This window comes from Anabaena catenula FACHB-362 (genome assembly GCF_014698735.1).
Taxonomy (GTDB): Bacteria; Cyanobacteriota; Cyanobacteriia; order Cyanobacteriales; family Nostocaceae; genus Anabaena; species Anabaena variabilis_A.
This window is the reverse complement of record NZ_JACJTQ010000006.1, coordinates 57,672-115,342: the sequence shown is the minus strand read 5'-3', so window position 1 is coordinate 115,342 and position 57,671 is coordinate 57,672. Positions and strand designations below refer to the sequence as shown.

The following is a 57,671-nucleotide window of genomic DNA, read 5'->3' as shown; positions in this document are numbered from 1 at the left end:
CATTTTATTGATAAAGAAAAATACATCAACATTATTGAGTTAGGAACAGTTGCTCAGATCCAACAGTCAACTCTGATCAAGAAGACGCGGAGCGTTTACTCTCTCCCCGCATAACTTGGGTTGAATACCCAAACTCCGTATTTGAAAGCTTCTCAGCGTCAGAGTTTCCCTCTGTGTCTGTTTCTCTTATTTAAGTTAATACTAAATATTTCGGATCTAAAATGAAGCTAAATTTGATGAGATTAACCGCTGGGATAATGCTTATAGGCGTATCCTTTGCTTGTGCTATGCCACAGCAGCATGAAAACACCTTCACAACTACTCAGACAGCACTTTTAACTAGAGATAATTCTCAAGCCGATAAACCGCCTACCAAAACTGCCACAATTACCGTCGAAGGTGAAAAAGTTCCCGTTAAACTCAGACTATATAAATATAGCAACTTATTAACTACCTACTTTCCTGAAAAGGATTTTTTAGTTACAGGAAGCAGTTCTGGAGAAGGAAGCGGAGTGAGGTTTATTGCTAACTTTGGTGGTAAAAAAAATGATAATGCATATGTTCATTTTGCCTTTTTGAATAATTTAAAAACTCTCGGACAAGTTAGAAACTTTGTGAATGGTAAAAATGGTTTAATTGCATCTAATAAATGGCGCGTTGTGAGCCGGAGTACTAATATCAAATATCCCTGGGCGAAAGAAAAGATTGTTTTCAGCCAAGGTAAAAATATAGTGGGTGCTGTCTACATTGGAGAACAAAATGGTAAAGCCTTCTATGTCATCACTCATTTACAGGTAGAATATGGTGATGGATTTGAGCCAAGAGCAGATTTGATTTTCAAAAATCTAGAAATAGGTAGGTAACGTCAATACAAACCTGAAATTTTTAAACATTTTCAAAAGTTGATTGTTTATTTACTTCTTCTTGTGATTCATCTCTAATATTAAAATAGTAAAAAAGATTAGCAACGGTTAAATCTGATGCTTGTTGTAAATTAGATGTAACTAAGGTTCTATATCCAGAAATTGCGGCTTGTTGACTGACATAATTTTCATATTCCCGTCGTAATTCTGGCGCAAACATAAATAATAATTGATCACGTAATGAATAAAAATGAGATTTTCCAGCTATGTTTTCGTAGCTGATTTGTTCTGGTGGTATTTCTGAATTAGTTATGGTTTGGGTAGTTTCTGAATTATTGAAATCAGCACTATTTAAAAGTTTTAATTCTGCTGGAGGTAGAGATTTTACCCAATCTACATGATTTTGCCATGATTCAATAATCACTAAATCATGATTATGAATGCGGGTAAGTTCAGGAAAGAGAAAATCAAGTTCATCGTGGGATTCACATTGATTAATTACAGTATGGGCATCTTCACATATTTTAGTTTGGAGTTGCGATAAGCGATCGCTCACAGCAGAAACTTCATTTTGCACTTGATAAGTGATAATAATTGCTTGTTCAATAGCCCAAGAACATTCTAACCGGCGTAGTTGTCCAGGCGCACAAGTATCTTCTAATAAATACGGATTTGTATAATCTGCTAAAGCTTCAAATAGCATTCCTTTAACAGCGTCAATTTCTGCATTTCTGCGGCTAATATCTTGTAATTGCATAGCAGAACGTAAACGGTTTATTGCTTGCACAAATAAACCATAGGCTCTAATCAAAACGGTGCGATGTTGTTCAAATTTGATATCTTGGGCTACCTGTTCAATTAATTGTCTAATTTCTGCTCCTTGGTCTTTTAAGGCTTGTTTCAAGTCAATAAAGCCATTTTTGACCTCTAACCGCATTTGCTCAACTTCTTTCCGTAATTTCAGGGTTTGGTGTAAGTTCACGGCTGTTAATGCTACACCTGCAACTGTTCCTACACCGATGAGGGCGGTTGTTGCTTGTAATACTCCCAAGCTGTTTTGGATTGTTTGTAAGCTACCCATGACGGCTGTAAAATTTTGCTGATTTTGATACATCTGTAACCCAGTCATAAGAAAATTAGGAGCAGCTACCAGTGGTGATAATGGATTGACAACACCAATAGCATGAGACACAAACTGACCTGTAACAGCATCTCTAGCAATGCTTAGGGGTAAACCATTACTAAAGACGGGGATATATTTACCAGCTTCAATACCAGCTTGAATGAGAGATGGAAATTGATAAATCATAAAATTCCTTCTATTTACGGCTATATGCGTTATTTAATTCATTAGTATTTATACTACAATAAAGCAAGCCAAAAGAATACTTATCATTATGAGTCATCAAAAAGATAATCAGTACCGCGTCTCGTCCTTCGCAGAATTTAAAAAATATCGGGAAGAAATATCTGATAATATTTGTCCTCAATTAATACAAATATTTCAAGAGTGTGCTACTAGTCATGAATTATCAACAAATAGCTTAATTACAGAAATAGAAAATCTTTGTCAAAAATTACAAAATCAAAATTTTACTGTAGCAGTTGTAGGAGAGTTCAGCCGAGGAAAATCAACATTAATTAATGCCCTCATTGGTGAACAAATTCAACCTGTAAGAGCTATTGCCTGTAGTAGCACAATAACATTTTTAAAACATGGATTACAAAAACGGATTATATGTCACTATAAAAATGGAGATGAAAAAGAGATATCTTTTGAAGAGTATAAAGTTTTAGCAACTCTGTCTAAAGAAGCGGTACGTAAACATCGTGGTAATGAGTTAGCAAATTTTGATATTGACCAGATTATTTTTGAGCATCCTGATTTAGAGTTATGCAAACATGGTGTATTACTTGTAGATTCTCCAGGGTTAAACGAACACCCTGACCGCACTGCTATTACACAAAAACTTCTTAAAAATATTGATGTAGTAGTTTTCTTAACTATTGCTTCCTCTGCTCTCAGTGAAACAGAATGTGAGTTAGTGCGGGATGTTATCACTCAAATCAATAACGGTGAAAAAAATCAACCTGCAAACAATCTTTTTCTCGTAGTCAATCAAATAGATGCTTTAGATTCTGAAGAAGATCGGCAAGATGTAAGTGAGTTAGTAGAGGAATTTGCTTATGGTGAAAACCCTATTATTTTAGGTAAAAATCGCGTTCATTTCATTTCTGCTAAAGAAGCAATAAAGGCTTTTACTAATAAAACTGAAAATGAATACTCAAAAACATTTAATCATTTTACACAATCTCTTGAAGAGTTTTTAACATCTGAACGTGGTGCAGTGGAAATTAACAACTGTGCCATGAAGATTCAGCAACTCAACAAAAATTGTTTAATGCTATTTGAAGAAAGATGTGATGAACTTAATTTAAAAATCAAAGAATCGGCAGCAGAAAAGTACATATTGATAGAGCAGATTGGTGAATTAAGTGGATATGGGGTAAAAATACGTATTTGTTCTAAAAACCTAATGGATGAAATGCTTAATGAAGTTAAATCAGATGTTAGGGAATCTTGGAATAATTGGGTAAAAGAAGGCTCATGGCAGAGTCGCTTATCTGAAAAATCTGAAAATTGGAGATCAGACAAAAATATTATTTTGGAACAAAAAGGTATAGTTGAGGATTATGTTAAGGAATTTACCGAAGATTTAACCAAAGAAATAGAAGGATTTGTAGATAGAGACATAAGGAAAATAATTAAAAATAAACTTCGGATTTTAGATGTAAAATTAGAAATAGAAATTCAAAAATTTGTCAAAAATTTTGATAATTCTAAAGGAATCAAGCAATCCTTAAAATATGAATATAAATTGAGTAGTAGCTATACCGGAGGATTTGCAGGGGATTTTATTAATTACTTAACAGGTGTAATCATAGCAGGAGTTATAGGTATAGTAGCAATATTAATTTTACAATTATTAAATCCAATTGCAATTATTATAGCTGTAGTAGCAGCAATATTTACTGGAGCAGGATTTGGTATTGGTAGTATATATGATCAAATAAAAAAGGCAGTTTTGGAGGAATGTAAAAAACAGGTTCGCAATGTTGAAAAAGACATAATTTTGCAAATAATTGAACAGTTAGATAAAGTTATCCATAAAGATATCTTTGAGCCTCGACTTAATGCATTAGATGAAATGATTGCACAAACAATTTCTAGTTATGATGCTTCTCTAGCGCAGAAAGAAAATGAACACAACACGCTACTAGAACAAATTGAAATTGAAAAAGCATTTATTAACCAAAAACGCCAAGAACTTGAACAAGTGCAGCAACAATTACAAACTATGATCAATAAATCTACAACCCTGTAATTACAAAATCAAACCCACCCAAAAATTAACCAATATGAAAACATCAACCGACAGACAACGCGCCCTAGAAATGGCTTGTATTTCTCAACTTGCTTACGTCGCCTATAAACAAGGAAATGATATAGTTAGCAATATCCTGAAAACTTGATATTCATTATTTTTTCAACGTGAAATTTATCTCAGCATTTCTTCAGAAGCAGCAAATTCTTTTGGATCAATAATTTTAATTGATTCAAACATTTTCAATATTAGTAAATCTTTATCACCTGTAATAATGCAAACAGCCTCTCCAGCAATTGCTGTTGCTAAAATCATATCATCATCAACATCACGACAGACAGGGACATTTAACGGTGTAGGTATTACAACCTGCATTCTAGAACGCAATAAATTTATCACCTCTCCCGCATCTTCAGAAGAGTATTTAAACTTTACTGTCAGTTTTTCATGTAATTCATTGAGAATAAAATCTGAAGTAATGGGAGAATGCACAATTAGACAGTGTTCAACAACTGTACTACACATCCCTTTAGCAATAAAAGCAGCAATCAAAACATTAGTATCTATAACTAGGTTCATGAAATTATCTCAAAAATTTCCTCATCGGTGTAAACTGTTTCATTCTTTCGCGTCAAGTAAGAACGCAATGCACGGAATTTGTGAGTAAAGATGTAGTCCTCAATAGCTTTACCAACTAAACTATCAGCAGATATACCTTCAGTTTGAGTAATTTCTAAAAGTGCTGCTTTCAGTTCTGGAGTAATAGTAATGGTTAGGGTATCTTGCATATTTTATCAGCGAGCTACATAGTTGATTATACAATAAATTGAGCTACCATATCTATTTTGTACAAATAAAATCAAACATTTACATCTTTAACAAATATGAAAAAATCAACCGACAGACAACGCACCCTAGAAATGGCTTGTATTTCTCAACTCGCTTACGTCGCCTATAAACAAGGAAATGATATAGTTAGTGATATCCTGAAAACAGGTTCTCCATCATTTTTTCCACCGTATCAAACAATAGAATTTATCTCAGCACCACGTCCTTTAAGTGATACCGATGAATTAGTTTGTTGTGGTTTACTCCTATCTACAGAAAATGATATTGTCATTGCTATTAGAGGTACAGAAAGATTAGATGATTACTTCTTTAACTTACTAGCATTCCCCAATTCAGAAGCTATTCACTCCGGTTTTAATCTTTATGTTAAAAGTTTCTGGCAACAATTACAAGACTTTATCCAAAGAGCAGAAAACGCCAACAAAAATATTTTCGTCACTGGACATAGTTTAGGCGGTGCTGCGGCTACATTAATTACTAAACAAATTAGTGAAAGCGAATTAAAACCTATTGCAGCTTATACATTAGAAACCTATACATTTGGCGCACCACCAGTTAGCACAATAGAATTAATTATTGATACTCCTATCTATAGATTTAGAAATATCGGTGATTTCATTCCTAACTTACCGAAAATCATCGCTGTTTTATTAAATAAAATACCAGGAATCAAGCAAGTAATTATTAATTGGAAACCAGAACTATTAAAAACACTGGCTGATTATTCTCATGTAGGTAATGAATATTGTCTTAATAAAAAATATGAAATCATTGAACAAACGGAAGCTAACTTACCTAATCTTAAATTGATACTGCAAATTTCTAGTTTATTAGCTTCACAATTAAAATCACCATCTCAAGCAGATGTTAATAAATTTCGCTTATTAATAAACACCTTAATTCAAACATCATTGGCAGAACATCGCGCCATTAAATATGTAGAAAGAATTAGTTTTGGTAAACTTCCGGCTTATATTTCTAATTTACATGATGATGAGGAGTAAAATAGAAATTATGAAAAATATAGAATTATCTCAAAGGTAACTTATAAAATTGATGATACAATAAATTAAGTTATAGTACATACTGTTGCTCATCTTTCCGATGAATAAACTCTCATCTATAAAATGGTGGTAAAAAATGGAAACAATGAAATTGCTAACACATATAGGTGCTGATGGTATATTGCAAATCCAAACCCATACAGAATTTAAAGATAAATCTGTAGAAGTATTGGTAGTTGTGCAACCATTAGACAATACAGAAACTACCACAATAAAACATAACGCTTGGGGAAAAATTACTACTAAAAAATCAATTCAAGATGCAATTATTAGAATGCAACAACTAAGACAAGAAGTAGGTTTAGATAAAAACTTAATCCGTGAAATGATTGAAGAAGGACGAAGATTTTAATGCAGTTTGTTTTAGATTGTTCGGTAGCAATTAGCTGGTGTTTTGTAGACGAAAATAATGATTATGCTAATTCCATACTAGCAATGATGGTAGATTCTGAAGCATTTGTGCCAGGAATTTGGTCGCTAGAGATTGCTAATACTCTTATTGTAGCTGAACGACGCAACCGCATGACAAAAGAACAATCTGAGGAAGCAATTAATTTATTACAGTCCCTATTAATTCAAGTTGATATGGCTACAGATAAAAATGCTTTAGATTCAACTTTGAAATTAGCAAGACGAGAAGGTTTAGCCGCTTATGATGCAGCTTATTTAGAATTAGCACTGCGGTTACAATTACCATTAGCAACACTTGATAATCGGTTAGCAGAAGCAGCGATTCGCTGTGGTGTTAATCTGATTATTGATAAAGAATAAACCTGTTATGAAATGGTAAAAAATGGAAGTAAGTAAATTATTATCCTACCGCAAAACCTGTAAATTGTCGCTTATAAGGAGCATGAAATCCTAAAACAATATCTTCTTTAGGTACGCCAGCAGTGATTAATTCATTAGCAATACCTATTTCTGTACCATCTCTTTGTATCCAGATTTTATCATAATATCAACATGAATAATCACTCCATAAGTTCTGATTTGTTGCTTCCAACCAATATTTAATACCTGATAATGATGACGTTGCGTATCAAAAAGCAGTTGAATTTCCGTACCATTAGCTATATCATTAGTAGAATGATTGCTTAAAATATTTTGAATAATTTGCGAGTAATTTATTCTTTCCATAAAACAATCTCCTGGTTTAAAGAATCAAAAATTAAAACCTTAATTTGATATTCTTTTAAATATTCTTGGATAAATTGACGGGAGAAAAAATCTCGATATGTGTCTTCACTAATAGCTAAATATAAAATCCGTTGAGGTTGTTCTTTTTTTAATGCTAACCGATAATTAAGAACGCAATAAACGTAATTTGTGAGTAAAAATGTAGTCCTCAATAGCTTTACAAACTAAACTATCAGCAGATATACCTTCAGCTTGAGTAATTTCTAAAAGTGCTGCTTTCAGTTCTGGGGTAATAGTAATGGTTAGGGTATCTTGCATATTTTATCAGCGAGTAACATAATTAATTATACAATAAATCAAACCATTGATTACAGATAGATGTTAATATGAAAGTAAGAGTAGTGATTCAGCGACTAGAAGCTGATGGTTGGTATTTAGCCAGAACTAGAGGAAGTCACCGACAGTTTAAACACCCTGATAAACTTGGTACAGTTACAGTTTCCGGTAAACCTAATATTGATGTACCCATTGGTACACTAAAAAGTATATGGAAACAAGCTCAATTGGAGGAAGAATAATGCGTTATGCAGTAGTAATTGAAAAAGGAAATACCAGTTATGGTGCTTATGTTCCCGACTTACCCGGTTGTATAGCTGTGGCTGAAACATTAGCAGAAGTCCAACAAATGATTGTTGAAGCCATAGAATTTCATATAGAAGGTTTAATAGAGTCAGGTTTACCAATTCCTCAGCCTACAAGTATCGCCCAAGAAGTTGAAGTTTTGATTTAAAATGATTACTTAAGATATTTTGAATAATTTGACAGTAATTTATTCGTTCCATAAAACATTGTACAGTAGACAGGGCTGCCGCACTTCCAGATACCCAACTACTGACATCAATTTATAATTGATTGACCAGATTAAAAAAAAGAAGTCGAGGATCTCAGATAGAATATTTCTCTGTCCTCTTGGTGCATAAGCTTCCATGACCACCATTTCCGAAAATCCCTTTTCTCCCCAAGAAATAGCCTCAGAAGGCATAAAACCAGAAGAATATACCGAAATTGTCCGCCGCTTAGGCCGTCATCCCAACAAAGCCGAACTAGGTATGTTTGGGGTAATGTGGTCAGAACATTGCTGTTATAAAAATTCCCGTCCTTTACTCAAACAGTTTCCCACCACAGGCCCCCGCATCCTTGTGGGACCAGGTGAAAATGCAGGAGTTGTGGATATCGGCGACGGACTACAATTAGCGTTTAAAATAGAATCCCATAACCACCCTTCCGCCGTTGAACCATTCCAAGGTGCTGCAACCGGAGTAGGTGGGATATTAAGAGATATCTTTACAATGGGGGCGCGTCCCATAGCTTTATTAAATTCTTTGCGGTTTGGTGATTTGAATGATCCAAAAACCCAAAGATTGTTTACAGGTGTTGTAGCGGGAATCTCCCATTATGGTAACTGCTTGGTTAGCGACGAAACATTTATCTGGAAAGATAAACAGGGTGTGCATTTTGACACCATTGGTAATTTTGTCGAATCGCGCTTACCTGCTGGTGTCAGCACTTTAGAAATAGAAGATGCTAATGCGGTTACAACCCTGTCTTTAGACCCAGATCAGCATACTGTAAGTTGGCAGCGTGTCCGCCGTATTTTCAAGCGTTGTACCCAAAATCTCATGACTATCCGCACTGCTTTGGGGCGTAAACTGATAGTCACACCAGACCATCCCATGCTAATTTGTGTAGAAGGTCAATGGGATGTAGCCCCGGCACAATCTTTAAAAGTGGGTGATCAAATTCCCATTATCACCGCTTTACCCGAATTAGAACCAGGAGAAAACCAAGACGCACCCCTGGACTTAATTGCTGGTTTAAATCCAGAAGATGCTAGTGGTAAAGATGTTTATGTCCAACTACCAGAAAATTGGCAAGTCACGGAAGTTGTGCGGACTGCATTACGGTTAATTGAATCTTCAGCTACCAACCGTCATCAATATTTAAGCACTGGTAGACTGCCACTTTCTCACTTTTTAGCCTTAGAACTGCTGCTGAATGTTTCCCGTAGCGATGTTAGTCTATTTCGACGTGGCAAAGCTAACTATATGCCAGCAGTGATTCAGCCAAATGAATTATTTGCCCGATTAATTGGCTATTTCTTGTCTGAAGGCTGCGTTTCCCAAAATGGCAACACATACAAAATTATTTTCACCTTTGCCCACCATGAAACAGAGTATGTTGAAGATGTAATTGCTGGCTTGAAGCAATTAGGATTACGCCCCTGTGTAGAAAAACGCGCTTCTACTATTGCTGTTTATGCCACTTCTTGGTTATTAGGGCATTTCCTCAAAAATGTATGGCAATGTGGAACTCAAGCCAGTAATAAGGCTTTTCCCTCTTGTATTTTTCAATGGTCACAAAATTTGCAGCGTGAAGCCCTGAAAGGTTTACTCCGTGGTGACGGTTCAATGACCACAAAAACTAATGGTAATCATGCCAAAATTAGTTTTGGGACAACTAGCCATAAATTGTTTGAACAAACAGTTATCCTGCTGCAAAGTCAAGGAGTCATGCCCTATATTTATCAAAGAGCAGGTGGCGAAGGAGAAATAGAGGGACGTAAGCACATTCGCAAACCATTATGGCAATTGGAAGTTAGTAATTTTGCGGGCTTGAAAGAATTAGCAACTGTCTTTAGTCAACAGCGAAATGCAGAATTAGCAGTTGCCCTTAATCGTTACAATGGAAGTAAATATTCATTCCCACGTTTTACTCAGTCTGCGGCAGATGTAGCTGTTGTCAAAATTAAAAGTATCGAATGCCAAACCGTTGATGAATGTGATGTTTACGATGTAGAAGTAGATAACACCCATCTTTTTGTCACTTCATCTGGAATTGTCACCCATAACTGCGTTGGTGTTCCCACAGTTGGTGGTGAAGTGTATTTTGATTCCGCCTACTCTGGAAATCCCCTAGTCAACGTCATGGCTTTGGGATTGATGGAAACGTCAGAAATTGTTAAATCAGGGGCTTCCGGCTTAGGAAATCCGGTGCTGTATGTGGGTTCAACCACCGGACGGGATGGCATGGGAGGCGCAAGTTTTGCCAGTGCTGAATTAACTGATGAATCAATGGATAACCGTCCTGCGGTGCAAGTAGGAGATCCATTTTTAGAAAAGTCCTTAATTGAAGCTTGTTTAGAGGCATTTAAAACCGGGGCTGTAGTTGCTGCCCAAGATATGGGCGCTGCGGGTATCACCTGTTCCACTTCGGAAATGGCTGCTAAAGGTGGTGTCGGGATTGAATTCGATTTAGATAAAATTCCGGTGCGGGAATTGGGGATGATTCCCTATGAATACCTGCTTTCGGAATCTCAAGAACGAATGTTGTTTGTTGCCCATAAAGGACGAGAACAGGAATTAATTGATATTTTCCATCGTTGGGGACTACAAGCCGTTGTGGCAGGTACGGTAATTGCCGAACCTATTGTCAGGATTCTGTTTGAGGGGAAAATTGCCGCAGAAATCCCCGCTGATGCTTTGGCGGAAAATACGCCTTTGTATGAAAGAGAATTATTGACAGAACTACCCGAATATGCACAAAAAGCTTGGCAATGGACAAGTGCTAGTTTACCTGTTTGCAATGTTGCGGGTATTGAAATTGAGGGAAGTCTGCAAAGTTGGAATCAGATTTTATTAACTTTGCTAGATACTCCCACTATTGCTTCTAAAAGCTGGGTTTATCGCCAATATGATCATCAAGTTCAGAATAATACCGTATTGTTACCCGGTGGTGCTGATGCGGCTGTGGTGCGGTTACGTCCTTTAGAAGAAACTCCTAATCTTACATCCCCAATTGCCAATTTAAAATCTGGTGTTGCGGCTACGGTAGATTGTAATTCTCGTTATGTCTATCTTGATCCTTATGAAGGGGCTAAAGCAGTAGTGGCTGAAGCTGCCCGGAATCTTAGCTGTGTGGGCGCTGAACCCCTGGCTGTGACGGATAACCTCAATTTTGGTAGTCCAGAAAAACCGATTGGTTATTGGCAATTAGCATCCGCTTGTCGGGGTTTGAGTGAAGGGTGTAAAGAGTTGGGAACGCCGGTAACTGGTGGGAATGTCTCTCTCTACAACGAAACTTTTGATGCGGAAGGTAATCCCCAACCAATTTATCCGACTCCGGTTGTGGGTATGGTGGGCTTGATTCCTGATTTAACGAAAATTTGCGGACAAGGTTGGCAAAATGTAGGGGATATAATTTACCTTTTGGGTTTACCAATTCAATCCCCAATCCCAAATTCAATATCTACAATTGAATTAGGTGCTTCTGAATATTTGGCAACCATTCATCATACGATCGCAGGGAAGCCACCTAGAGTTGATTTTAATTTAGAACGTCTTGTACAAAAAGCTTGTCGTGATGGTATTCGCGCACGTTGGGTAAATTCTGCCCATGATTCGGCTGAAGGTGGTGTGGCTGTAGCTTTAGCTGAATCTTGTCTTTCTGGGAATTTAGGTGCTGAGATTAATTTCCCAATTAGTGCAAATCATGATTCACGATTTGATGAAGTATTGTTTGGTGAAGGTGGGGCAAGAATTTTAGTTTCTGTCAGTGAAGAAAACCAAGAAAAATGGGAATCCTATTTACAGGAACATCTGACAGAGAATTGGCAAAAACTGGGAACGGTTTCTAATTCGCCTAATTTGCAGATTTTAACCGCAGATAACCACAAGTTACTCCAGGTTAGTCTCGAAGATATGAGCGATCGCTATTCTCAGTCCATCTCTAAACGTCTCGCCATTTATACCAATACCTAATCAACATCAAAAATCAAGGATTGAACGTCAATAACCCCACCCGTCAATAGGGATGGGGCTTGTAATTAACAAAGATTACGTGTTTGACTAGCCCACTGAGACTAATCCTGATACGCACTTCCAAATACTTCCTCAGTTTGGATTATCTGCAAGACTATTTGTTTAGTCGTTGGGTTGAGCCAAGACATTTTGGATTAGTTGGGCGAGGGGACTTAAACTTTTACTCCAAGGATTATCTCTTTATGCGAGTACCTGTAATTTCAGCAGAAAATATTCCATTAATGCCAACCAAGCCTAGCCGCGCTAGACGTTGGATTCAAGAAGGTAAAGCAATTGGTAAATTCAACAAATTAGGTATTTTTTATGTCCAGTTGATAACTGAACCATCTAAGACAAAAGCTCAAGAAATCGTAATTGGTTTAGACCTAGGTAAAATGTTTTCTGGGATCGCGGTTCAAACCAAGAAATATACCTTACAAATGTTGCACCTAGTTCTTCCATTCAAAACAGTTAAAGACAGAATGGAGCAAAGAGCTATGATGCGACGTAGTAGACGCGGTAGAAGAATTAACCGAAAATTGTCTTTCAATAAACGTAGTCATCGTCAGACTAGATTTGAAAATCGTCGGAGTTCTAAACTTCCTCCAAGTGTTCGAGCAAACAAAGACTTAGAATATAGAACAATAACTTTATTATGTGATATTTACCCAGTCAAAACAATTATCGTTGAAGAGGTAGAAGCACGAGGAAATAAGAGTTTTAGTCCGGTTATGGTAGGTCAAAGATATCAAATTAACCGATTATCTGAACTTGCCAAAGTGACTCTAAAAAAAGGTTGGGAAACATCAAATCTTCGTAAATATTTAGGATTGCATAAAGAAAAATTAGAAAAGTCTTTGCAAATCCCGGAAACTCATGCTGTTGATGCTGTCACCTTAGCAAGTTCCGAATTTGTGAAATACCAAACATGGAATGACATTAAAAATCATGGTGCGTCTTGGGTAGGTAATGTAACTATTACTGAGTCGCAATTTACTATTTTACGTCGTCCTCCAATTAGTCGTAGGCAACTACATTTAATGGTTTTCTCGAAAGGTGGGAATAGACGTAAATATGGTGGAACTACAACAAGGCATGGATTTAGAAAAGGTGATTTTGTAGAAGCTACTCAAGGTAAGAAAACATTTTTCGCTTGGGTTAGTGGAGACACGGAAAAACAAGTTTCAGTTAGTGACGCATCTTGGAAAAGATTGGGTCAATGTACAGCTATAAAAGTCCGATTGATACAGCGAAACACGGGTTTAATCGTGTTGTCAACTCGGAAAATGTTTAATTTAACAGTGTCGTAGGCGAAATTTTCTTGAAGAGTACCATTAAATTAAACGCATTATCCCTCCCCAACCTGCTTCGCTGTAGCTTGCTTCTCCGAAGGAGTGGATGGGTTATCTCGCGGAAAACAAGATGAAAATTTACAATTCATACTCTATCCTTGACCAATTTACGGTACTGTTTTAATGGATGGTTAAAGATTTGTTAAGAGGCAGGAGTCAGGAGTCAGGAGTCAGGAGTCAGGAGTCAGAAATAAATTAATTAGTCCCCGCTCCCCAGTCCCCAATCCCTAGTCCCCAGTCCCCAATCCCTAGTCCCCAGTTCTCAGTTCCCACTGACTCGACACCCCACCAGGAGCAAAACCAGCATGATTCCCATTAATTCCGTTACCTCGGATGAACACCGTCCTGACAAGCCAGAAGAAGCTTGTGGTGTTTTTGGCATCTACGCCCCAGAACAAGACGTTGCTAAATTGACCTACTTTGGATTGTATGCTCTCCAACATCGGGGTCAAGAATCTGCTGGTATTGCTACCTTTGAGGGTCAGGTAGTACACCAACACAAAGATATGGGTTTGGTATCTCAAGTCTTTAATGAAACCATTTTAGATGAGTTACCCGGTAATTTAGCTGTTGGTCACACACGTTATTCAACCACCGGTTCCAGCCGCAAAGTTAACGCCCAACCCGCTGTGGTGGAAACTCGCTTAGGTTTATTAGCATTAGCACATAATGGTAATTTAGTCAATACTGTAAAACTGCGAGAAGAATTACTCAAGAGCGATTTTAACTTAGTCACCACAACCGACTCAGAAATGATTGCTTATGCGATTGCACAAGAAGTCAATGCCGGTGCAGATTGGTTAGAAGGTTCTATCCTCGCCTTTAAACGGTGTGAAGGTGCATTTAGCCTAGTTATTGGCACACCTACAGGTGTGATGGGTGTGCGTGATCCTCATGGGATTCGTCCTTTAGTCATAGGCACTTTAGATAGTGATCCTGTGCGTTACGTTCTTGCTTCCGAAACTTGCGGTTTGGATATTATTGGTGCTGAATACCTGCGAGATGTGGAACCAGGGGAGTTAGTTTGGATCACCGAAGCCGGTTTAGCTTCCTTCCATTGGAGTCAACAGCCAGAACGCAAACTGTGTATCTTTGAAATGATCTATTTTGCCCGTCCTGATAGCATCATGCACAACGAAACTTTATATAGTTATCGGATGCGGTTAGGACGAAGAATAGCCAAAGAATCTCCCGTAAATGCCGATATAGTTTTTGGAGTTCCTGATTCTGGCATACCTGCTGCAATTGGCTTTTCCCAAGCTTCTGGTATTCCCTACGGTGAAGGACTGATTAAAAATCGCTACGTTGGACGCACCTTTATTCAGCCGACACAAGCCATGCGGGAGTTAGGTTTGCGGATGAAACTCAACCCCCTCAAAGATGTGTTAGCTGGTAAAAGAGTGATCATTGTCGATGATTCCATTGTGCGGGGTACTACCAGCCGTAAACTCGTCAAAACCCTGCGTGAAGCCGGTGCGGTGGAAGTACACATGAGAATTTCTTCACCTCCTGTCACTCATCCTTGTTTCTATGGGATTGATACCGATACTCAGGATCAATTAATTGCTGCTACTAAATCAGTGGCAGAAATTGCGAAACAATTAGAAGTTGATAGCCTTGCTTATCTGAGTTGGGACGGAATGTTGGAAGAAACCAAAGAAGATACGAATAATTTCTGTTCTGCTTGTTTTACTGGTGATTATCCGGTTGCTATTCCTGAACAGGTGAAACGTTCTAAATTGATGTTGGAAAAAATCGGCGTTTAGTCGTTCTTCAAAACTCACTACATCACAAAAGCAGGGGGCAGGAGGCAGAAGGCAGGGGGCAGGAGGCAGAAGGCAGGGGGCAGAGAAGAAAAATACTTGTCTCTTACCTCTTACCTCTTACCTCTTACCTCTTGCCTCTTCACTGTCACCTGTCACCTGTCACCTGTCACCTCCTTCCTGCCTATGCGATTAATTTTATACAGTAAACCCGGTTGTCATTTGTGCGAAGGCTTGCAAGAAAAGCTTGAACAAATCGCAGATCCTAGTTTTGAGTTAGAAATTAGAGATATTACAACTCGTGAAGATTGGTTTGGTAAATATCAGTATGAAATACCTGTACTGTATCTAATACAGGATGACTCAGAGGTAGAACATCCTGTAACCCGTCCTTCTCCTCGTGCTAGTGTCACGCAATTACAACAAATGCTGTGGAAATATATGTCCAATTTAGAAAAAAATAATGCAGAATAGGCGCAAGTAAAGCTTGTGGCGAGGTGCAGCAAATGAACTTAAGGGAATTACTAGCGACAGTAGAAGGTCTGGAAAATCCTAGTTTAGTCGATGTGGAAGTTAAGGGCATTAAAACTAACTCTCATGCTTGCGGTGTGGGAGATTTGTTTATTGGGATGCCAGGAACTAGAGTAGATGGTGGGGAGTTTTGGTCGAGTGCTTTGGCTTCTGGTGCGGTTGCGGCTATTGTTTCTCCCGAAGCTATCCAGAAAAATCCGCCGACATCAGAATCTATGGTGATTCCTGCCGGTAATATGACGAAAGCTTGCGCTCAAATTGCAGCCGCTTTTTACGGTTATCCTGGACAAAAGCTGAAATTGGTGGGTGTAACTGGTACAAATGGCAAGACTACTACTACTCACTTAATTGAATATTTTATTACGAAAGCTAGTTTACCTACGGCTTTGCTGGGAACTCTCTACACTCGTTGGCCGGGTTTTGAACAAACTGCTGTTCACACTACTCCTTTTGCGGTGGAATTACAACAACAGTTAGCCGCAGCGGTAAATGCTGGTTGTGAGTTTGGGGTAATGGAAGTCAGTTCCCACGCTTTAGCACAGGGTAGGGTTTTGGGTTGTCCGTTTGAGGTGGGGGTGTTTAGCAATCTTACCCAAGACCATCTTGACTATCACACAGATATGGAGGATTATTTTGCAGCGAAGGCGTTGTTATTTAGTCCTGATTATCTCCAAGGACGGGCAATTATTAACGCTGATGATGAATATGGAAAACGGTTAATTGCTGGTTTGAGTCGAGAACGGGTTTGGAGTTACAGTGTTAATGATAATAACGCCGATTTTTGGATGAGTGATTTAAGTTATCAGCCAAATGGTGTAAATGGAATTTTACATACACCAAAGGGTGATGTGGCTTTTTCTTCGCCTTTAGTTGGTCAGTATAATTTAGAAAATCTTTTGGCTGCTGTTGGTGCGGTTTTACATTTGGGGTTAGATTTGCAATTGGTAGCCAATGGGATTCCTGATTTTCCTGGTGTTCCTGGACGTATGGAACGGGTACAAATTAGTGATGACCAAGATATTAGCGTGATTGTGGATTATGCTCATACTCCTGATAGTTTGGAGAATTTGCTGAAAGCGGCTCGTCCCTTTATTCCTGGTAAAATGATATGTGTGTTTGGTTGTGGGGGTGATCGCGATCGCACTAAACGTCCTAAAATGGGAAAAATAGCCGCCCAATTAGCTGATGTGGCTGTGGTGACTTCAGATAATCCCCGCACTGAAGACCCAGAAAAGATTCTACAAGATGTGCTGGCTGGTATTCCTGATTCTGTTCAACCGATGGTAATATGCGATCGCGCCACTGCAATTCGTACTGCTATTTTACAAGCAAAACCAGGTGATGGGGTGTTGTTGGCTGGTAAAGGTCACGAAGATTATCAAATTCTCGGTACTGAAAAAATCCATTTTGACGACCGCGAACAAGCACGAGACGCTTTACAGCAAAGAATCAAGGAACAATCATAAAACTTCCAAAAGATGAGAACTGCCCATAAATCAGTTAAATTAACTATGGAGCAGTTGCTGATTGTCAAATACCAGTCGCAAAGAATTAGTTACTAAACAAAGTCTGCTTCATTTGAGCCAACACAGAGGCAAATATGCCAAGAACACAGAAAAACGATAACTTTGTTGACAAATCCTTTACCGTCATGGCAGATTTGATCCTCAAACTGCTACCAGCTAACAGAAAAGCTAAAGAAGCATTTGTCTATTACCGAGATGGGATGTCAGCCCAGGCAGAAGGCGAATATGCTGAAGCACTGGATTACTATGAAGAAGCTCTCACACTAGAGGAAGACTCCAATGATCAGAGTTATATTCTCTACAATATGGGGCTGATTTACGCTAGTAATGGCGACCACAAAAAAGCTTTAGAATACTATCACCAGGCTATTGAGTTAAATCCTCGTCTACCCCAAGCTTTGAATAACATCGCTGTGATTTATCATTTTCAAGGCGAAAAGGCTAAAGAAGAGGGCGATAACGACGCTGGAGAAGCACTTTTTGACCAAGCCGCAGATTATTGGATTAGAGCAATTCGCATGGCTCCCAATAATTACATTGAAGCTCAAAACTGGTTAAAAACCACTGGGCGATCGCAAATTGACGTATTCTTTTAACCACATTAGTCATTGGTCTTCAGTAATTTACTAATGACTAATGACTAATGACTAATTACTAATTACTAAACTATGATTGATCGTCAACAAGTTCGCAAAGTCGCTAATCTCGCTCGGTTAGAATTGACACCTGACGAGGAAGAGAAATTCACCACCCAATTGGGTAGTATTTTGGAGTATGTCGAACAACTCAGTGAACTTGATGTCACAGATGTACTGCCAACAACCAGAGCTATTGATGTCAGCAATGTGACAAGAGAGGATAAGTTACAGCCCTATCCTGATAGAGAAGCCATCCTCAGCAGCGCACCTCAACAGGAAGGCGATTTTTTCAAAGTCCCCAAAATTCTGAATGCTGAGTAAACTGCTGATATCGTGTCCAGTTGAATACTTATCATTAAGGAACCGCACGGGGACGCGGTGAGTTTTTTTTGATAAGCAATTAGCTGGACTTGATATTACTAAAAGAAGGGGAAGGGGGAAGAGAAAAGGAAAGAACCATACTACAAACGGTTAATATCTCGACTTTATGAGGATAACAAAATTCAAAGCGAAAACTCCCATAAAAACTCTGCGTCACTTTGCGTTTACCTCAGCGAACCTCTGCGTTTAAAAGTAAAGTTTCCAACCGTTTTTAGTATAAAAATCTCTTTTTCCTTTTCAGCTTCATTTTTTGACAACACACTCTTGCGTTCTTCTGAAGTGACTCTGAGTGATCAAAAAAAGCTCAACAAAAAACCCGCTCACGCAGGTTTACACACAACACAACTATGAACATTGAAAACTTAATATTAGCGATAAGAAGCCATCTCTGCTTCCAACTGTCGAACTAGCTTTTCGTCAGACTTGGCTCTAGCTACTTCCAAGCGATGTTCTAGACTTTTTTGAATGTTCTGTCTGTGAGCTTCTTCGGCTTTTTGAACTGCTTGTAGTCTATTACTACTCATAGCGATAACTCCTTTATGTTTATTTTTATGTCATGTGTTTATAACATAACTCATATTTTGTAACTGTTGTTACAGAAAATTATATTGAAATATATATTAATAGTCAAGCCTTGTTTCATCAGCAAATGAGCCAATCAAAAATCCTGACTTTATTAAGCGATTTCGGCAATAACGATGTGTATGTTGGGGTAATGAAGGGTGTTATTGCTCAAATTAATCCAGATTTGAAGTTAGTAGACTTGACGCACCAGATTACCCCCCAAAACGTCACCGCAGCAAGGTTTTGCTTGATGAATGCTTATCCCTATTTCCCCATTGGTACAGTACATTTAGCAGTGGTAGATCCGGGGGTGGGTAGTCAAAGGAGAGCGATCGCTGTAAAATTAGCTCAAGGTTTTCTTGTTGGCCCCGATAACGGCATTTTTAGTGGCATAACCAGCAAAAATCAGGTTATTACAGCAGTAGAGCTTACAAATCTTAACTATTGGCGCACATCCCAACCTAGCAGCACCTTTCACGGTAGAGATATCTTTGCACCAGTAGCAGCGCATATTGCAAGTGGTGTATCTTTGCAAGAATTAGGAAAGGAAATCAATCCTGCAACTTTGGTAAAATTAGATATTGACGAATGCTACGAGACAACAACAGGTGTAGCAGGTTGTATTCAATATATAGATTATTTTGGTAATTTAGTCAGCAATATTCCTGGTAGTTATGTACAAGGGAAAACCTGGAGTGTGAAAGTAGCAGATTTAACAATACCGGGATGTGAAACCTACAGTGATGTACAAGTTGGGGAAGCTTTAGCTTTAGTTGGTAGTCACGGTTGGTTAGAAATTGCGATCAATAGCGGTAATGCACATACGCAATTGCAGATTAACTGGCAAGATACCCTACACGTCTTGTTTTTGCAGTCTTGCTAATTTATACTATAAGAATTAGAGATATTTGCATAAAATGAAGTTTCGCGCAGAGGAGCAAAGACGCAAAGAAAGACATTACCTTGGATTGTGATATCAATACATAAAAATTACTGTAAACAATAAAACTAGAATGAAACAGAGATTATCAACAACCTTTATTTTCGCATCTTTGATGGCGTTAGCCACCACCGCAACCATCAGTCAACCTAGCTACGCCAGAGGCACTACATTCTATTGTGGCAGAAGTAGCGGTGAATATTTCACCTTTGCCCGTACAGAAGACGGTAGAAGATACCCCGTTATGAAGTGGACATCAACAGACTTTCCCGCACCTTATAATCCTAAAAACCGCTGTCAGGAAGTATCATCAAGATTTCAGAGAAGTTACGAAAACGGCACACTCAAAAAAATCACCACTGGGATAGTTAACAGTCAACCTGTAATTTGCTCTGGAATTGACTCTAATACAGTCTGTAACAGTGGGAATATACTATTTACTCTCAAACCGGGTGCAAATAGAAAAGCAGTAGCTAACAGACTATTTAACAGTCGTGCCTTGGCTAAGGGAAAAATTGAAACCCAAAATGGTAATCCTGAAGATACCATATTTGATTTTGATATCTACTTGAATAATTTAGAAGGTGAGCAAAAATAAACCATTACATCCTTTGAAGTTGCCTGATTTTAACATCATCAAATTAATTATCTTTGTTAGTGGTTTATCTATCATGCTTCCAGCGTCAACCGCAAACCTTAGTGTTTATGCTGAAAAGTGGAATTTTGATAAACCGCTAACCGAACTTTCTCCACCACAGCTAAAACAGCAAGCAGCAGCTATTACAGTGAAAGTGCTATCAACTGAGTTTCTAGGTTCAGGAATTTTGCTAAAAAAACAAAGGAATATTTATACAATATTAACAAATGCCCATGTTTTAGAAGCAGACGAACCACCTTATAAAATAGTAACTCCAGACGGAAAAGTATATAAAGCCGAAGTATTGAAAAAAGCGAACTTGGCAAAATATGATTTAATCATATTGCAATTTTCCAGCAGTAAAACTTATTCTGTAGCCACTATTGGTAAACAACCAAAAAGAGGAGATGAAGTATTTGTTGCGGGTTTTCCTGCTAAGGAAGAAAACGCAGTTCAAAACCTAAAATTAACAACCGGAAAAATAGCTTTGGTGCTAGAAAAAGCTTTAGAAAGAGGATATCAAATAGGATATACAAACCAACTAGAAAAAGGCATGAGTGGGGGAGCGTTATTAAATAAACATGGTGAGTTAATCGGTGTCAATGGAATGCACGCCTATCCGATTTGGGATACTCCCAGCGTCTTTATTGATGGTACACCCACAGCAGAAACATTACATCAACAAATAGTGCGTTTAAGTTGGGCTGTTCCTATAGACAAACTCAAACCTTCCCCTTCTTATTCTTCTCGTTCCCAGTCTCCCCTGTCTCGTTCCTAGTCTCCGACTGGGAATGCAGAACGTGAGGCTCTGCCTCAAAACAAGTTAAACAATGTAAAATCATAGAGGCAGAACCTCATACATAGTATTCCTCAAAACAAGTTAAACAATGTAAAATCATAGAGGCAGAGCCTCATATATAGCATTCCCCGGCAGAGCCAGGGAACGAGAATAAACAATAAATCAATAAAATATATACAAAAATCTCAACATGAACTATAAATACACTATCCCCACCTTATTTATCCTCACCTCTATCACCCTGACTCAACCAGCAACAGCACAGGGTTTATCATGCAGTAAAGAAGTAGATGAAATAGCGGAAAAAATCACGGTTTTAATTGATAGTAAAGCCCCTGGTTCGGGAACTTTGATTCAACGTGATGGGAATACTTATACTGTTCTCACGGCTTTTCACAATTTTAGAAATCCCAGTTCACAATATGCAATTGTCACCCCAGATGGACAACGTTATCCTGTTAATGTTCAAAATGTCAAACCCCTGGGAACTGGTATAGATTTAGCGATGTTGCAGTTTAATAGTAGCAGAAGTTATCAAGTTGCTAAGTTGGGTAATTCTGATGTAGTTCAACGTCGGGATAATGTTTATATTGGTGGGTTTCCGGCTAAAACTGGTAGTATTCCCGTGTCTCTTTATGAATGTCGTGATGGGCAAGTTTCTGCTAATGCAACTCAGGTGAGGGTGGATGGTGGTTATAATTTATTTTATACTAATCCTACTCTGGGCGGTATGAGTGGGGGACCAGTGCTGAATCAACAAGGTGAGTTGATAGGTATTCATGGGAGGACGGAAATTGAGGGAGAATCGAAAACAGGAAGATATGCTGGTGTTCCTATTAATACTTTCATTAGGATTTCGGCACGCTTGGGGGTAAATACAGGTGTGCGTTTTCCTGATGTGCCGACTGGTGGGGGATTAAAGGCTGATGATTATTTTGCTTTGGGTTTGGATAAGCAAAATAAAGGCGACAATCGCGGGGCAATTGTGGCTTACAATGAAGCAATTAGACTTGATACTAGTGATTATGTATCCTACTACAACCGGGGAATTGCCCGTTCTGATTTAGGAGATAAGCAAGCTGCAATAGCAGATTACACCCTAGCTATTAGGATTAATCCTAACTATGCTGATGCCTACATCAACCGGGGAAAAACCCGTTATGAATTAGGAGATAAGCAAGCTGCTATAGCAGATTACACCCTAGCTATCAAGATTAATCCTAACTATGCCCTAGCCTACTACAACCGGGGAATTGCCCGTTCTGATTTAGGAGATAAGCAAGCTGCAATAGCAGATTACAACCAAGCTATCAAGATTAATCCTAACTATACCGATGCCTACAACAACCGGGGAATTGCCCGTTCTGATTTAGGAGATAAGCAAGCTGCAATAGCAGATTACAACCAAGCTATCAAGATTAATTCTAACTATGCCTTAGGCTACTACAACCGGGGGCTTGCTCGTTATGATTTAGGAGATAAGCAAGCTGCAATAGCAGATTACAACCAAGCTATCAAGATTAATTCTAATTATGCTAATGCCTACGTAGGAAGGGGACTTGCTCGTTATGATTTAGGAGATAAGCAAGCTGCAATAGCAGATTATAGCCAAGCTATCAAGATTAATCCTAACTATGCCGATGCCTACTATAACCGGGGAGTTGTCCGTTATGATTTAGGAGATAAGCAAGCTGCAATAGCAGATTATAGCCAAGCTATTAAGATTAATCCTAACTATGCCGATGCCTACTACAACCGGGGGCTTGCCCGTTATGATTTAGGAGACAATCAAGCTGCAATAGCAGATTACAACCAAGCTATTAAGATTAATTCTAACTATGCTAATGCCTACTACAACCGGGGACTTGCCCGTTATGATTTAGGAGACAATCAAGCTGCAATAGCAGATTACAACCAAGCTATTAAGATTAATCCTAACAATGCCGATGCCTACAACAACCGGGGACTTGCGCGTTCTGCTTTAGGAGATAAGCAAGCTGCAATAGCAGATTACAACCAAGCTATTAAGATTAATCCTAACTATGCCTATGCTTATCACAACAAAGGGCTTACCTCTGCTGATTTAGGAAATAAGTTTCAAGCAATATCTGACTTACAGCAAGCCGTAAAATTATATCAGCAACAGGGTGGTAATGAAGAATGGTTGAAAAAAGCCCAAGATACAATTAGAGAATTACAACAACAGTGATTTTGTCAGAATCAGGATATCCAGGATTTAAGGATTTTCAGGATGTGATTGTTGAATTTCTTGTTTTCCTTTGCGTCTTTGCGTCTTTGCGTGAAACCTACGATTAAAATTTGTCAGAATCAGGATTTACAGGATTTTAGATCCCCGATTTCTCACTTTATTTATTAATCTTCAGGAGAATGAAAACAGAATTTGGATATCTTTTTACCAGGATTTTTGATATTGATTGTTTTTTATGACTCTGTGAGTTTTAAATCTAACCCTATATGCCGACACAGATTCCCATTATAATTTAATGATAACCTAAACTAGAAAAAATTGTCAAGAGGTTTTTAACAACAATTAGATAATAAAAATCCTGTCAATCCTAAAATCCTGGATATCCTGATTCTGACCATTCAAACGTTAAAATAAACAAATAACTACTTGGTATCATATCATGATGATTACTCAAGAATTAGTACCTGAACAAAACATCTCTGAAGATATAATTTTTCCTCCCAGTGATTTATATAGTGATGAACCTCCCGTGGAAACAGAACTACATCTACGACAAATAATCTTACTGTTAAAATGTTTAGAATGGTTATGGAAAGATAGAAATGATTTCTATGCAGCGGGAAATCTGACCATTTACTATAGTCCTAAACAGAAAAAATCAGAATTTTTCCGAGGCCCTGATTTTTTTGTAGTCTTAGGAACAGAACGGAAAACCCGTAAAAGTTGGGTAGTGTGGAACGAAGATGGTAAATATCCTCATGTAATTTTAGAAATTCTCTCACCAACAACAGCAAAAACAGATAGAGAATATAAAAAACAACTTTATCAAGATACTTTTCGGACACCGGATTATTTTTGGTTTGACCCCTATACATTAGAATTTGCAGGTTTTCATTTATTAGATGGCAAATATCAACCACTAGCAGCAAATGAAAAAGGGCATTTATGGAGTGAACAATTAGGTTTATATTTGGGAATTCATGACGGATTATTACGCTATTTTACACCAGAAGTAAAGTTAGTACCTACACCAGAAGAAACCGCAGAAAGTTTAGCAGCAAAATTGCGGGAATTAAATATTGACCCAGATACAATTTAGATTCAATTAAAAATGGAGGTTGGGTTAAGCGACAGTGCAATTCAACCTACGGAATTAAATTAATCAATTTCCAAAGATTGAATCATTTTTTCTGCTGTTGGTAAAAATCTATCATAATCATCTATTGTCGCTGAATAGGTAATCATATAAGCTGTATTTCCTCTTAATGTCATCACATACATATTTTTAATTTTATCATTACCATTTTTACCTGTAGAAATTATTTTCTTTCCTGGTTTATTACCAACTATAGTTGCATCTTGTTCTATGATTTCTGCTGCTTCTAAATACTTTTCTATATCCTCAACATGAATTTTTTGATAATTATCTAAAGTTCCTAAGTATTCAGAACTGCTGATAATCAATTTTGCATTTTGTTTTTGTTGAATAAATGTTAATATTTTCCCAGTAATTGGATCTGTTGAGTCGTCTCTTTGCCAACATTGGGGATATTTAATAGTCAGATTATATTCACTATTTTGATATGTTGATAATTCTCCTCCACATTCAGATATGGAACGTTGTAAAAACAGAATTATAGCAATTGCTATTACTAATCCTATCGGTGCAATTTTCAGAATTAGAGGATTAATTTTAGGTAATTTCCATTTTTTATGTGATATTTCTTCTAATGCTGTTAATGCTGATTTTGCAGTTAGATAACGGTCTTGATGATGAGAAATCACCATTTTATCTAACACATCTGCAAATTTATTACTAAATTTAACATCATTACGCCAAATTACTTTTCCTGTGCGACTATCTATTGGTAAATTTATAGGATGTTTGCCTGTTAGAGCTTGAATACCAATCATACCCACAGCATAGATATCACTACTAAATACTGGATTTCCGTCTGCTTGTTCTCGTGGTATATATCCAGGAGTGCCAATAATTGTACCAGTTTGTGGTTGTTGATTTCCTAATTGTTGAGTGCCGATTTCTTTAACTGCACCAAAATCAATGATCACAATTTTGTTGTCTTTTTTCCGTCTTCTGATATTTTGGGGTTTTAAGTCTCGATGAATGACATTTTGAGCATGAATAATTACTAATACTTCAATAATTTCGGTTAATAATTTAGTGACAAAATCTTCACTGATAGGAACACCAGAAGGTAATTCTTGCGTTAAATCATGTCCTTCTATATATTCTTGAATTATGAAAAAATCTGGAGTTTCTTCGGTATACGCTAAAAGTGTGGGTATTTGTGGATGTGTACCAAGTTGTTTTAGGGTTTTAGCTTCCCGTTCAAATAATACCTTAGATTTTTTTAAGACTTCCGGGTCTGTGCTTAATGGTGTAAAATGCTTAACTATACATTCATTAGGTTGGGGTATTTGGGTATCTATGGCTAAATAAGTAGTCCCAAATGCACCCTGTCCGATATTTTTGATGATTTTGTAACGTCCTGTAATGATCCTACCTATCATCAGATTCACCCTTTACCCAGAAAGTCATTTTTGCTAAATATGTTACATATATTGATAATTGTGACACAATTATCAACGATAATTATTGATACGAGTAATAATTTAATAACATGAGTTAGTAGATTGTGTCAGACTTGATATATTAGACATCTGGTGAGCAAGTATGTAGAGACGTTGCATGGACAGTTTCTCCAACTGTTCTGGATAAAACTAAATTAGCTAGATGTCTATTGGTGAGGTTAAAGAGATTTGTGACATTTGAGGCTAGAAAACAGAGATACTGATTGTGACACTTGCATCAATTTCTAAATAAAAAAGAGGATGATTGAAAATGACTACACAAACATTATCTGCACCGGAAGTATATCAAGGTCAGTTTGGGGACTTTACAATTACGAAGAGCGATCGCACAGGTGTGATCATCTATCGTACAGGTTTAATGGTCGCTGCTGTTAGTTTTGCCATTGGTAGCGGGTTAGCCTTATTCTCTCCTCAACCTGCTGCTATTCAAGCCATTACCCCACTTTACACCTGTTTTAGTCTTGCACTTGGTGTCAGTTTATTAACTATTCACATATATATGAAATTGCTGCACCAAATCTTACAGCTTTTCTGGATCATTGGTAGCATTTCTGCCTTTATTTTCGGACATTTTGATAGCCAGCCTTTTGCAATAACTATTTACAATCAACCCTTAACTATATTCGGGATTGGTTTCACCTTTGCAGCATTAACAGGTATTTTCTTCAAAGAAGGTTTTTGCTTTCATCGTTTAGAAACTAAAATCTTAACTCCCCTTGTTCCCTTACTTTTATTAGGACATTTAACAGGAATCTTATCAACTCAAGCAGAACAGGTTTTATTAGGAATTTGGGCGATTTTATTTCTAGTCTTTGCATTGCGGAAAACAGTCCAAAATATTCCTGATGATATTGGGGATAAATCTGTATTTGATTATTTAGAAAATCAACGTGAAGCTAAAGCTTAATTTTCTTACCTCTGTGTCCTCTGCGTCTCTGCGGTTCGTTAAAACATAAACAACAAAGCCAATCAGGAAATCATCAAAATACTAATAGTGAGACAGAAAAATTGACAGAAGAACGAAAATATTGGTTAGTTTGGTCGCAAATTTCTGGTATTGGTCCTATATTACTGCAAAGATTACAACAGCATTTTGGTAATTTAGAAACAGCTTGGAAAGCTAGTCCTGGGGAATTGCGAAAAGTTGAAGGTTTTGGATTTCAAACATTAGAAAAAGTCGTCCAACAGAGAAACCGTTTAAATCCAGAACAACTACTTACCCAACACCAACAAGCAAACCCCCATTTCTGGACACCAGCAGACGCAGAATATCCCCAATTGCTGCGAGAAATTCCCAGTCCACCACCACTGTTGTACTATCGAGGTGAAGTTGATTTACAGGAAAACTCAGGACAAAAACCCTTAGTGGGAATTGTGGGAACACGTCAACCTACAGAATATGGAATTAAATGGACTCGTCAAATTAGTACCGCTTTAGCAAAAAACGGTTTTACTGTTGTTTCGGGAATGGCCGAAGGAATAGATACCGAAAGTCATTCAGCAGCAATGAAAGCGGGAGGAAGAACAATAGCAGTTGTGGGAACAGGTGTAGATGTTATTTATCCCCAAAAAAATCGAGATTTATATAAACAGATTTTGACATCTGGAATAGTAATTAGTGAATATCCCGCGAAAACTGCACCTAACCGTACCCATTTTCCGAGAAGAAATCGGATTATTGCCGGTTTAAGTCGTGCGGTGTTAGTTATGGAAGCACCGATAAAATCAGGTGCATTAATTACAGCAACTTATGCGAATGAATTTTGTAGAGATGTTTACGCTTTACCGGGAAGAGTTGATGATCAACCATCACAAGGTTGTTTAAAATTAATTAGTCAAGGTGCAGGTTTAATTAATCAAGAACTGAGTGAATTATTAATCATGCTGGGAGCAATTCCCCAAATAGATGTAGAGATACCATTAGTTAAATCGACTCCTTTAGCTAATTTATCACCAGAATTGCAGCAGGTAATAGATACTTTAGCTATTGATGCTTTATCTTTTGATTTTATTATTCAAAAAACGGGTATGGATGCTGCTTTAGTTTCCAGTTCTTTATTACAATTAGAACTCATGGGTTTAGTATCGCAATTACCAGGAATGCGATATCAAAAACTCTAAGGTAACTGGTAATTACGAATTACGAATTACGTATCCCTAGCGGGACCGTAGGCACTATTACGAATTCATTGTGGTGGATAATATTGTGGAGTCATCACAGGGGCTTGATAAGTACCCATAGGCACATTATTGACCATACCGTTAGGGACAACAGGATTCATCACTGGGGGTTGAATAAAAGGTTGTACCGGTTGAACTGGTTGTACAGGTGGCTGAAAATTAGTGGTAGGTAGATTAGTTGTGGGAGTGCGGGGAGAAACAGCACTTTGACTAAACTGTTGGTAAGCAGCAGCAGAGATGGAACTAATGAGTTTTTCCGCGCGAGGATCGTTAGTCGGGCGTTGTACCATAACAGCAGCGATGTAGCGCTTACCAGAGGGAATATCAATTAAACCTGCATCTGCCAACATAGTGGCAATATCACCTGTCTTGTGGTAAGCTTTTGAGCCTTGTCCCAAACCAGAGGGTAAGAGATGATCTCTCTCTGTGCGGCTCATAATATTTAACATCAGATCACGCGATCGCATACTCACAATATTTCCCTGATTGATCATAGAAATCAAATTCCCCAATTCTCTAGGACTGGTGGTATTTGTTCCTTGCAAATCCGGGAGTGAATTACGAATCATTGTCGTCGCTAATCCCCAAGTGCGAAAACGTTCATTCAGTACATCCTTACCTCCTAGTCGGGAAATGAGCATATTTGTCGCTGTGTTATCGCTGACAGTAATCATTTTAGTAGCGATTTCCAGCGCACTGTATTGAGTACCGACACGGTTAGACTTTAAAGTTCCAGAACCACCTGCAATCATATCTTGTTGCAGAGTCAGCATTTCATCCAGGCGAATTTTTCCCGCGTCCACATCCTGGAAAAGAGCAATTAAAATTGGGACTTTAATCGTGCTGGCTGCTGAAAAACTTGCATTGCTATTAATATCTACATAAGCGCCCGTATCCAAATCTACCATAAACACCCCAGGAGTCAGATTTGGCTCTGCTGTGGCCAGATTCTGCACAGCGGTTTTCAAAGGGATTATTTCCTGGGATAGATATAAGCTAGGAGTTGTGACTGGAGAATTAGATTGTGTCTGAGATTGCCCATTAGTCTGAGATGGGGAAGTAGGCGCTGAACTGATGCGATTAGCAGGATCTAAAACTGACAACAGCGTGCCGACAATCGCACCGAGTCCAACTCCGACAATCAACAACCGCAACGAATACAATATCGTTCTGGCCATTGGCTTTAACCGCGTCTTCCGCGAGGTGCGCCGATCTATTTTCGGCTTGCCTTGTTTTTGGACACGCACTGTTTTAAACTTCATAGTACCCGGTTGTGCCATCTTACCCTTGGGGATGGGTTTAACAGCTGCTGGCATTACTACCTTAGAGGGTGGTCTTCGCCCCTCAGCTGGAAGTGTGGGCGGACTGATATTATTATTTAGGCGTGTTATCGCCACAGATTCGCCTTTATTGGTAGCCTGTTGCTGGTTCTTGACTGGTTTTGGTACTGCCTTTTGGACTGGGCGTGGACGGCGACGACGCTCTCTAGGTTGCCGTCGTGAGACAGCTATTAGTTTGTCACTTGATTCTGACACAGCTACTCCTTGTGACCCACTCGACTTTGTTTTTTGTAAACGTTCGACCCAAAATTGACTATTCATGCACCTTGATACTCAGATCACGTTGTGGAACTAAGTAGCTTTTTTTTGTTTAGTGTAAGTCATATTAATCCTTTTGGGTAATGATTGCGTAGATATTAAGCTATTAATTACAAGTTTTCTTGTTGAATCCGATTGTTGATTGCCCATTCTACTTGTCGCAAAATCCCGCGCAGCATAGCGACTTCAGCAGTTTTTATGTGAGCGCGATTATATAAATAACGAAATTTTTCCATTCGACTAGCAGCCGTATGGGGATAAAGATAACCGATGGATAATAGTAGGGATTCTAATTCTTGGTAGTAAGGTTCCACGACATCCAAGGGGGCGATTTCTGTAGGCGGTAGCTTCTGAGTGACGACTACTTCTGCTAATTGAGACAATTCGTAACAACAAATAGCCACAGCGGTAGCCAAATTCAGGGATGGATAATTGGGACTGGTGGGGATGAAAATTAACTTTTGGGCATAATTCAATTCCTCATTGCTTAATCCTCGGTCTTCTCTGCCAAAAATTAAAGCTACAGGCTGTTCTGGTTCTGCTAATAACCAAGGTAGGGCATTGCGAGGGCTTTCTAGGGGGATTTCTCCACTGTAATCACGGCCAATGGTAGCGATCGCGCGGACGCATCCCTGCAATGCTTGTGGTAATGTCTCTACTATAACCGCAGATTCTAAAATCTCCTGAGCATGAACTGCCATCTTTAAGGCATCATCATCATAGCGATCGCACTGTGGATTGACCAATACTAAATTACATAAGCCAAAATTTTTCATAACTCTGGCAATTGAGCCTAAATTTAAGGGGCCTGCTGGCTCTACTAACACAATTCTGATTCCAGCCCCACCCATACTTTGCCTCCTACCATTGGACAGTACCACCGATCATCCTTGGTACTATTTTAGCTGTCCTGACAAATACTCAACACATAACTGCACAATCTTCTCAAAGTGAAAGTCCTGGACTAAATCTGCTAAAGCTTTAGCCAGGTTAGCGTGAACATCGGGAATTTGAGCTATCAATTCAACAGTCTGACGTTTGCTACATTTACTCGCAGCCCTCTGTAGCTGAACAATCCATTCATCAGGCATCATCTGTAAACATGAAGGAGAAAGGGTAAACAATGAAGAATCTGGATTTTTTTCGCCTATATCTTCCGTTTTTTCTGCGTAAATATAACGAACTCCCAAATGTTCAGCCAGTTTATTTAATAGGAATTCTTCTTGAAAAGGCTTGTGAATAAAATCATCACAACCTATAGATAAAATGGCAGTTCGCTGTTCTTCAAAGGCGCTGGCAGTCAAAGCAATGATTTTGCAATGATTCTGCACAGACTCTGAATTTTGCCTCTGTGCAGCCCGAATCTGCCGAGTTGCTTCATAACCATCCATCACAGGCATCTGCATATCCATAAATATCAGATGGGGTTGGTAACGCTCCCACAATTGGACTCCCTCCAGACCATTAGCCGCTTCATACACCTCAAACCCCAGGGGACTAAGCAACTCTACTAAAAGTTTTTGACTCTCCCATTGGTTTTCCACCACAAGTAAACGGTAAATCGGTTGATTCGGAGCTAAGTGCATCACACGACAGTTTGGTAGTTGGGCAGGAACAGCTACTTTTTCAGCACAATCAACCTTAACAGTAAAGCGAAATATACTCCCTTGACTGACTACACTCTCAACCGTAATCTCACCGTTCATCAGCTTGACAAACTTTTGGCTAATGGCTAATCCTAATCCTGTGCCTTCATGGGACTGAACAATTCTAGTTTGCACAAATGGAGTAAATAGCCGCTTGATATCCTCTGGTGCAATGCCGGCTCCCGTATCTTCTACCTCAAAAAGCAAGAAAGTAGAAACCTGATCTGCCTTACCCCCTGCTCTAATTCGCAGTGTCACTAACCCTTGTTGCGTAAATTTAATGGCATTTCCCAACAAGTTTAGTAAAATCTGGCGGAGTTTAACTTCATCGGTGGTGATGTATTGAGGAACGTCAGCAGCGCGATCAAAAATGAGTGTCAACTTCTTAGCTGTGGATTTCAGACGTAATAAATCTTCCAGACTGTTCAGCAAGTAATATAAATCAAAACTGGTGGCATTGAGTGTAATTTTACCTGCTTCAATCTTAGACATTTCCAGCACATCATTAATCAGTTCTAGCAAGTGTTGCCCACTGCGGTTGATAATTTCCAGATACCCCTGATTTTTTTTATCCAGGGTGACATCACGACTCATAACTTGAGAGAAGCCCAAAATGGCATTCAGTGGAGTCCGCAGTTCATGACTCATGTTGGAAAGAAATTCGCTTTTAGCCCGATTCGCGGATTCTGCTGCATCTCTGGCTTTTTCTAGCTCTACTGATTGTTGTTGAATCTGAGTAAATAATTCGGCTTGATAGAGGGCAATTGCTAACTGGTTACTAATATTAATAACAAGATTAATTTCGTTTTGTTTCCATTGACGGGGACTAGAGTTTTGATAAACTGCCAACAATCCCCATAATTTGCCAGACTGAAAAATTGGTACAGTGGTATAGGATCTGGCTTGAAATTTCTGCAAAAGTTGCAGATAACAATCTTCAAATCCAGCTTTATATATATCTTCTACAACTCGATAATTTGTGCCTTGATTATAACGACCACCTTTTGTTTCTTGGAGATAAGTATCTTGTAATAAGTTATAGTTATCAGTATTATCTTTGGTTGCTCTATCGAAATTTCTGACAGTACATCGCTCATCTAGAGTCACATTTTCCGCCAATTTGGGATAATTATTTTGTTCTTGCCACAGAGCAATCCATCCACTACCAACAGATTCGGCCACAAATTCTCCACTCCAGTCTGGATGGAAACGGTAAATGGCAACGCGATCGCACTTTAATAATTGTCTTAATTCTTGTGTTGTGGCGCGAAAAATTTGTTCAATATCTAAAGTCTGCCGCATCCGTTCAACTACTCGCAATGTTGCCCGTTGCTGTTCTATATTTTTCTTTAAAGCATCCTCAAACAATTGCCTTTCTAGCTCTGCTCCTGCCCTGGCTGCAAAAATTTCTAAAATGAGTTCTTCGGTCTGGTTTTTCGCCATTGGCTTGGTATCCAAAACCTTCAAATGTCCCAGAATGTTTCCCGTTGAATCATGCAGTGGGATCGCCCAATAGCTTTCTACTTCTAACTTACCAAGATGTTCATGGTCAGGAAACCAAGACTGAATACTATGGGGATAGTAGACTATTGATTCCGATAATATTTGTTGACAGGGAGTTCCTGCCAAGTTATACTCAAAGTCTTCACCAAAGTCTTCTCCTTGCCAGAATGCTAATGTACAAGCTCTAGTTTTTGCAGAATCTACAAATCGGGTCACAAAAGCATAGCGAACTTGTAAAACTTCTGCTAGATAACGAACCAATGAACGAAAGAATTCACTGCCTGTTTTTGAGGCTGTACCTGCAAAAATTAACTGTAAGGCAGTTTGCTGACGTTTGCGTTCGGTGATATCTTCGGAAATACCCAATAAATACTGTGGAGTTCCATTGGCATCTAAAATCGGGATTTTTTTAGTATGTAGAATTCTGACTTCCTTGTCTTTGGTTTGAATAGTTTCTTCTATTATTTCTAATAAGGTTCTGTTAGCTAAAACTTCCCGATCTCTATTAGTAAAAAAATCTGCCTCCTGCGGAGTAAAAAAGTCAGTATCTTTTTTGCCAAGTAACTCTTCTCTTGTATATCCAAGTAACTCTGCTCCAGCTTTATTCAAGCGAACAAACTTCAAATCTTGAGCATCTTTTACAAAGATCATATCGGGAATATTCTCGATAATTGAATCTAGGAATGCTTGAGTTTGCCTGATTTCTTCTTCTTGTCGTTTGCGTTCGGCTTCAAGCCGCGCCTTTTCACTAATATCTGTATGGCAACAGATAAATCTAATTGGCTTGTTATTTTCATCCCACAGTGCCTGACCGCGCTCTAAAATCCATTTGTAGCTGCCATCTTTGCACAGCATCCGATACTCTTGGATGAGGAAGGGAACTTCCCGATTCATGTGAGTATAATTTGCCTGAATTACAAATTCTAAGTCATCTGGATGAATGCGTTTGAGCCATTCCTTAATATCATTGGCAATTTCCTGCTCTTCATAGCCGAGTATTTCCTTCCAGCGAGCCGAGTAAAAGATTTCCGATGTTTGTAAATTGAAATCATAAATTCCATCCTTACTGGCTTGAATTGCTAATTGCCAGCGTTCCTCACTTTTCTTTAATTCTTCTTCTGCCTGTAGGCGTTTGATCTCTGTTTGATTAGCACTAATAAACTTGCCAATACTTTGAGCCATTAATTCAATGATTTCTTTTTCATGGCTGGCAAATTTCTCACTTCTAATATCAGTGGAAAAAAAGCAAAGCGTACCATAAATCTTGCCATCAACCCAAATGGGAGTGCCAATGTAAGACTCTATTTTCAGGCTTTGGTAGACTGGATGGGAACGCATCTCCTCTATTTGCCCAACATTGTGGAAAGTAACAGTTTCATTTTGCTCAACTACCTGGCCACAATAAGCATCTGAAAGTTCAATTTTTAAACCGGGAACTAAGGCATCAATGTTAGATTTGACAGCCAGAAATGAATAAGTTTGATTATGAATCTGACCAACTGCCCCTGCGGAAAACCGGAGGACTTGACAACCTGTGGTTAAATAGTCTAAAAAAAGTTCTTCAACATTATGAAAATCGGTCATATTGATCCGATGTAACTGCTTTAAACTAGAACTAAAATCAGCTAGTGCCTGAGTTTTTTTCAGCAACTCTTCATTTTGAGCAACTAATTGATTTTGTAAATATCTAATTCGCAGTTGATTTTCAACCCTGACTATTACTTCCTCCGTTTGAAAGGGTTTGCTAATGTAATCAGCACCACCCACTGTGAATGATTTTACTTTATCTAAAGGTTCATCTAAAGCACTGATAAAAATAATAGGTACATCACGGCTATATTCATTTTCTTTCAGCCTTTGGCAAAGTTCATAGCCATTCATATCGGACATCATAATATCCAACAAAATCAGATCGGGTAACTTGGCCTGAACTGACATTAGTGCCATCTCCGCATCGGGTGCAGAGCGCACTTTATAACCATAATTAGACAGTACTTTAGATAGTAAAATTAAATTTATGGGATTATCATCAACTACTAAGATATTTGCTAAAAATTGCGATTTTTGCTGGCTCATACTTATTTTTATTCTGGATAAAGACGATTTTCTGTTTGCTCATCTCGCTTTACTAGGTTGAATTTAAGAATTCAGTAGTTATATCAAGTTCGTTTAATTACTTATCAAAAAAAACTCGACTTGTCCCCGCGCGGTTCCCTCATTATAAGTCTTGAACTGAACACGATAAGTAGGTTGGCGTTAAAAATTGTCGTTATGACAAGGGAACTCTTAACAGGGAATAGAGAAGAGGTTTTGGGAGATTTTACTTTTCGTTACATATTTTGGTTTTTTTCTGTTCACCTACTTATCAGGAGGTCTAAATCTCCGTTACGAACTACATTGGCGTAGCTTGCTGTAGGCATTATTACGAACTACGTTGGCGTAGCCTGCCGGAGGCATTATTACGAAATACAAACTACGAATTACGAACTACGAATTCCGAACTACGAATTACGAATTACGAATTACGAATTAGTAATTAGATGTTAACTGCTAATCTAAAAAGTAAATCTGTAGCTGCATGATTTTCTAGAGGTTTGGCAAAGAAATATCCTTGTCCCTTGGTACAACCAAGCAACTGAAGTTTTAAAATTTGTTCGACTTTTTCCACGCCCTCGGCAATCACTTCAATTCCTAAGTCATGGGCTAGGTTGATAATCGCTCGAACTACGTGCTTTCCGCTTGATAAATCCAGTTTTTGGACAAAAGAACGATCAATTTTTAAGACATCCAGTGGTAGTTCATAAAGTCGGCTCAGAGAAGAATAACCAGTGCCAAAATCATCGATATATATCCGTACTCCCAGCTTTCGCAGGTTTTCTAGTGTTTGCTTGGCAGTGACTGCATTCTCTACCATCGCAGTCTCAGTAATCTCTAATACTAAGTTTTGAGACTGCAAACCTGTATCTTGTAAAATCTGCTTGACTTGTGCAACTACATGAGGAGATGCTAACTGTTGACTAGAAATATTGACGCTGACACTCAGAGAATCAAAATGATTAGGAAACTGCTGTTGCCAGGTGCCCAGTTGACGGCAAGCCTCTTGCAAAACCCATGCGTCAATTTCGATAATCAAGCCGCTTCTCTCTGCTAAAGGTATAAATTGATCAGGAGATACTAATCCCAGAGTAGGATGTTGCCAGCGGATTAAGGCTTCAAAACCTAAAATTTCGCCGTTTTTCATGCAAACAATGGGCTGATAACAAAGCTTAAACTCGTTGTGAACTATAGCCGATTTCATATCTCGCTCTAATCGCAGTTGAGCTAGTTCATCCGCAGATAGGAATGTGGTTTGAGTTTCTGGTTGTCGCTCAATTGCATTCGTCAATTTCATGAGCCGTTCGGCATTGTTAGCAGCAATCTCCACCAGTCGCTGTTCCTGTTGGGAGAGAGTACCCAATTTACCACAGCTTAAAAGCTCTAGTGCCACCTGGATTACAGTCAAAGGGGTACGCAACTCATGACTGATATCCAAGAACATCTCATCGTTCAAGTTGGGCGTATTAATTTCAACAGGTTGGAACTTTAATAGCTGAGGAATAGTCATATTTGATACTTTGTCTTGACAAAGTAATAGGCTGATAGTTAAGAAGAATAGGGAGCAATTATGGAAAATATGTGGAGTAGCAACGCCAACTTCATTTTTTCCAACCTAGAGCCACCAACAGCTGTTCAGCTAATTGAGCAGGTTTAAAGGGTTTGGCAATCATGGCTTTAACAGCTAAATCAGCAAAGCGGCGTTGATCTGATGCTTGTACTTTGGCAGTTAGCAGAATGACGGGAATATGCTTTGTGGCTGGGTTAGATTGGAGTTTTTGAAATGTCATTAATCCATCCATGTCTGGCAGCATCACATCTAGCAAAATTGCATCAGGCTGCTCAGTCTCGGCTTTTTGCAGTCCTTCGCTGCTAGTTCGAGCCAAGATTACCTCTAATCCTGCCATGATTTCTAGGCTAATTTTAGCCACTTCCCGAATATCATCTTCATCATCTATCACCAAAACTTTTTTTGTTTTCATGGGCTTTTATGAGTTCCGTCGTCAACTAGAGTACAAAACTCAACTGTATGGCAGTAAGTTAGTAGTTATGGATAGATTTTATCCCATTAGTAAAACTTGCTTTCTTCTCGATGAATTGCACTAGTACCGCAGGACGGAAATAAACCACCTATTCCCAATCTCTGAAAAGTTCATGCTGTATTCATTTTTAATGTTTAATTTTTAATTCCGTCTTGGGATACTAGTATCAAAGCTTATGAGGATTCTGCTGGTAGACGATGATGAAAGTATAGTAGGAGTTTTGACAAGACTGCTACGGGAGCAGAACTATGTTGTCGATGTAGCTAAAGATGGTGAGTCTGGTTGGGAGTTGGTAGAAGGCTTTCAGTATGATCTGGTTTTGTTGGATGTGATGCTCCCTAAACTGGATGGTATCAGCTTTTGCCGTCGTCTGAGAGATCAGCAAAATCCAGTTTTGGTGATGCTGTTGACGGCTCGTGATACCACGACTGATAAGCTGGTAGGGCTAGATAGTGGAGCAGATGATTATGTTGTTAAGCCTTTTAATATCCAAGAACTTGCAGCCAGAATTCGTGCATTAATCCGTCGTGGCAGTATTTCTGCAAATCCTCTGCTCATTTGTGGTGAGCTACATCTGGACTCGAATATGCATGAGGTGACTTATCGGGGACAGGTGCTGCCATTCAGTCGCAAAGAGTACCTCTTGGTGGAGTTGTTTCTCCGCAATCAAAAACGGGTTTACAGTTGCAGAGATATTGTTGATCATTTGTGGCCGTTTGATGCTGAACCACCTCATGAATCTACGGTTAGATCTCACATTAAAAATATTCGTCGTCAGTTAAAAGCCGTTGGTGCGGTTGATTTGCTGGAAACGGTTTATGGACAAGGATATAGGATTAATCCTACTTTTATTTCGTCTAGTCATAATCAAACGGTTGTCAGTTCAGTGAAGCAGGAAACTTTAGATAACGCTGTTGCAGAAATATGGCAGAGTACAAAAAACTTAACTTTTGAGCGCTTAAGTATTGTCGAAGCAGCAATTCCCTCTCTGGAATTAGGGATATTTGATGAAAATTTATGTTTACAACTTATTCAAAATGCTCATAAGCTGGCAGGGTCTCTGGGTATGTTTGGCTTTGACAAAGGGAGTACTCTAGCGCGGCAAATTGAAGTTCTATTTGAATCTGAATTTCAGATGCGATCGCAGTTTACTATTATTTACCTACAGAAATTGGCTCGGAAATTAGAGCCTTTGGTGATTACCTTACGTCAGGAACTGGAAGGACCCATTCAAGAAGTAATTGATATCCAGACTATAGCCCATAATTATCAGCTATTTGAGCCAATCAATGCCAAAATTTTGGTAGTTGATGATGATCCACAAATTTTGCTCATACTCAAAACATTGCTGGAACCTTTAGGAGTGAAACTGACTTGCTTAGATAATCCCGATGATTTCTGGAAAACATTGAATTTAACTCGCCCAGATTTTGTGATTCTTGATGTCAATATGCCTAGTGGAACTGAAGGGTTGCATTTATGTGAGTCTATACGTCAAAATCATGACTGGAATTGGCTGCCTATACTGTTTCTGAGTGGCTGTACTGATGTAGAGACTTTGCAACAGGCTTTTGTTAAAGGTGCTGATGACTACTTGACAAAGCCAATTGTCGCTCAGGAACTCTTAATCAGAATTGTCAATCGTCTCCAGCGCATCCGCACCATCAGAAATCAGATTTAGACAGATTGACTTGTAGCTGTTAATTATGAACAACTTTCACACTGATCCAGGTAAAGGTAACATTCTGATTGTTGACGATACGCCAAACAATTTACATTTACTTTCCAGTATGCTGGAAGAACAGGGGTATGAGGTACGTTGTGCCAATAACGGTGCGATCGCACTCAAGGCTGTGGCCATGGAGCATCCAGATATTATCCTCTTAGACATTAATATGCCCAATATCAATGGCTATCAGGTTTGTGAGCAGTTAAAACGAGATCAGCATACTCAAGAAATTCCCGTAATTTTCCTCAGCGCCCTCAGCGAAACCATAGATAAAGTCAGAGCTTTTCGCGTCGGAGCAGTAGACTATATTACCAAACCTTTTCAAGTCGAAGAAGTACTAGCTCGCATTGAGAATCAATTAAGTTTGCGACGAATGCAAATAGAACTCCAACAAGCAAAAGCAAAAGCACTAAAAGCTTTAGAACAGGAGCAAGAACTCAACCGTCTCAAGTCAGAGTTTGTATCCATGATTTCCCATGATTTCCGCAATCCGCTTACCAGTATTCAAGGTTTTGCCGGATTGCTTGAATGTGGTGGAGAAACTCCGGCTCCTGAGACAATCAACCGTTACATTAACAAGATTAATACTGCTGTTGATAACCTGCTTTCTTTATTGGATGACATCCTGCTCATCGGTAGTATGGAAGTGGGAAAAATGCAGTATAAAACTGTATCAGTTAACTTGCAGGAATTTTGTCACGAACTCATTGACACCCTAAAATATAGTCTAGGTGATCAAAATCAAATATGTTTCACTTGCTTGGGAGACTCAACCCAGGCAGAAATGGATTTAACAATACTCCAGCGAATACTGAATAACTTACTCTCTAATGCTATTAAATATTCTCATCCTGGAGAGCCGGTTTATCTTGATTTAGAATGTCAAAACCACATGACTATATTCCAAGTCCGAGATCAAGGCATGGGGATTCCCTTAGAAAATCAACCATACTTGTTTGAAGCATTCTACCGCTCTAGTAATGTCGGTGATATTAAAGGAACTGGTTTAGGACTTGCGGTGGTGAAAAAATGTGTGGAAGTTCATCAAGGAAGGATTTTACTGGAAAGTAAAGAACAAATAGGTACAAAGATTACTGTATACCTACCCCGTTATCCAGGGAAAGCAATTTCCGATATTTAGATATTTAATTTAAGAACAAAATGCCAAATTAGACAGATTATCTATGGTTGGTACAGTACCTAAATATTTATCTACTATCCCCACCAATTTATCTGTAGCTACGGGTTTGTTCATAAAATCTGTAGCACCAAAAACTTTAGATCGAACTCTATCAAAAACACCATCACTGCCTGTCAAAATGACTATAGGTGTCTTAGCAAACAAAGAAGTTCGTCGTAAAGTTGCACAGAGTTCATAACCATTTATCCCTGGCATAATCAAATCTAAAAAAATGAAGTCTGGCTTATTCTCAATTAAAATTGGTAGAGCTTGTAAAGGATCTTCAATTTTGATAAACCTCATTCCATTGGAGATAACAATTCTCTCTAACATTTGACAAACTTGGGGGCTATCATCAATACAAGCTATTAATGGAGCATTCGGATTATTTGATTTTTTGTTACTGTTGTAGTTGTTTTTAACTTTCATTACTAGTAACGGCAAGTCGGGGACTTCTACCAGTGCTGTTATTCCTTGATTAATATAAGGAAGCAAGGAATGGGCAATTTTGATAACGCTCTGTTTCATTTTTACAGATAAATCCCACAGCGTATGTTTGCCGTTGAGAAAAGTCTCAAAATTTTTGTATACTAATGGACTTACTTGTCTTTTAAGTTCCTCTGGTTTGACCAAAACTGGTGCTAAGTCAGGAGAAAAACTTGCTAATCCAGCGTTTGACCAACTATCCCAAAAGTCTTGCATTTGCCTGAAAAACATATTTGCAGTTGTGGAACTAATTGGTGCTTCTAAGATGATATTTTGGTTTTTTTGGCAAGTTAAAGAAGTAGAATTTGCCTGCTGGGCTAAATCAAATAAAAGTTCAGATATTGTATTTTCTACAATCGCGTTAATTTGTTCGGCTTTGATTTTATTACCTTGAAGCAGGTTGTCCAGAAAGTGATAATCCCAATGTTCTATTGATGTATTTTCAGGACTTAAGTTTAATTTACTAATATCAAGATAGGGACAATATTTAGCTAAATTTCTCCGCAACCGTCGAGATGGATGAGTTCCTCCTGTTGCCCAAACTAGCTGTCCTAGACGATAATAGAAAAGCCATGTTTTTCCTTCTGAACTTTTGATATTTAATTGTCCGTTATATTGCAGTTGTGTACAAATTTGGAATTCTTGAAAAAGGCTAGTGGATTCTATAGGTTTTAGATTATTCATGTCTACTCTCGATTAAAAAGTTAATTTGGTATAATCAGAGTGATGATGACTACGGATAGCGATGGTCGATTCAACGAAAATCATCCAACTCCAGCAATAGTCGCAGTACTCTTATAGTTTTAATTTAGACCAAGATTGTGCAGAAGTTGTGGAAACAATACTTAATATATATATTCAAGTTAAAGGGTAGGGAGGGAAACAGCTATTATGTTCCCAATAGCGGTAAAACCTTACGCTTTAATAACTCAATTAAATCTGCTTGCATATATTCATATTCATCAGGGATATCTAAACAGATTACCCTTTTACCTTTGAGAAAGAGTTGGAAGTTCTTAGATAGTTTGCTTTTATGGGATTTTTCCATCACAAAGATGATATCAGCCCATTCTATAGCTTCTGTAGAGACTGGGATTTCGGCGGTTCTGTCTAAACCTGCGGAATCTACTTCTAATCCTGGATATTCACAGAATACAGCTTCAGCGGTAGGGCTGCGTAGTCTATTTTGGCTACAGAGGAATAATAGCTTTTTCATTTATATGAGGTACAAGCTGTAATGATTAAACGCAGATGGACGCAGATAAACGCAGATGATTTTGTACTTCACCAACTAGGAAATGCTATATCAATTAGTTAGGATACAGTAATAGTCTTGACAGTTCTACCTAAATGGACAATCTGACTTCTGGATGTATATAAATTATCCACAGATGTATAAAATATTTCAAAATTTGGCACACTCTCTAAAGCTATTCTCGCTCGCCTAATTATTCTTTTGTACACTCCTTTAGCATAAAAATCAGTTAACAAGCATTCAAAACTTATTGCTAAATTAACGATACTATCTTCTATTTCAGATTTATCACGGAATGAACGTTCAAAATATTTGATAGAATCAAAAATTTTACGGTAAACTCGTGATTTTACAGTTTCTTGTCTATTTTTTTGAAAATTGATGCAATTGGAAATATAACCACTTTCAACTTTTCGCAGTGCAGATTCTACCTGCTGCAATATATCTGTTTTATCCTGCCATTCATTTGGATATAACTCTATTTTCAATGATGATAATTCAGCTAATCCTGATCTATTGACGTTAATTGGAACACAAAAGCCATCTAAATTTTGTTCATTATTTAATCCAACTTGAAAAACTAAATAATGCTTGATGTCTAAAGTCTCGAAGTTATTAAGTTTAGATGAACTAAACTTTTTCATTCCATCGAATTCTTCCGATGTTTTTCCTAATACTGAAAGCATTAAAATCAAGGATTTAGCAATTTTTAATTTGATGATAAGTAAAAACTGATTTTCATAGTATCCTCCCTTAAAAATGTTCACCCTGACAAATAACAATGGATTGTTAGTTAACCATCTTAGAGAACGACTTCTTGTATAATGTTCTATGGAATCTATAGGTACTTTTTCTTGAATTCCCATTTTAAAGGGAATTTCTTCTAGTAATGAATAAAGAACTTCTTTAGAATTTGACTGAGGCGTAATTGCTATACCTGCATCCTCCAATAAAAAATATGCTTTACTTTTTGTGAAAAAACGAGCATAACCGAAACCAAGTATACCAAATGAATGAATAGGATAAATAACAAGTCCTGGTCTATGCAAACCATAATCTTCAATGAGATACAAAAATTTTTCAATAGGATCATTAACATGAGGATCTTTGATTAATGAAAATAATAATGATTCAATAACACTTCTGCTAATAAAGATTTCTCTTATCCATAAAACTTCGGCTATTTTCAAGCTGACACGGTTAAGATGAAATTCTAATGCCTCTAAATCATCTGTTGGATGGTTGATTATATGGTAAATAAAATCATCTATATCGCTGATAGTATTTATTATATCTCTCTTGTTTACAAGAAAATTAATTGACTGGAATACTTTTTTAGTTATTATTTTCCCATGCAACAATTTTTGGTTAATGTTGAGTATAATTTCCATTATTTGATTAAATAAAGTAGTTTTTCAAAGCAGTATAACATAAACAGCCAAAAAACTCTCCGTACTTCTATGTCTAGAAGATTAAAAAAATCTTAACCCATATCATAATTTTACACCACCACTTCCACTTTTCTACTTGACCATTCCTATTCCGGTAATTACAATGTAGATACCACCTTATCCCCAAAAACAAAAAATGGGTACATCAATAAAAACCCGAATAGTCAAAATCGGCAATTCCCAAGGGTTACGCATCCCCAAGACCTTATTAGAACAAAGCGGAATTAACTCAGAAGTAGAAATAGAAGTTCACGGTAATCATCTCATTATTCGCCCAGTTGAACAAGTAAGAAAAGGTTGGGAAAAAGCATTTATAGAAATGGCAGAAAAACGCGATGATGTCTTATTAGATGATGTGAATATAACAGAATGGGATAAAGCTGAATGGCAATGGTAGTTAACAGATTTGATGTTTTCCTAGTTAATCTTGATCCTACCATTGGCAGTGAAATTAAAAAAACACGCCCTTGTTTAATAATTTCACCCAACGAAATAAACCACCATATTGCCACCGTCATAGTTGCACCAATGACAACAAAAGGGCAACCATACCCCACAAGAGTAACCTGTCAATTTCAAGGAAAAGAAGGACAAATTGTACTAGACCAAATTCGCACAATAGATAAAACTCGATTAGTCAAATTTCTAGGTCAAATTAGTACAGAAGAACAAAAAGCAGTGCTGGATATCTTAGCTGAAATGTTCGCTGAATAATTAACTTAACTCTTCTTCCTCCTCTTACCTTCGCGTCCTTCGCGTCTTCGCGGTTCATTCCTCATAAAACAAAAGACGCAGAAAACGCCTCTCTTGCGCCTCTGCGTCTCTGCGTGAAAAAACTCTTAAACCATCTCAGAAGTCTGCACAGTAGGCTGAGGCTGAGGCTGGAACATAAACAGCGAATAAACCACATCACGGCGGATATTCACCATCATATCCAAGAACAACTCATAACCCTCACTCTTATACTCAATCAGAGGGTCTTTTTGCCCATAACCACGCAAACCAACCGACTCACGCAAAGCATCCATTTGTTGCAGATGTTCCCGCCACAAAGTATCTATGCGTTGCAAAATAAAGAATCGTTCCGCTTGACGCATCAAACCCGGTTGAATCTGGTCAATTTGCGCTTCCTTCATATCATAAGCAATCCGCGCTTGTTCATGGAGGAAAGCTTTAATTTCTAAAACCCCCATATCCTCCAACTGACTTGACTGCATATCAGCCAACAGGTAAACAAACTCCTTCACCTTATCCACCAACTTATCCAACTCCCATTCTTCCGAAGGTAAATCAGGGTTGATGTAATAATCAACGATGTCGTCCATCGTTTTTTCAGCGTATTTAATTACCTGTTCCTTCAAATCTTGACCTTCCAACACCCGGCGACGTTCCGCATAGATAGCACGACGTTGGTTATTCATCACCTCGTCATACTCAAACACCTGCTTACGAATGTCGTAGTAATAAGTCTCAACCTTTTTCTGTGCGCCTTCCAAACTGCGAGTTAACATACCCGACTCAATAGGCATATCTTCCTCTACTTGGAAAGCATTCATCAAGCCGGCAACGCGATCGCCCCCAAAGATCCGTAATAAGTTATCCTCTAAACTGAGGAAGAATCTTGTAGTTCCTGGATCACCTTGTCTTCCCGCCCGTCCACGCAATTGATTATCAATCCGCCGTGATTCGTGACGTTCTGTACCAATCACGTGCAGACCGCCTCTATTCACCACATCATCATGTTCTGTGCTGGTGAATACTTCATACTCCTTCTTAATGCTTTGGTAAGCTGACCGCAATTTCTGAATTACCAGGTCATCTGTAGGTGCTTTTTCCGCCGCTACAGCTACCTTTTCTTCGGCTTCCAATTCCGGTAAACTGCGCTCACCGTAAGCTTTTACAGCCACTTCCACCGCTTCTTTTAAAAGCTGTTCTGTTTCCTTTGTCAACTGGGTAGGGAAAATTTCCGGGGAAGCCCGCCAAGTTTTCACCTTTTTACCAGGAAGAAAACCTTGACCACCACCATTACCACCCATAGGTAGTCCAGAAGCCCTTTGCATCCCAAAACTATCTTCATCTTCTGGGCTGACGATGCGGGGCATAAAGTATTCTCGCAACTTCAACCGCGCCATATACTCGGAGTTACCACCGAGAATAATATCCGTACCTCTTCCCGCCATGTTCGTGGCAATAGTTACAGCACCCCTGCGTCCGGCTTGGGCGACAATTTCTGCTTCCCGTTCCACGTTTTCTGGTCTAGCGTTGAGTAACTCATGGGGAATATTCATTTCCTTCAGGAGTCGGCTGAGAAGTTCAGATTTTTCAACGCTGGTGGTTCCCACTAACACAGGTCTACCATTTTGGTGCATTTCTGCACATTCTCTAGCGATCGCACCCCATTTGCCTGCTTCGGTCTTAAATACCATATCAGACAGGTCTTCCCGTCTTCTAATCCGATTAGTGGGAATAATAGTTACTTCCCGTTTGTAAATCTTTTCAAACTCGACTTCTTCCGTTTTTGCCGTTCCCGTCATCCCCCCCAACTTGGGATACAGCAAAAACAGGTTTTGATAGGTAATTGTGGCTAAAGTTTGGGTTTCTGGCTGAATGTCTACGTGTTCCTTAGCTTCAACTGCTTGGTGCAGACCATCACTCCAACGTCGTCCCGTCAGCACCCGACCTGTAAATTCATCAACAATAACAACTTCGTCATTACGGACAATATAGTTTACATCCTTGAGGAACAATTCCTTAGCTTTAATCGCATTAAACACAAAATGCGCCCAAGGGTCTTCTGGATCAAATAAATCTGTCACACCCAAAAGATTTTCTGCTTCCGCAAAGCCTTCATCACTCAACAGAACGTTACGATCCTTTTCATTTACTTCGTAATGCTCATCTTTTTTGAGAGTAAAAGCTATTTCTGCTGCTTGCAAGTACTTTTCTGTCGGTCTTTCCACCTGCCCAGAAATAATCAGTGGTGTCCGCGCCTCATCAACTAAAATCGAGTCTACTTCATCAATAACACAGTAATTAAATGGGCGTTGCACCACCTCAGCCATTGACGTGGCCATGTTATCCCGCAGATAGTCAAAGCCTATCTCGCTGTTGGTGACATAAGTAATATCACAAGCATAGTTTTTTTGGCGTTCACTGGGGGTCATGGTGGACTGAATTAGCCCCACACTTAACCCCAAGAACCGATGTACCTGACCCATCCATTCCGCGTCCCGACGTGCCAGGTAATCATTAACGGTAATAACGTGTACACCTTGACCAGTTAGAGCATTTAAATAACTCGGTAAGGTAGCAACTAAGGTTTTACCCTCACCGGTTTTCATTTCGGCAATTTGCCCAGTGTGGAGAATTATCCCGCCTAATAGTTGCACATCAAAGTGCCGTAACCCCAGCACTCGTCGTCCCGACTCCCGGACAAGGGCAAAAGCTTCAGGTAAGATATCATCTAGTGTTTCGCCTTGGGCCAGACGCTGTTTAAACTCGGCGGTTTTACCTTTTAACTCTTCATCAGAGAGCGCCTTAATTTCTTCCTCTAAAAGGTTAATTTCTGTAATGTAAGGTTGGTATTTTTTAAGCTTACGAGCGTTGGGATCGCCCAACAAAAGTTTTAGCATGGCAGTTTATAGAACTAAATCAAGGGGGATGGAGATTAAAGCTTTGGTTATTTGATTATAGACATTTAACCTAACCCAGCCGTTTTGCTTGTGGATGGCTGAGAAACCAGAATTAACTCAAAAACAGAATAAAAACAAACCAATCACCTGAATCAATGATTGGTTTTAACTTATATCTTATTTTAAATTGTCTTCATAGTATCATTTTGCCGCTAGATGGGGCAGGGCGCAGAAGGCAGAAGGCAGGGGGCAGAAGGCAGGGGGCAGGAGGCAGAAGGCAGGGGGCAGGGGGCAGGGTGCAGGGTGCAGGGTGCAGTAGGTAATTATTTCTCCGCGTCTCCGCGTCACCCCATCTCCGCGTCACCTCATCGCCCCATCTCCGTGTCACCGCGTCCCCGTGTCTCTAATCCCTACTCCCACTCTGGAGTGAGGCTGCGGAAGTCATACTTATCAGCACCAATATGACAACTGACGCAACCGTTCATGTTTACAGGTTGTTGTAATTTAACACCAGGATGTAAAGCTTTGAAATAACGGGACTCATTGAGGCGATAGGGTGTTGAGTCATCTTGGAGGTGAAGACGAGAGAAAGTAGAAAGGTACTTCCACACTAAAATGCGCGGCGGATCGACTAAAGGCTTAATCTGTACACCATAGTGCTGGGAATCTTGGAGGATATTTTTCCATGTTTGGGTGGGAAAAACCGCTGGTGGTATGCCGATGTGACAGGTAGCACAGTTTTCTAGATATAGTTCTTGCGCTAGTTGGTATTGTGCCGGCACTACATCAACCGTACCAGTTGATGATGGAGGGTTAGCTGCGTGGGTGCTGGTGGCTAAACCCAGTATAAATCCTATAGCTATACTCCAACCAAAAATGACTAGCATCACAATCAGCAGTTGGCGTTTCAGTTTTGGATGGGATGATTTAGGCTTAATCGTATTTAACATCAATTTAGTTACTTTAGTGTAAATATTGTATTTTCTTGTATCTATTAAAATAAATACCTCATCATTGAGCAATCTGTGACCACCTGATTTTTAGACTGTTTTTATAAAAATTTGTTGCATAATGTCTTATTTACTTGCAGGTTTTATCATTTCTTTCAAAAAGTGGAATACCATTTTCCTCTAAAAACTCTTCTGCCAATTCTTGCCAACTTGAATTGAATCTTGGGTATTTGTAAAATTCAGGAGTACAAACATAAGCTTCTAAATTTAACCCTGCGTAATTTTTTTCTAACTTATCATCAAATAAATTAATAGTATTTTTTAATTGCCCAATAGCGTCTACCCTATTCTTGTTTACCTTTCTCTCACTTGTTGCATTCAATTTAAACTCTACGAAACAAAAATCTGTTTCATCAAAAAAGACAAAATCGCAATGAGAATCACCAAATCCCAAAAGTCCCTTTTTTCCATCAATAGGAATAAAACCAATCATTTTAGCATTGCTTATATTAAATAATTTAGTGTTATCAAAATCGTTTATAACAGTCTCACTACCATTGAGCTTAATCGTAAATGTATTATCATCAAACTGAATATTGATAATAATAAAAGATTGTCCTTGATAATCTATCACTGAAAACTCTGCTTTTAATTCAATTTCTAGAAAATCTGAAAATGTAGCAAAACTATTTGATAGATGTTCTTTTATATCTTCAAATTTGCTCATTTTCTTTTAAAAGTTCTAGCGTGGATACTGTACAAAGCCTGAAAATCACCACCCAAAAGTTCGGAAACAGTATCCAAATAATTTTGTTGAATAGTACCTTTTTCAGTATTAAAAATGGACTCACAATAATTCGTTGTTTCAGAAACAGATTGATTCCCTAATGAATAAGCTGAAAAATCATGAGCATTTAACCAACAATCTTTAGGAATTATTGCTGTTACTTCAGCGTCTGCTGCGGTATTTTTGTCAACTACTCTATTTGCAAAGAGTAGATTATTAAAAACTGTGAGTATGTAAGGACTATGGGTAGTAATAATCAGTTGATTATCTTCATCGTGATTCACCATTAAAGCTAATAATTCAATCAGTTGTTTTTGGGCAACAGGAAATAAATGTGCTTCTGGTTCTTCTATGATTCTTAATACTTTTACATCATCAAGGATGTTCAGAAAAATATCTTGTAAAATTCTTATCACTTCTTGTTGTCCTGATGAAGCATTTGAAAGATAAACATACTTTCTTTGTTCAGGCTTAAATAATATTTTTTCTCCCCAATCATCAATTAAGTATTTACCTTTGAGTATGTTATCTATTCTATTTTTTATTAGATATAAATCCTCCTTTCTGTCAATGTCATCTTCATAGTTCTCAATTATGCCTATAAAATCTTTAAATTTTTTGAATATGTCTTTAATTCTGCCAACTCTTTCCATGAATTTCAGCATTAAAGTTTCATCTATTGTTTGTTGTTTACGCTGAAATTTTTTACTATTTTCTTTTATTTTACTATTTTCTTCTAAGGTACGCTGAACACTTGCAAACAGATTTTTTTCAAAAAAATCAGAATAACTGACTGTTGCATTCCGACCTGCAATTACGAATAATGAATCTGTCTGATAGCTTTCAAAAAATTCGTTTAATAATGTAGAAAGCATTTTAGCGTATTTAATTTTATTTTGATCATACGCCAATTGTTCATGTATATTATTTGGATTTATATTCTGTTGAAAAAGTTTTTTTATTTGAGTAGCAGAACTTTTAAAATTCTCGTTCAACAAATTATCGCTGAATCGAGAATTAAGTCTTTTATTCTCATTAAGAGTTAATGTTAAGTATTTATCTTGCTCAACACTATAATAAAAAGTTATTTCAAAATCAGGCAAGTGAAATGTCGAACCAAAAAAATTATAAAACTTGTCTCTTATAGGAAATATTAGATCAGAGGGTGTATCAAAATAATCCTTCTGTGTATCTTGATAAATTTGACTAAACAAATCATCTTTGAGTGTTTTAAAAAAGTAAATCAATTTAGCAATAGTGCTTTTACCGCTGGCTTGTTCACCAATCAAAACTAATATTTTCTTGACTTCAATTTCTGCATTTTGAATTGCACCGAAGTTTTTGATAATAATTTTTTGCATAATTTAAACTTCTTTTTTATATTCTATAATCAATGTACCAAAACGAATTCGTTTGATGCTACCCATCGCTGACTTGTTTATTAAAGGCAATCACCTCAGCAAGACAAGCCAGCAGTTTTGGATACATTTCTTAACCTTTTTTTAATTACGGAATCGGCACAGATCGCAATAACCGCTCAACTACAGTTTTAGCATTGCGTCCACCTCTAGGAATGAGGCGATGACACAGAACATAAGGCGCAAGAAACTTCACATCATCAGGAAGAGCGTAATCTCTGCCGGAGATAAAAGCTAGTGCTTGGGTAGCTTTTTGTAATGCCACACTACCACGAGGACTAACGCCAAGAGTGATTTCTTCATCCTGTCTGGTTGTCCGCACTAATTCCACGATGTATTCTTGCAAGGAGGTTTCCACTTGTACCTGAGAACAAAGTTGGCGTAATTGAGCTACTTCTGCCAAGGTAATACAAGGCTGCAAATCATCAACTGGAAGACGCTGCTGGATACTTTGCAGCATTTGTAGTTCTTCTGACTCTGAGGGATAGCCTAAACTCAAAGACAGCATAAACCGATCCATTTGTGCTTCTGGCAGGGGAAATGTGCCTTGGTACTCGATGGGGTTCTGGGTAGCAATGACAAAGAAAGGCTGAGGAACGGGACGAGAGACACCATCAACTGTGACTTGATACTCTTCCATTACTTCTAGTAAAGCTGACTGAGTACGCGGGGTGGCACGGTTGATTTCATCAGATAGCAGAACATTGGCAAATACTGGCCCAGGGAGAAAAGTAAATTCGCCGCTTTTTGGGTTCCAAATGTTAGTGCCGGTGATGTCCGTTGGTAGTAAATCGGGAGTACATTGTATCCTTTGAAATTTACCATCAAGCGATCGCGCTAGAGATTTGGCAAGCAGAGTTTTACCAACTCCAGGGACATCTTCTAGAAGGGCATGACCACCACCCAGCAAAGCAACTAGCACTAAGCGTACGGCTTCATTTTTACCAACAATGGTACGAGCTAGATTTTGTGTTAATGCGTCAATTTTTTCTCTCATGCAATGGGGGTATGGGGTATGGGTATGGGGTGACGCGGGGAGTTGGGGAGACACGGAGATGGGGGGTGGGGAGACGCGGAGATTGGGAGACGCGGAGACGCGGAGAAATAATTATCTACTGCCCCCTGCCCCCTGCCCCCTGCACCCTGCCTTCTGCCTTCTGCCCCCTGCCTTCTGCCCATGCCTGCAATCACCATATCTACAGTGTTCCCAATTAACATTCCCAATTCAGCATTCTGTACTCAAAATTTCTCTGGCTACGGTGCAGTCAAGTTGAATTTGGCTTTTTAGGGCTTCTAGAGAAGGGAATTTTTGTTCAGGACGCAAAAATTTTACTAGTTGCACAACTAGGTTTTTACCATACAAATCAGCAGACCAATTTAACAAATGTACTTCTACCGAGGAATCAGTACCGTTGACAGTGGGGCGATTGCCGATATTCATTACACCTAAGTTCTGAGTAGGAGGTGTATCTGACGTTTCGCTGAGGATGATAACCCGAACTGCATAAACTCCTTGACGGGGTAAAAATTTGTCTTTTGGTAGTTGAAGGTTAGCAGTAGGAAAGCCGATGGTTTTACCCAAATGTTGACCTGGGATAACTAATCCAGTCAGGGTGTAGGGTCTGCCTAATAAGCGAGTTGCCCGTTGAATATCGCCTTCTTGCAAAGTTTGGCGAATCAATGAAGTGCTAATCCGATGGTCTTCACTCGAAGTATTATTAACGCTTTTACCATTTGCGGGTAAATCGTTGGTATCAGTTTGGATGGGAACGATGGTTACGGGTATTTTGTACTTGGCGGCGAGTATTTGCAAATCCTGTGCAGTACCCGTGCGCTTTTGACCAAAACAGAAATCCTGGCCAACGCTGATTCGTTGACATTGCAGTTGTTGGACAAGGATTCTTTCTACGAATTCTTCAGGTGATAGGGCTGATAGTTCTTTATCGAAGGGCAATAATACCAGTTGTTCTACCCCAAGCGATCGCAACTGTTGAACTTTTTCATCCAGCGGTGTTAACAAAGCACGGGGTTGGCCTGTAAAAAACTCATGTGGATGGGGATGAAAGGTGACAACTGTTGAGTATGTAGGTTTTTGGGGTGAGTTTTCTGGTAATTTCTCCCCATCTCCCCACCCCTCTTCATTCCCAACTGACTGCAAAACTGGTTGAATTACCTTTTGATGACCAAGATGAACACCATCAAATTTTCCAAGGGCAACAGCAGTTGGTGTTAGAGCCAATTTGGTCGAGGAAGCAACCCACACAGAACACCCATTTTGAGACAAATTTAGCACGTGGATTCTGGGATTTTAGGTTTATCGTAGCTATCAGCGCTCGGCAACCCTGTGAGGGGAAACATAGCCCCTGTTTTGCTAGGGGGAGTTGTTTACCTACCCTCAGCCCTTAGAGAGGCATCTAGAGGCTTTTTTGGACTGCTGGTGAAACTATAAAGTTAATTTAGCAGTTGTCGCCATCTCAGCAATAGGTAGGCTCTGGCGCTGAAAGCTCCTGATCACCAATCTAATCTAAAATCTATAAATCCGATCCAACAAAGCTAACTAATGCTAACAAGAGCCAGCTTTTTCTTCCTGCTACCCTTCGGGAACGCCAAAGGCGTACACTCTAGAAGTGTCGGCACTATCTAGTCCACAGGCTTGATTGTTTGGGTGTATCTCACCCTACTATTAAGTATTTAGGCTTGGTTATCACCTAAAATACCTATCAATAATAGCATTTTTCTGCTATATAAAACCTAGACAAAGCTAGACTTTACTTTCTACATTCAAGGTTACAAGCCCCTGGCTTTAGACACGGGATGATAATTACCCATTATCGATTAGGAATTACACTGACTTGCTGACAGGAAAAGATTCTGTGAGAGGATCTAAGACTGGAACCTGAAGTACTAATCCTTCCCGTGCCATGATTGCACCAGGAAACTTCTCAACTGCTTCTTTGCCGACATTATCTAAAAAATCATCGTTGTGGGCGGGGTCATGGTGATAGATCACCAGGGTTTTTACGTTGGCAGCTTGTGCTATTTTTACAGCTTCTTGCCAGGTGGAATGTCCCCAACCAATTTTCGGTGATTTTGGAGAATAGTATTCATCATCTGTGTAGGTGGAATCGTAAATGACGATGTCGGCATCACGGGACAGCCACAGGACATTTTCATCCAATTTATTTTGAAAATGTTCAGTATCTGTGATGTAAACAGCAGAACCACCGCGCCAGTTAACTCTATATCCTACGGCTTCACCTGGATGGTTTAAAGGTGCAGTTTCTATAAAAATGTCATCGATTTCGATTGGTTGCCCCGCTTTAATGTTGTAGAAATTCAAGTGTGCTTGCATAATCTGCAAGGGTACGGGGAAGTTGGGATGAAGCATCTGATCATTGAGCCTTTGCTCAATTGTCGAGCCATCTGGTGCGATCGCTCCGTAGATATTAAATTTATTACCTTTGATAAATGCTGGGGTAAAGAAAGGAAACCCCTGCATATGATCCCAGTGGCAATGGGTAAAGAATATGTGACCTTCTACGGGCATTTGGGGTAACAAAGATTGCCCCAAAACATGAACTCCTGTACCACAATCAAAAATTAAGCGCTTACCGCCCACTTGCATAGCAATGCAAGGGGTATTACCCCCATAACGGACGGTTTTTAGACCTGGACAGGGGATGCTGCCCCTGACGCCCCAAAATTGTACTGTAAATTGGTTCTCTATCCTAGACATGGGTGTTGGTTGCTGGACTGAGCGGGCGATCGAGTAAAAAGGATTGGTCTTATTTTTTTTGGTTTATGCTGTCTTACTACCTTTGTTACTAGGTCTTTATTGGTAAAACATCATACCCTGTTTAAGAACTTTTTGGGAAATCATGAGTGTTGTACTGAAGTATACCACTTCTCACGATACTAGAGTTTATACTTATTTAGTGATTTCAATATATCTCCTAACTTTTTTATAGCTTAAATTGTGCGGCCATGAATTTTATTTCGGCTGGTGTCTGGTCAGAAAACCAAAAATTTACGGAAGTTTAAATTCTCGTTTCGATAATTGTTGCAGTGCATTGGCATAAGTAAGATTGTATTGCAATGGGGTAATACTGATGTAGTTTTCACGGATCACCTGCACATCGATGGGGATATTTAGCGGTAAATTCAAACCTGTGGGCGGTTCTACATCCTCTAAAATCTCTCCTGTTAACCAGTAGTAAGTTTTTCCTCGTGGATCTACTCTTTTGTCAAAAACATCAACGTAGCGGCGCACTCCCTGGCGAGTAAAAGTGACACCAGCAATTTCTTCCGATGGGACGGGAGGAATATTGACGTTAAGCAACATCAAGTCTGGGAGAGGTTCTGCTACTAGCTGATCTACTAGGAGTTTGGCAAAGTTTGCAGCTGGGTGAAAGTCTTTGTGTGTATGACTTGTAAGACTTAGGGCAATGCTGGGAATGCCTTCTATCACTCCTTCCATTGCGGCTGAAACAGTTCCAGAGTAAAGAATTTCTGTTCCTAAATTGGCACCTTGATTAATGCCTGATAGCACTAGGTCAGGGGGCGAATCTAGTAATGCCCACAATGCCAATTTTACGCAATCGGAAGGTGTGCCATCACAAGCCCATGCTTTGATGGCAGGATGAAAAAGTGCTTCCACCATTTCGGCGCGAATTGGTTGATGCAAGGTTAGTCCGTGTCCTGTTGCTGAACGCTCTCGATCTGGGCAAACTACTGTAATATCATGACCCGCTTCTGCCAAGCAGTTAGCTAAGGTACGGATACCCAGGGCAGAAATGCCGTCATCGTTGCTAATTAGTAATTTCATACTTCGATATTCATCAGTTAAGGGTCGCTTGTCAGTGTCTGCGGTCACAAGTACAGAATAAAAAATACCTCTAAACTGCTAAAAAGAGAAATAGTCTAGTTTATTAATGGCATATTACAAAGCTTATTTCTTCTCCAGTCCATAACTTTGGACTATAGACTATTAAAGAGGTAACAGGGAACAGAGGGTTTCAAATGGGGTTTCATAGTCCACCTGAAACCTGCCACGAAAGTGAAGGTACAGGAAATAGGAAATTTTGTTCTCTATTCGCTGTTCCCTTTTTTGATGACTAATAACTAAAGATAATGACTAATGACTAGCAATTTAGAGGATCAACTTTTAGCATTGCGCCAAGAAGGAGAAGCAGCGATCGCATCTGCTGATACCCTGGAACGCCTGGAAGAACTGCGAGTTAACTATTTGGGCAAAAAAGGTCAATTGGGTGCGCTGTTACGCAGCATGGGACAAATGAGTGCGGAGGAGCGTCCCAAAATTGGCGCGATCGCTAATACAGTTAAAGAAGCTATCCAAAACTCTCTTGACCAGCAACGCACCGTTTTAGAATCTGCTCAAATTCAAGCACAGCTAGAGTCTGAAACTTTAGATGTGACTATGCCCGGTATTTACCGTCCCCAAGGTCGCATTCATCCCCTCAATGGTATCATTGACCAAGCTTTGGATATCTTTGTTGGTATGGGCTACACCGTGGCTCAAGGGTCAGAGATGGAAACAGATTACTACAATTTTGAAGCCCTGAATACCCCACCTGACCATCCAGCCCGTGATATGCAGGATACCTTCTATTTACCAGATGGGAATTTACTGCGGACTCACACCTCATCGGTGCAAATTCGCTACATGGAAAAGGAAGAACCACCGATTAGAATTGTCGCCCCAGGACGAGTTTATCGAAGAGATGATGTAGATGCTACCCACTCCGCAGTTTTCCATCAAATTGAACTTTTAGCCATTGATGAAGGACTGACTTTTACAGACCTCAAAGGCACAGTTAAGGTATTTTTGCAAGCCATGTTTGGTGATTTACCCATTCGTTTCCGCGCTAGTTATTTCCCTTTTACTGAACCTTCTGCGGAAGTAGATTTACAGTGGAATGGACGCTGGTTGGAAGTCATGGGTTGCGGTATGGTTGACCCAAATGTACTTAAATCAGTGGGTTACGATCCGGAAGTTTATAGTGGGTTTGCTGCCGGTTTTGGTGTAGAACGGTTTGCGATGGTTTTACATCAAATTGACGATATTCGCCGTTTGTATAATAGCGATTTGCGCTTTTTACAGCAGTTTTAACGTAGGGTTTTCATGGTAAATTAGAGTTAATCAACTACTAATTTACCAAACCCTAAAAGGATTACATATCAACTCAACAGACTGTAAAAGTAGGCTTTCCAGATTTTATAATTTTTAGCATTGGAGTAAGAACATGGGACTTCAGGAAGAAATTGACAAAATGAGGCAAGAGATACGATCTGATCACTATTCAATGTCTATTGGAGAATGGATTAGCCTCTATGAAGATAAATCAATTAATTTACATCCTGAATTTCAAAGCTTTTTTCGTTGGACTTCTAGCCAAAAAACAAGGTTAATAGAATCTATTTTACTGGGTATACCTATTCCACCAATTTTTGTGGCTCAACGTGAAGATGGTGTATGGGATGTTGTAGATGGTCTTAACAGATTATCTACGATCTACGAATTGATTGGAAAACTAAAAGATGAAAATAATAACTGTGTTGAACCATTAATTCTTGAAGGTACTAAATATCTGCCAAATCTAGCAAGTAAAAAGTGGGAGGATAATGATAATCCTCAAAACTCTCTAACACAAAATCAGCGTCTTTTAATAAAAAGAGCTAAAATTGATGTGACTATTATTCTTGAAGAAAGCAATGATAACGCAAAATATGAGTTATTTCAAAGATTGAACACTGGAGGTTCAATAGCTACTGTACAGGAGGTAAGAAACTGCATTCTTGTAATGAATAATCAGAAAATGTTTCATTGGATGAAAAAATTAAGTCAAAGTGAAATTTTTAAAGATTGTGTAGGACTAAGTGAAGAATCAATTGCAGAACAATATGATATGGAACTATTATTAAAGTTTTTAGTTTTAAGAAATTTGGAAGTAGATGAAATAAGAAATATAAGCAATAATTTCAATGAATTTTTGACAGACAAAATGATTGAAATTTCTCAAAATCCACATTTTGATTATTCAGAAGCAGAAATGGCATTTAATAAAACATTTGAAATTTTAAATGAACAAATGGGTATTGATAGCTTTCGTAGGTACTCTGCCGCGAAAGAAAAGTTTTTAGGAGGATTTTTAGTATCAGCTTATGAACTTATTGCGTTAGGTATTAGTCACAACTACAAAACTTTATCTAATTCAGCTATCAATGTAAAGGAAAAAGTTAAGCAATTTTGGATAGATCCTGAAAATCCAATTGTGTCGAGTCGAGGGTGGTCAAATGCAAATGCACAGCGAAGAATTACAAGATTAATTCCCCTTGGTCGTAAGCTCTTTCAGCCATGAAAATACGCACTTTAGAGCAGCTTAGTGATAAACTAGCTCAAGAATTGGCATGGCGAAAAAAAGAACTTTCAATATTGAAAAGTCTGATTGATTCAAAATCCTCTGAATCAGCAAAAAGAAACGCATTACTTCGCAGTGGTATCACTATGCTTTATGCTCACTGGGAAGGATTTGTTAAAGTAGCTGCTAATAGTTATGTAGAATTTGTTGCCATGCAAAAACTACCTTATAA

At 38.7% G+C, this 57,671-nt stretch carries 52 protein-coding genes and 1 pseudogene (1 of these 53 only partly in view); 29 read left to right on the top strand and 24 right to left on the bottom strand.

Annotated elements, in window-relative coordinates:
- Positions 1-221 precede the first annotated feature (221 nt).
- On the top strand, positions 222-863 hold the full coding sequence (locus H6G68_RS06725) for a hypothetical protein (protein ID WP_190905940.1): 642 nt from the start codon (positions 222-224) through the stop codon (positions 861-863).
- Positions 864-885: 22 nt separating this feature from the next.
- Here H6G68_RS06725 and H6G68_RS06720 read toward each other — a convergent pair whose 3' ends face one another.
- On the bottom strand, positions 886-2,172 hold the full coding sequence (locus H6G68_RS06720) for a hypothetical protein (RefSeq protein WP_190905939.1): 1,287 nt from the start codon (positions 2,170-2,172) through the stop codon (positions 886-888).
- A gap of 88 nt (positions 2,173-2,260) precedes the next feature.
- Between H6G68_RS06720 and H6G68_RS06715 the strand changes: the two genes are divergently transcribed.
- Positions 2,261-4,249, top strand: coding sequence for a dynamin family protein (locus H6G68_RS06715; RefSeq protein WP_190905938.1), 1,989 nt, complete (start codon positions 2,261-2,263; stop codon positions 4,247-4,249).
- A 174-nt stretch (positions 4,250-4,423) separates the two neighbouring features.
- Here the strand turns inward: H6G68_RS06715 and H6G68_RS06710 are convergent, their stop codons facing one another.
- Together H6G68_RS06710 and H6G68_RS06705 are read right to left on the bottom strand one after the other, a co-directional pair.
- Positions 4,424-4,828 carry a putative toxin-antitoxin system toxin component, PIN family gene (locus H6G68_RS06710; RefSeq protein WP_190905937.1) on the bottom strand — a complete coding sequence of 135 codons (405 nt, stop codon included), beginning with the start codon at positions 4,826-4,828 and terminating at the stop codon, positions 4,424-4,426.
- Positions 4,825-5,037: a hypothetical protein gene (locus H6G68_RS06705; RefSeq protein WP_190905936.1), complete on the bottom strand. Its 213-nt coding sequence runs from the start codon at positions 5,035-5,037 to the stop codon at positions 4,825-4,827. The genes H6G68_RS06710 and H6G68_RS06705 overlap by 4 nt, the downstream gene beginning before the upstream one ends.
- A 96-nt stretch (positions 5,038-5,133) precedes the next feature.
- Here H6G68_RS06705 and H6G68_RS06700 point away from each other — a divergent pair, with 96 nt between their 5' ends.
- The 3 genes from H6G68_RS06700 to H6G68_RS06690 all read left to right on the top strand — a co-directional run bounded on the left by H6G68_RS06700 (position 5,134) and on the right by H6G68_RS06690 (position 6,933).
- Positions 5,134-6,102 carry a lipase family protein gene (locus H6G68_RS06700; protein ID WP_190905935.1) on the top strand — a complete coding sequence of 323 codons (969 nt, stop codon included), beginning with the start codon at positions 5,134-5,136 and terminating at the stop codon, positions 6,100-6,102.
- Positions 6,103-6,238: 136 nt separating this feature from the next.
- The gene (locus H6G68_RS06695; RefSeq protein ID WP_190905934.1) at positions 6,239-6,514 is read left to right on the top strand and encodes a hypothetical protein; all 276 of its coding nucleotides are present in this window, start codon (positions 6,239-6,241) and stop codon (positions 6,512-6,514) included.
- Positions 6,514-6,933, top strand: a complete 420-nt coding sequence (locus H6G68_RS06690; RefSeq protein WP_190905933.1) for a type II toxin-antitoxin system VapC family toxin — start codon at positions 6,514-6,516, stop codon at positions 6,931-6,933. Before H6G68_RS06695 ends, H6G68_RS06690 begins: the two co-directional genes overlap by 1 nt.
- A gap of 40 nt (positions 6,934-6,973) precedes the next feature.
- Here the strand turns inward: H6G68_RS06690 and H6G68_RS06685 are convergent.
- The 3 genes and pseudogenes from H6G68_RS06685 to H6G68_RS06675 all read right to left on the bottom strand — a co-directional run bounded on the left by H6G68_RS06685 (position 6,974) and on the right by H6G68_RS06675 (position 7,617).
- Positions 6,974-7,299, bottom strand: a pseudogene (locus H6G68_RS06685) (element excision factor XisI family protein).
- A complete protein-coding gene (locus tag H6G68_RS06680) occupies positions 7,287-7,511 on the bottom strand; it encodes an element excision factor XisH family protein (RefSeq protein WP_242045162.1) in 225 nt (74 codons plus the stop codon). The pseudogene H6G68_RS06685 and the gene H6G68_RS06680 overlap by 13 nt, the downstream one beginning before the upstream one ends.
- Positions 7,465-7,617 (bottom strand): ribbon-helix-helix domain-containing protein, encoded by a 153-nt coding sequence (locus H6G68_RS06675; protein WP_190905932.1) that lies wholly within the window; start codon positions 7,615-7,617, stop codon positions 7,465-7,467. Before H6G68_RS06675 ends, H6G68_RS06680 begins: the two co-directional genes overlap by 47 nt.
- Positions 7,618-7,685: 68 nt before the next feature.
- Here H6G68_RS06675 and H6G68_RS06670 point away from each other — a divergent pair, with 68 nt between their 5' ends.
- The 9 genes from H6G68_RS06670 (at position 7,686) to gatC (ending at position 18,286) form a co-directional block, all read left to right on the top strand.
- Positions 7,686-7,877, top strand: a complete 192-nt coding sequence (locus H6G68_RS06670) for a type II toxin-antitoxin system HicA family toxin (RefSeq protein WP_190905931.1) — start codon at positions 7,686-7,688, stop codon at positions 7,875-7,877.
- A complete protein-coding gene (locus tag H6G68_RS06665) occupies positions 7,877-8,089 on the top strand; it encodes a type II toxin-antitoxin system HicB family antitoxin (protein ID WP_190905930.1) in 213 nt (70 codons plus the stop codon). Before H6G68_RS06670 ends, H6G68_RS06665 begins: the two co-directional genes overlap by 1 nt.
- 196 nt (positions 8,090-8,285) lie before the next feature.
- Positions 8,286-12,116, top strand: coding sequence for a phosphoribosylformylglycinamidine synthase subunit PurL (purL, locus tag H6G68_RS06660; RefSeq protein ID WP_190905929.1), 3,831 nt, complete (start codon positions 8,286-8,288; stop codon positions 12,114-12,116).
- 242 nt (positions 12,117-12,358) lie between these two features.
- Complete coding sequence (locus H6G68_RS06655; protein WP_190905928.1) at positions 12,359-13,465, top strand: RRXRR domain-containing protein; 1,107 nt, start codon at positions 12,359-12,361, stop codon at positions 13,463-13,465.
- 347 nt (positions 13,466-13,812) lie between these two features.
- A complete protein-coding gene (gene purF / locus H6G68_RS06650; RefSeq protein WP_190905927.1) occupies positions 13,813-15,273 on the top strand; it encodes an amidophosphoribosyltransferase in 1,461 nt (486 codons plus the stop codon).
- A gap of 183 nt (positions 15,274-15,456) precedes the next feature.
- Positions 15,457-15,744, top strand: a complete 288-nt coding sequence (locus H6G68_RS06645; RefSeq protein ID WP_190905926.1) for a glutaredoxin family protein — start codon at positions 15,457-15,459, stop codon at positions 15,742-15,744.
- 32 nt (positions 15,745-15,776) lie between these two features.
- A complete protein-coding gene (locus H6G68_RS06640; RefSeq protein WP_190905925.1) occupies positions 15,777-17,267 on the top strand; it encodes a UDP-N-acetylmuramoyl-L-alanyl-D-glutamate--2,6-diaminopimelate ligase in 1,491 nt (496 codons plus the stop codon).
- 134 nt (positions 17,268-17,401) lie between these two features.
- The gene (locus H6G68_RS06635; RefSeq protein ID WP_127054095.1) at positions 17,402-17,923 is read left to right on the top strand and encodes a photosystem I assembly protein Ycf3; all 522 of its coding nucleotides are present in this window, start codon (positions 17,402-17,404) and stop codon (positions 17,921-17,923) included.
- A gap of 72 nt (positions 17,924-17,995) precedes the next feature.
- Positions 17,996-18,286: an Asp-tRNA(Asn)/Glu-tRNA(Gln) amidotransferase subunit GatC gene (gatC, locus tag H6G68_RS06630; protein WP_190717731.1), complete on the top strand. Its 291-nt coding sequence runs from the start codon at positions 17,996-17,998 to the stop codon at positions 18,284-18,286.
- 428 nt (positions 18,287-18,714) lie between these two features.
- Here the strand turns inward: gatC and pirA are convergent, their stop codons facing one another.
- Positions 18,715-18,870, bottom strand: a complete 156-nt coding sequence (gene pirA / locus H6G68_RS06625) for an arginine synthesis PII-interacting regulator PirA (RefSeq protein WP_190905924.1) — start codon at positions 18,868-18,870, stop codon at positions 18,715-18,717.
- 125 nt (positions 18,871-18,995) lie between these two features.
- On the opposite strand from pirA, the gene H6G68_RS06620 reads away from it, so the two are divergent.
- From H6G68_RS06620 to H6G68_RS06600, 5 genes are all read left to right on the top strand, one after another.
- Positions 18,996-19,793 (top strand): SAM hydrolase/SAM-dependent halogenase family protein, encoded by a 798-nt coding sequence (locus tag H6G68_RS06620; protein ID WP_190905923.1) that lies wholly within the window; start codon positions 18,996-18,998, stop codon positions 19,791-19,793.
- Positions 19,794-19,923: 130 nt separating this feature from the next.
- On the top strand, positions 19,924-20,448 hold the full coding sequence (locus tag H6G68_RS06615; RefSeq protein WP_190905922.1) for a COP23 domain-containing protein: 525 nt from the start codon (positions 19,924-19,926) through the stop codon (positions 20,446-20,448).
- Positions 20,435-21,265, top strand: coding sequence for a S1 family peptidase (locus tag H6G68_RS06610; RefSeq protein WP_339327843.1), 831 nt, complete (start codon positions 20,435-20,437; stop codon positions 21,263-21,265). Before H6G68_RS06615 ends, H6G68_RS06610 begins: the two co-directional genes overlap by 14 nt.
- A gap of 211 nt (positions 21,266-21,476) precedes the next feature.
- Positions 21,477-23,495 (top strand): serine protease, encoded by a 2,019-nt coding sequence (locus H6G68_RS06605; RefSeq protein ID WP_190905921.1) that lies wholly within the window; start codon positions 21,477-21,479, stop codon positions 23,493-23,495.
- Positions 23,496-23,934: 439 nt separating this feature from the next.
- The gene (locus H6G68_RS06600) at positions 23,935-24,594 is read left to right on the top strand and encodes a Uma2 family endonuclease (RefSeq protein ID WP_190905920.1); all 660 of its coding nucleotides are present in this window, start codon (positions 23,935-23,937) and stop codon (positions 24,592-24,594) included.
- Positions 24,595-24,653: 59 nt separating this feature from the next.
- Here the strand turns inward: H6G68_RS06600 and H6G68_RS06595 are convergent, their stop codons facing one another.
- Positions 24,654-26,027: a serine/threonine-protein kinase gene (locus H6G68_RS06595; RefSeq protein ID WP_190905919.1), complete on the bottom strand. Its 1,374-nt coding sequence runs from the start codon at positions 26,025-26,027 to the stop codon at positions 24,654-24,656.
- A gap of 331 nt (positions 26,028-26,358) precedes the next feature.
- On the opposite strand from H6G68_RS06595, the gene H6G68_RS06590 reads away from it, so the two are divergent.
- Positions 26,359-27,015, top strand: coding sequence for a DUF2301 domain-containing membrane protein (locus tag H6G68_RS06590; protein WP_190905918.1), 657 nt, complete (start codon positions 26,359-26,361; stop codon positions 27,013-27,015).
- Positions 27,016-27,116: 101 nt separating this feature from the next.
- Positions 27,117-28,229, top strand: a complete 1,113-nt coding sequence (gene dprA / locus H6G68_RS06585; protein ID WP_190905917.1) for a DNA-processing protein DprA — start codon at positions 27,117-27,119, stop codon at positions 28,227-28,229.
- Positions 28,230-28,294: 65 nt separating this feature from the next.
- On the opposite strand, the gene H6G68_RS06580 is transcribed toward dprA, so the two are convergent.
- The 5 genes from H6G68_RS06580 to H6G68_RS06560 form a co-directional block, all read right to left on the bottom strand.
- Positions 28,295-29,890: a serine hydrolase gene (locus H6G68_RS06580; protein WP_199332514.1), complete on the bottom strand. Its 1,596-nt coding sequence runs from the start codon at positions 29,888-29,890 to the stop codon at positions 28,295-28,297.
- 107 nt (positions 29,891-29,997) lie between these two features.
- Positions 29,998-30,738 (bottom strand): RNA methyltransferase, encoded by a 741-nt coding sequence (locus tag H6G68_RS06575; RefSeq protein WP_190905915.1) that lies wholly within the window; start codon positions 30,736-30,738, stop codon positions 29,998-30,000.
- Between the two features lie 45 nt (positions 30,739-30,783).
- A complete protein-coding gene (locus H6G68_RS06570) occupies positions 30,784-35,112 on the bottom strand; it encodes a response regulator (RefSeq protein ID WP_199332513.1) in 4,329 nt (1,442 codons plus the stop codon).
- A gap of 460 nt (positions 35,113-35,572) precedes the next feature.
- The gene (locus tag H6G68_RS06565; protein WP_190905914.1) at positions 35,573-36,640 is read right to left on the bottom strand and encodes an EAL domain-containing protein; all 1,068 of its coding nucleotides are present in this window, start codon (positions 36,638-36,640) and stop codon (positions 35,573-35,575) included.
- A 91-nt stretch (positions 36,641-36,731) separates the two neighbouring features.
- On the bottom strand, positions 36,732-37,112 hold the full coding sequence (locus tag H6G68_RS06560; RefSeq protein WP_071190871.1) for a response regulator: 381 nt from the start codon (positions 37,110-37,112) through the stop codon (positions 36,732-36,734).
- Here H6G68_RS06560 and H6G68_RS27860 point away from each other — a divergent pair.
- The 3 genes from H6G68_RS27860 (at position 37,036) to H6G68_RS06550 (ending at position 40,042) form a co-directional block, all read left to right on the top strand.
- A complete protein-coding gene (locus H6G68_RS27860) occupies positions 37,036-37,236 on the top strand; it encodes a zinc ribbon domain-containing protein (RefSeq protein ID WP_422595605.1) in 201 nt (66 codons plus the stop codon). The genes H6G68_RS06560 and H6G68_RS27860 overlap by 77 nt on opposite strands.
- Before the next feature lie 111 nt (positions 37,237-37,347).
- Positions 37,348-38,853, top strand: a complete 1,506-nt coding sequence (locus H6G68_RS06555) for a response regulator (RefSeq protein WP_190905913.1) — start codon at positions 37,348-37,350, stop codon at positions 38,851-38,853.
- A 25-nt stretch (positions 38,854-38,878) separates the two neighbouring features.
- Positions 38,879-40,042, top strand: a complete 1,164-nt coding sequence (locus tag H6G68_RS06550) for a hybrid sensor histidine kinase/response regulator (RefSeq protein ID WP_190905912.1) — start codon at positions 38,879-38,881, stop codon at positions 40,040-40,042.
- A 9-nt stretch (positions 40,043-40,051) separates the two neighbouring features.
- Here H6G68_RS06550 and H6G68_RS06545 read toward each other — a convergent pair whose 3' ends face one another.
- The 3 genes from H6G68_RS06545 to H6G68_RS06535 form a co-directional block, all read right to left on the bottom strand.
- On the bottom strand, positions 40,052-41,251 hold the full coding sequence (locus H6G68_RS06545; protein WP_190905911.1) for a response regulator: 1,200 nt from the start codon (positions 41,249-41,251) through the stop codon (positions 40,052-40,054).
- A 205-nt stretch (positions 41,252-41,456) separates the two neighbouring features.
- Complete coding sequence (locus H6G68_RS06540; RefSeq protein ID WP_190905910.1) at positions 41,457-41,783, bottom strand: low molecular weight protein tyrosine phosphatase family protein; 327 nt, start codon at positions 41,781-41,783, stop codon at positions 41,457-41,459.
- Between the two features lie 98 nt (positions 41,784-41,881).
- Positions 41,882-43,213, bottom strand: coding sequence for a HEPN domain-containing protein (locus H6G68_RS06535; protein WP_190905909.1), 1,332 nt, complete (start codon positions 43,211-43,213; stop codon positions 41,882-41,884).
- A gap of 196 nt (positions 43,214-43,409) precedes the next feature.
- Between H6G68_RS06535 and H6G68_RS06530 the strand changes: the two genes are divergently transcribed.
- The gene (locus H6G68_RS06530) at positions 43,410-43,670 is read left to right on the top strand and encodes an AbrB/MazE/SpoVT family DNA-binding domain-containing protein (RefSeq protein WP_190905908.1); all 261 of its coding nucleotides are present in this window, start codon (positions 43,410-43,412) and stop codon (positions 43,668-43,670) included.
- Positions 43,658-43,987 carry a type II toxin-antitoxin system PemK/MazF family toxin gene (locus H6G68_RS06525; RefSeq protein WP_190905907.1) on the top strand — a complete coding sequence of 110 codons (330 nt, stop codon included), beginning with the start codon at positions 43,658-43,660 and terminating at the stop codon, positions 43,985-43,987. Before H6G68_RS06530 ends, H6G68_RS06525 begins: the two co-directional genes overlap by 13 nt.
- Before the next feature lie 125 nt (positions 43,988-44,112).
- Here the strand turns inward: H6G68_RS06525 and secA are convergent, their stop codons facing one another.
- The 8 genes from secA to surE all read right to left on the bottom strand — a co-directional run bounded on the left by secA (position 44,113) and on the right by surE (position 54,885).
- The gene (gene secA, locus H6G68_RS06520) at positions 44,113-46,905 is read right to left on the bottom strand and encodes a preprotein translocase subunit SecA (protein ID WP_190905906.1); all 2,793 of its coding nucleotides are present in this window, start codon (positions 46,903-46,905) and stop codon (positions 44,113-44,115) included.
- Between the two features lie 410 nt (positions 46,906-47,315).
- Positions 47,316-47,855 carry a cytochrome C gene (locus H6G68_RS06515; RefSeq protein WP_190905905.1) on the bottom strand — a complete coding sequence of 180 codons (540 nt, stop codon included), beginning with the start codon at positions 47,853-47,855 and terminating at the stop codon, positions 47,316-47,318.
- A gap of 130 nt (positions 47,856-47,985) precedes the next feature.
- Positions 47,986-48,582 (bottom strand): hypothetical protein, encoded by a 597-nt coding sequence (locus H6G68_RS06510; RefSeq protein ID WP_190905904.1) that lies wholly within the window; start codon positions 48,580-48,582, stop codon positions 47,986-47,988.
- A complete protein-coding gene (locus H6G68_RS06505; RefSeq protein ID WP_190905903.1) occupies positions 48,579-50,003 on the bottom strand; it encodes an AAA family ATPase in 1,425 nt (474 codons plus the stop codon). The genes H6G68_RS06510 and H6G68_RS06505 overlap by 4 nt, the downstream gene beginning before the upstream one ends.
- A gap of 145 nt (positions 50,004-50,148) precedes the next feature.
- Complete coding sequence (locus H6G68_RS06500) at positions 50,149-51,057, bottom strand: AAA family ATPase (RefSeq protein WP_190905902.1); 909 nt, start codon at positions 51,055-51,057, stop codon at positions 50,149-50,151.
- A 228-nt stretch (positions 51,058-51,285) separates the two neighbouring features.
- The gene (locus H6G68_RS06495) at positions 51,286-52,353 is read right to left on the bottom strand and encodes a bifunctional riboflavin kinase/FAD synthetase (protein ID WP_190905901.1); all 1,068 of its coding nucleotides are present in this window, start codon (positions 52,351-52,353) and stop codon (positions 51,286-51,288) included.
- A gap of 549 nt (positions 52,354-52,902) precedes the next feature.
- On the bottom strand, positions 52,903-53,796 hold the full coding sequence (locus H6G68_RS06490; protein WP_190905900.1) for an MBL fold metallo-hydrolase: 894 nt from the start codon (positions 53,794-53,796) through the stop codon (positions 52,903-52,905).
- A gap of 291 nt (positions 53,797-54,087) precedes the next feature.
- Complete coding sequence (gene surE / locus H6G68_RS06485; protein ID WP_190905979.1) at positions 54,088-54,885, bottom strand: 5'/3'-nucleotidase SurE; 798 nt, start codon at positions 54,883-54,885, stop codon at positions 54,088-54,090.
- A 312-nt stretch (positions 54,886-55,197) separates the two neighbouring features.
- On the opposite strand from surE, the gene pheS reads away from it, so the two are divergent.
- From pheS to H6G68_RS06470, 3 genes are all read left to right on the top strand, one after another.
- The gene (gene pheS / locus H6G68_RS06480; RefSeq protein WP_190905899.1) at positions 55,198-56,190 is read left to right on the top strand and encodes a phenylalanine--tRNA ligase subunit alpha; all 993 of its coding nucleotides are present in this window, start codon (positions 55,198-55,200) and stop codon (positions 56,188-56,190) included.
- Between the two features lie 133 nt (positions 56,191-56,323).
- Positions 56,324-57,439 carry a DUF262 domain-containing protein gene (locus tag H6G68_RS06475; RefSeq protein WP_190905898.1) on the top strand — a complete coding sequence of 372 codons (1,116 nt, stop codon included), beginning with the start codon at positions 56,324-56,326 and terminating at the stop codon, positions 57,437-57,439.
- Positions 57,436-57,671, top strand: the start of a protein-coding gene (locus H6G68_RS06470) for an MAE_28990/MAE_18760 family HEPN-like nuclease (protein WP_190905897.1). Its footprint extends 430 nt past the window's final position; the window shows 236 of its 666 coding nt (coding positions 1-236); it begins with the start codon at positions 57,436-57,438; the stop codon falls past the right edge of the window. The genes H6G68_RS06475 and H6G68_RS06470 overlap by 4 nt, the downstream gene beginning before the upstream one ends.

Coding starts and splice junctions, on each gene's coding strand:
- H6G68_RS06665 (WP_190905930.1), top strand. CDS start 7,877: ATGCGTTATGCAGTAGTAATTGAAAAAGGAAATACCAGTTATGGTGCT.
- secA (WP_190905906.1), bottom strand. CDS start 46,905: ATGCTAAAACTTTTGTTGGGCGATCCCAACGCTCGTAAGCTTAAAAAA.
- H6G68_RS06575 (WP_190905915.1), bottom strand. CDS start 30,738: ATGGGTGGGGCTGGAATCAGAATTGTGTTAGTAGAGCCAGCAGGCCCC.
- H6G68_RS06545 (WP_190905911.1), bottom strand. CDS start 41,251: ATGAATAATCTAAAACCTATAGAATCCACTAGCCTTTTTCAAGAATTC.
- H6G68_RS06640 (WP_190905925.1), top strand. CDS start 15,777: ATGAACTTAAGGGAATTACTAGCGACAGTAGAAGGTCTGGAAAATCCT.
- H6G68_RS06620 (WP_190905923.1), top strand. CDS start 18,996: ATGAGCCAATCAAAAATCCTGACTTTATTAAGCGATTTCGGCAATAAC.
- H6G68_RS06500 (WP_190905902.1), bottom strand. CDS start 51,057: ATGAGAGAAAAAATTGACGCATTAACACAAAATCTAGCTCGTACCATT.
- H6G68_RS06490 (WP_190905900.1), bottom strand. CDS start 53,796: ATGTCTAGGATAGAGAACCAATTTACAGTACAATTTTGGGGCGTCAGG.
- H6G68_RS06590 (WP_190905918.1), top strand. CDS start 26,359: ATGACTACACAAACATTATCTGCACCGGAAGTATATCAAGGTCAGTTT.
- H6G68_RS06615 (WP_190905922.1), top strand. CDS start 19,924: ATGAAACAGAGATTATCAACAACCTTTATTTTCGCATCTTTGATGGCG.
- surE (WP_190905979.1), bottom strand. CDS start 54,885: ATGAAATTACTAATTAGCAACGATGACGGCATTTCTGCCCTGGGTATC.
- H6G68_RS06530 (WP_190905908.1), top strand. CDS start 43,410: ATGGGTACATCAATAAAAACCCGAATAGTCAAAATCGGCAATTCCCAA.
- H6G68_RS06510 (WP_190905904.1), bottom strand. CDS start 48,582: ATGAGCAAATTTGAAGATATAAAAGAACATCTATCAAATAGTTTTGCT.
- H6G68_RS06550 (WP_190905912.1), top strand. CDS start 38,879: ATGAACAACTTTCACACTGATCCAGGTAAAGGTAACATTCTGATTGTT.
- H6G68_RS06695 (WP_190905934.1), top strand. CDS start 6,239: ATGGAAACAATGAAATTGCTAACACATATAGGTGCTGATGGTATATTG.
- H6G68_RS06700 (WP_190905935.1), top strand. CDS start 5,134: ATGAAAAAATCAACCGACAGACAACGCACCCTAGAAATGGCTTGTATT.
- H6G68_RS06705 (WP_190905936.1), bottom strand. CDS start 5,037: ATGCAAGATACCCTAACCATTACTATTACTCCAGAACTGAAAGCAGCA.
- H6G68_RS06725 (WP_190905940.1), top strand. CDS start 222: ATGAAGCTAAATTTGATGAGATTAACCGCTGGGATAATGCTTATAGGC.
- H6G68_RS06605 (WP_190905921.1), top strand. CDS start 21,477: ATGAACTATAAATACACTATCCCCACCTTATTTATCCTCACCTCTATC.
- H6G68_RS06670 (WP_190905931.1), top strand. CDS start 7,686: ATGAAAGTAAGAGTAGTGATTCAGCGACTAGAAGCTGATGGTTGGTAT.
- H6G68_RS06565 (WP_190905914.1), bottom strand. CDS start 36,640: ATGACTATTCCTCAGCTATTAAAGTTCCAACCTGTTGAAATTAATACG.
- H6G68_RS06505 (WP_190905903.1), bottom strand. CDS start 50,003: ATGCAAAAAATTATTATCAAAAACTTCGGTGCAATTCAAAATGCAGAA.
- H6G68_RS06635 (WP_127054095.1), top strand. CDS start 17,402: ATGCCAAGAACACAGAAAAACGATAACTTTGTTGACAAATCCTTTACC.
- gatC (WP_190717731.1), top strand. CDS start 17,996: ATGATTGATCGTCAACAAGTTCGCAAAGTCGCTAATCTCGCTCGGTTA.
- H6G68_RS06675 (WP_190905932.1), bottom strand. CDS start 7,617: ATGCAAGATACCCTAACCATTACTATTACCCCAGAACTGAAAGCAGCA.
- H6G68_RS06570 (WP_199332513.1), bottom strand. CDS start 35,112: ATGAGCCAGCAAAAATCGCAATTTTTAGCAAATATCTTAGTAGTTGAT.
- H6G68_RS06540 (WP_190905910.1), bottom strand. CDS start 41,783: ATGAAAAAGCTATTATTCCTCTGTAGCCAAAATAGACTACGCAGCCCT.
- H6G68_RS06720 (WP_190905939.1), bottom strand. CDS start 2,172: ATGATTTATCAATTTCCATCTCTCATTCAAGCTGGTATTGAAGCTGGT.
- H6G68_RS27860 (WP_422595605.1), top strand. CDS start 37,036: ATGATTTCTAGGCTAATTTTAGCCACTTCCCGAATATCATCTTCATCA.
- H6G68_RS06525 (WP_190905907.1), top strand. CDS start 43,658: ATGGCAATGGTAGTTAACAGATTTGATGTTTTCCTAGTTAATCTTGAT.
- purF (WP_190905927.1), top strand. CDS start 13,813: ATGATTCCCATTAATTCCGTTACCTCGGATGAACACCGTCCTGACAAG.
- pheS (WP_190905899.1), top strand. CDS start 55,198: ATGACTAGCAATTTAGAGGATCAACTTTTAGCATTGCGCCAAGAAGGA.
- H6G68_RS06710 (WP_190905937.1), bottom strand. CDS start 4,828: ATGAACCTAGTTATAGATACTAATGTTTTGATTGCTGCTTTTATTGCT.
- pirA (WP_190905924.1), bottom strand. CDS start 18,870: ATGAGTAGTAATAGACTACAAGCAGTTCAAAAAGCCGAAGAAGCTCAC.
- H6G68_RS06580 (WP_199332514.1), bottom strand. CDS start 29,890: ATGAATAGTCAATTTTGGGTCGAACGTTTACAAAAAACAAAGTCGAGT.
- H6G68_RS06555 (WP_190905913.1), top strand. CDS start 37,348: ATGAGGATTCTGCTGGTAGACGATGATGAAAGTATAGTAGGAGTTTTG.
- H6G68_RS06595 (WP_190905919.1), bottom strand. CDS start 26,027: ATGATAGGTAGGATCATTACAGGACGTTACAAAATCATCAAAAATATC.
- H6G68_RS06535 (WP_190905909.1), bottom strand. CDS start 43,213: ATGGAAATTATACTCAACATTAACCAAAAATTGTTGCATGGGAAAATA.
- H6G68_RS06475 (WP_190905898.1), top strand. CDS start 56,324: ATGGGACTTCAGGAAGAAATTGACAAAATGAGGCAAGAGATACGATCT.
- H6G68_RS06515 (WP_190905905.1), bottom strand. CDS start 47,855: ATGTTAAATACGATTAAGCCTAAATCATCCCATCCAAAACTGAAACGC.
- H6G68_RS06600 (WP_190905920.1), top strand. CDS start 23,935: ATGATGATTACTCAAGAATTAGTACCTGAACAAAACATCTCTGAAGAT.
- H6G68_RS06690 (WP_190905933.1), top strand. CDS start 6,514: ATGCAGTTTGTTTTAGATTGTTCGGTAGCAATTAGCTGGTGTTTTGTA.
- purL (WP_190905929.1), top strand. CDS start 8,286: ATGACCACCATTTCCGAAAATCCCTTTTCTCCCCAAGAAATAGCCTCA.
- H6G68_RS06645 (WP_190905926.1), top strand. CDS start 15,457: ATGCGATTAATTTTATACAGTAAACCCGGTTGTCATTTGTGCGAAGGC.
- H6G68_RS06560 (WP_071190871.1), bottom strand. CDS start 37,112: ATGAAAACAAAAAAAGTTTTGGTGATAGATGATGAAGATGATATTCGG.
- H6G68_RS06655 (WP_190905928.1), top strand. CDS start 12,359: ATGCGAGTACCTGTAATTTCAGCAGAAAATATTCCATTAATGCCAACC.
- H6G68_RS06715 (WP_190905938.1), top strand. CDS start 2,261: ATGAGTCATCAAAAAGATAATCAGTACCGCGTCTCGTCCTTCGCAGAA.